The 56,721-nt window shown below is 71.6% G+C and carries 51 protein-coding genes and 2 pseudogenes (1 of these 53 only partly in view); 25 read left to right on the forward strand and 28 right to left on the reverse strand.

Annotation, left to right across the window (positions count from 1 at the left end; translation table 11 throughout):
* The 3 genes from ACWDR4_RS36405 to ACWDR4_RS36415 all read left to right on the forward strand — a co-directional run.
* The coding region (locus ACWDR4_RS36405; RefSeq protein ID WP_450414918.1) for a ferredoxin at positions 1–97 on the forward strand (97 nt) is incomplete at its 5' end.
* A 98-nt stretch (positions 98–195) separates the two neighbouring features.
* Positions 196–1,434 (forward strand): cytochrome P450, encoded by a 1,239-nt coding sequence (locus tag ACWDR4_RS36410; protein WP_450414824.1) that lies wholly within the window; start codon positions 196–198, stop codon positions 1,432–1,434.
* An 89-nt stretch (positions 1,435–1,523) separates the two neighbouring features.
* On the forward strand, positions 1,524–2,465 hold the full coding sequence (locus tag ACWDR4_RS36415) for an SDR family NAD(P)-dependent oxidoreductase (protein WP_450414825.1): 942 nt from the start codon (positions 1,524–1,526) through the stop codon (positions 2,463–2,465).
* A 464-nt stretch (positions 2,466–2,929) separates the two neighbouring features.
* On the opposite strand, the gene ACWDR4_RS36420 is transcribed toward ACWDR4_RS36415, so the two are convergent.
* Entirely contained in the window at positions 2,930–4,390 is a 1,461-nt protein-coding gene (locus ACWDR4_RS36420; protein ID WP_450414827.1) for an MFS transporter, read from the reverse strand.
* Between the two features lie 358 nt (positions 4,391–4,748).
* Here ACWDR4_RS36420 and ACWDR4_RS36425 point away from each other — a divergent pair, with 358 nt between their 5' ends.
* The 5 genes from ACWDR4_RS36425 to ACWDR4_RS36445 all read left to right on the forward strand — a co-directional run bounded on the left by ACWDR4_RS36425 (position 4,749) and on the right by ACWDR4_RS36445 (position 11,366).
* Entirely contained in the window at positions 4,749–5,477 is a 729-nt protein-coding gene (locus tag ACWDR4_RS36425) for a hypothetical protein (RefSeq protein ID WP_450414829.1), read from the forward strand.
* Positions 5,478–5,491: 14 nt separating this feature from the next.
* A complete protein-coding gene (locus ACWDR4_RS36430) occupies positions 5,492–6,019 on the forward strand; it encodes a SixA phosphatase family protein (RefSeq protein ID WP_450414919.1) in 528 nt (175 codons plus the stop codon).
* A 38-nt stretch (positions 6,020–6,057) separates the two neighbouring features.
* The gene (locus ACWDR4_RS36435) at positions 6,058–6,684 is read left to right on the forward strand and encodes a YigZ family protein (protein ID WP_450414830.1); all 627 of its coding nucleotides are present in this window, start codon (positions 6,058–6,060) and stop codon (positions 6,682–6,684) included.
* An 88-nt stretch (positions 6,685–6,772) separates the two neighbouring features.
* On the forward strand, positions 6,773–7,942 hold the full coding sequence (locus tag ACWDR4_RS36440) for an exonuclease SbcCD subunit D (RefSeq protein WP_450414832.1): 1,170 nt from the start codon (positions 6,773–6,775) through the stop codon (positions 7,940–7,942).
* 436 nt (positions 7,943–8,378) lie between these two features.
* The gene (locus tag ACWDR4_RS36445; protein ID WP_450414833.1) at positions 8,379–11,366 is read left to right on the forward strand and encodes an AAA family ATPase; all 2,988 of its coding nucleotides are present in this window, start codon (positions 8,379–8,381) and stop codon (positions 11,364–11,366) included.
* Positions 11,367–11,394: 28 nt separating this feature from the next.
* Here the strand turns inward: ACWDR4_RS36445 and ACWDR4_RS36450 are convergent, their stop codons facing one another.
* Positions 11,395–11,841 (reverse strand): Lrp/AsnC family transcriptional regulator, encoded by a 447-nt coding sequence (locus ACWDR4_RS36450; RefSeq protein WP_450414835.1) that lies wholly within the window; start codon positions 11,839–11,841, stop codon positions 11,395–11,397.
* A gap of 138 nt (positions 11,842–11,979) precedes the next feature.
* Here ACWDR4_RS36450 and ACWDR4_RS36455 point away from each other — a divergent pair, with 138 nt between their 5' ends.
* On the forward strand, positions 11,980–12,462 hold the full coding sequence (locus ACWDR4_RS36455) for a rhodanese-like domain-containing protein (RefSeq protein WP_450414837.1): 483 nt from the start codon (positions 11,980–11,982) through the stop codon (positions 12,460–12,462).
* 65 nt (positions 12,463–12,527) lie between these two features.
* On the opposite strand, the gene ACWDR4_RS36460 is transcribed toward ACWDR4_RS36455, so the two are convergent.
* Positions 12,528–13,322 carry an ATP-grasp domain-containing protein gene (locus ACWDR4_RS36460; protein WP_450414838.1) on the reverse strand — a complete coding sequence of 265 codons (795 nt, stop codon included), beginning with the start codon at positions 13,320–13,322 and terminating at the stop codon, positions 12,528–12,530.
* Positions 13,323–13,399: 77 nt separating this feature from the next.
* On the opposite strand from ACWDR4_RS36460, the gene ACWDR4_RS36465 reads away from it, so the two are divergent.
* Complete coding sequence (locus ACWDR4_RS36465; RefSeq protein WP_450414839.1) at positions 13,400–13,894, forward strand: Imm21 family immunity protein; 495 nt, start codon at positions 13,400–13,402, stop codon at positions 13,892–13,894.
* Positions 13,895–14,003: 109 nt separating this feature from the next.
* Here ACWDR4_RS36465 and ACWDR4_RS36470 read toward each other — a convergent pair whose 3' ends face one another.
* The 4 genes from ACWDR4_RS36470 to pdxR form a co-directional block, all read right to left on the reverse strand.
* Positions 14,004–15,695 carry a DUF885 domain-containing protein gene (locus tag ACWDR4_RS36470; protein WP_450414840.1) on the reverse strand — a complete coding sequence of 564 codons (1,692 nt, stop codon included), beginning with the start codon at positions 15,693–15,695 and terminating at the stop codon, positions 14,004–14,006.
* A gap of 128 nt (positions 15,696–15,823) precedes the next feature.
* A complete protein-coding gene (locus ACWDR4_RS36475) occupies positions 15,824–17,101 on the reverse strand; it encodes a GNAT family N-acetyltransferase (RefSeq protein WP_450414842.1) in 1,278 nt (425 codons plus the stop codon).
* A 112-nt stretch (positions 17,102–17,213) separates the two neighbouring features.
* Positions 17,214–18,803, reverse strand: a complete 1,590-nt coding sequence (locus tag ACWDR4_RS36480; RefSeq protein WP_450414844.1) for an alkaline phosphatase D family protein — start codon at positions 18,801–18,803, stop codon at positions 17,214–17,216.
* Positions 18,804–18,970: 167 nt separating this feature from the next.
* Positions 18,971–20,401: a MocR-like pyridoxine biosynthesis transcription factor PdxR gene (gene pdxR, locus ACWDR4_RS36485; protein WP_450414845.1), complete on the reverse strand. Its 1,431-nt coding sequence runs from the start codon at positions 20,399–20,401 to the stop codon at positions 18,971–18,973.
* Between the two features lie 47 nt (positions 20,402–20,448).
* Between pdxR and ACWDR4_RS36490 the strand changes: the two are divergent.
* A pseudogene (locus ACWDR4_RS36490) lies at positions 20,449–20,874 on the forward strand (EamA family transporter); the annotation flags it as partial.
* Positions 20,875–21,354: 480 nt separating this feature from the next.
* Here ACWDR4_RS36490 and ACWDR4_RS36495 read toward each other — a convergent pair.
* The gene (locus ACWDR4_RS36495; protein WP_450414846.1) at positions 21,355–22,197 is read right to left on the reverse strand and encodes an alpha/beta fold hydrolase; all 843 of its coding nucleotides are present in this window, start codon (positions 22,195–22,197) and stop codon (positions 21,355–21,357) included.
* Positions 22,198–22,371: 174 nt separating this feature from the next.
* On the opposite strand from ACWDR4_RS36495, the gene ACWDR4_RS36500 reads away from it, so the two are divergent.
* Both ACWDR4_RS36500 and ACWDR4_RS36505 read left to right on the forward strand, forming a co-directional pair.
* Complete coding sequence (locus tag ACWDR4_RS36500) at positions 22,372–23,265, forward strand: RNA polymerase sigma-70 factor (protein WP_450414848.1); 894 nt, start codon at positions 22,372–22,374, stop codon at positions 23,263–23,265.
* Positions 23,266–23,376: 111 nt separating this feature from the next.
* Positions 23,377–24,138: a GntR family transcriptional regulator gene (locus ACWDR4_RS36505; protein WP_450414850.1), complete on the forward strand. Its 762-nt coding sequence runs from the start codon at positions 23,377–23,379 to the stop codon at positions 24,136–24,138.
* A gap of 138 nt (positions 24,139–24,276) precedes the next feature.
* Here ACWDR4_RS36505 and ACWDR4_RS36510 read toward each other — a convergent pair whose 3' ends face one another.
* The 3 genes from ACWDR4_RS36510 to ACWDR4_RS36520 all read right to left on the reverse strand — a co-directional run bounded on the left by ACWDR4_RS36510 (position 24,277) and on the right by ACWDR4_RS36520 (position 27,529).
* Entirely contained in the window at positions 24,277–25,434 is a 1,158-nt protein-coding gene (locus ACWDR4_RS36510; RefSeq protein ID WP_450414851.1) for an ROK family transcriptional regulator, read from the reverse strand.
* Between the two features lie 213 nt (positions 25,435–25,647).
* Entirely contained in the window at positions 25,648–26,310 is a 663-nt protein-coding gene (locus ACWDR4_RS36515) for a response regulator transcription factor (protein WP_450414853.1), read from the reverse strand.
* Positions 26,311–26,314: 4 nt separating this feature from the next.
* On the reverse strand, positions 26,315–27,529 hold the full coding sequence (locus tag ACWDR4_RS36520) for a sensor histidine kinase (protein WP_450414855.1): 1,215 nt from the start codon (positions 27,527–27,529) through the stop codon (positions 26,315–26,317).
* Between the two features lie 108 nt (positions 27,530–27,637).
* Here ACWDR4_RS36520 and ACWDR4_RS36525 point away from each other — a divergent pair, with 108 nt between their 5' ends.
* Entirely contained in the window at positions 27,638–28,591 is a 954-nt protein-coding gene (locus ACWDR4_RS36525; RefSeq protein WP_450414857.1) for an ATP-binding cassette domain-containing protein, read from the forward strand.
* 2 nt (positions 28,592–28,593) lie between these two features.
* Entirely contained in the window at positions 28,594–29,322 is a 729-nt protein-coding gene (locus ACWDR4_RS36530) for an ABC transporter permease (RefSeq protein WP_450414859.1), read from the forward strand.
* 34 nt (positions 29,323–29,356) lie between these two features.
* On the opposite strand, the gene mug is transcribed toward ACWDR4_RS36530, so the two are convergent.
* The 7 genes from mug to ACWDR4_RS36565 form a co-directional block, all read right to left on the reverse strand.
* Entirely contained in the window at positions 29,357–29,899 is a 543-nt protein-coding gene (gene mug, locus ACWDR4_RS36535) for a G/U mismatch-specific DNA glycosylase (protein ID WP_450414921.1), read from the reverse strand.
* A complete protein-coding gene (gene purB, locus ACWDR4_RS36540; RefSeq protein WP_450414860.1) occupies positions 29,896–31,338 on the reverse strand; it encodes an adenylosuccinate lyase in 1,443 nt (480 codons plus the stop codon). The genes mug and purB overlap by 4 nt, the downstream gene beginning before the upstream one ends.
* A 416-nt stretch (positions 31,339–31,754) precedes the next feature.
* Entirely contained in the window at positions 31,755–32,528 is a 774-nt protein-coding gene (locus ACWDR4_RS36545; RefSeq protein WP_450414862.1) for an SGNH/GDSL hydrolase family protein, read from the reverse strand.
* A 104-nt stretch (positions 32,529–32,632) separates the two neighbouring features.
* Complete coding sequence (locus ACWDR4_RS36550) at positions 32,633–33,670, reverse strand: hemolysin family protein (protein ID WP_450414863.1); 1,038 nt, start codon at positions 33,668–33,670, stop codon at positions 32,633–32,635.
* Positions 33,667–35,013, reverse strand: a complete 1,347-nt coding sequence (locus ACWDR4_RS36555; RefSeq protein WP_450414865.1) for a hemolysin family protein — start codon at positions 35,011–35,013, stop codon at positions 33,667–33,669. The genes ACWDR4_RS36550 and ACWDR4_RS36555 overlap by 4 nt, the downstream gene beginning before the upstream one ends.
* A 164-nt stretch (positions 35,014–35,177) precedes the next feature.
* Positions 35,178–35,603: a GNAT family N-acetyltransferase gene (locus ACWDR4_RS36560; RefSeq protein WP_450414867.1), complete on the reverse strand. Its 426-nt coding sequence runs from the start codon at positions 35,601–35,603 to the stop codon at positions 35,178–35,180.
* Positions 35,604–35,693: 90 nt separating this feature from the next.
* Positions 35,694–37,361 carry an FAD-dependent oxidoreductase gene (locus ACWDR4_RS36565; RefSeq protein ID WP_450414868.1) on the reverse strand — a complete coding sequence of 556 codons (1,668 nt, stop codon included), beginning with the start codon at positions 37,359–37,361 and terminating at the stop codon, positions 35,694–35,696.
* Between the two features lie 278 nt (positions 37,362–37,639).
* Between ACWDR4_RS36565 and ACWDR4_RS36570 the strand changes: the two genes are divergently transcribed.
* The 7 genes from ACWDR4_RS36570 to ACWDR4_RS36600 are packed head-to-tail and all read left to right on the forward strand — an operon-like array spanning position 37,640 to position 42,959.
* The gene (locus ACWDR4_RS36570) at positions 37,640–38,764 is read left to right on the forward strand and encodes a SchA/CurD-like domain-containing protein (protein ID WP_450414870.1); all 1,125 of its coding nucleotides are present in this window, start codon (positions 37,640–37,642) and stop codon (positions 38,762–38,764) included.
* A 58-nt stretch (positions 38,765–38,822) separates the two neighbouring features.
* Positions 38,823–39,305 (forward strand): cupin domain-containing protein, encoded by a 483-nt coding sequence (locus tag ACWDR4_RS36575; protein ID WP_450414872.1) that lies wholly within the window; start codon positions 38,823–38,825, stop codon positions 39,303–39,305.
* Entirely contained in the window at positions 39,302–40,570 is a 1,269-nt protein-coding gene (locus ACWDR4_RS36580; RefSeq protein WP_450414873.1) for a beta-ketoacyl-[acyl-carrier-protein] synthase family protein, read from the forward strand. Before ACWDR4_RS36575 ends, ACWDR4_RS36580 begins: the two co-directional genes overlap by 4 nt.
* A complete protein-coding gene (locus tag ACWDR4_RS36585) occupies positions 40,567–41,832 on the forward strand; it encodes a ketosynthase chain-length factor (RefSeq protein WP_450414875.1) in 1,266 nt (421 codons plus the stop codon). Before ACWDR4_RS36580 ends, ACWDR4_RS36585 begins: the two co-directional genes overlap by 4 nt.
* A gap of 26 nt (positions 41,833–41,858) precedes the next feature.
* Complete coding sequence (locus ACWDR4_RS36590) at positions 41,859–42,119, forward strand: phosphopantetheine-binding protein (RefSeq protein WP_369033825.1); 261 nt, start codon at positions 41,859–41,861, stop codon at positions 42,117–42,119.
* 2 nt (positions 42,120–42,121) lie between these two features.
* On the forward strand, positions 42,122–42,598 hold the full coding sequence (locus ACWDR4_RS36595; RefSeq protein WP_450414876.1) for an SRPBCC family protein: 477 nt from the start codon (positions 42,122–42,124) through the stop codon (positions 42,596–42,598).
* A gap of 28 nt (positions 42,599–42,626) precedes the next feature.
* On the forward strand, positions 42,627–42,959 hold the full coding sequence (locus ACWDR4_RS36600; protein ID WP_450414877.1) for a TcmI family type II polyketide cyclase: 333 nt from the start codon (positions 42,627–42,629) through the stop codon (positions 42,957–42,959).
* Positions 42,960–43,028: 69 nt separating this feature from the next.
* On the opposite strand, the gene ACWDR4_RS36605 is transcribed toward ACWDR4_RS36600, so the two are convergent.
* The 7 genes from ACWDR4_RS36605 to ACWDR4_RS36635 all read right to left on the reverse strand — a co-directional run bounded on the left by ACWDR4_RS36605 (position 43,029) and on the right by ACWDR4_RS36635 (position 51,308).
* The gene (locus ACWDR4_RS36605; protein WP_450414879.1) at positions 43,029–44,087 is read right to left on the reverse strand and encodes a methyltransferase; all 1,059 of its coding nucleotides are present in this window, start codon (positions 44,085–44,087) and stop codon (positions 43,029–43,031) included.
* Between the two features lie 54 nt (positions 44,088–44,141).
* Positions 44,142–45,218: a right-handed parallel beta-helix repeat-containing protein gene (locus tag ACWDR4_RS36610; protein WP_450414880.1), complete on the reverse strand. Its 1,077-nt coding sequence runs from the start codon at positions 45,216–45,218 to the stop codon at positions 44,142–44,144.
* 76 nt (positions 45,219–45,294) lie between these two features.
* On the reverse strand, positions 45,295–45,996 hold the full coding sequence (locus ACWDR4_RS36615; RefSeq protein WP_450414882.1) for a class F sortase: 702 nt from the start codon (positions 45,994–45,996) through the stop codon (positions 45,295–45,297).
* A 122-nt stretch (positions 45,997–46,118) separates the two neighbouring features.
* Positions 46,119–46,637 carry a hypothetical protein gene (locus ACWDR4_RS36620; protein ID WP_450414883.1) on the reverse strand — a complete coding sequence of 173 codons (519 nt, stop codon included), beginning with the start codon at positions 46,635–46,637 and terminating at the stop codon, positions 46,119–46,121.
* A 288-nt stretch (positions 46,638–46,925) separates the two neighbouring features.
* Positions 46,926–47,789 (reverse strand): LLM class F420-dependent oxidoreductase, encoded by an 864-nt coding sequence (locus ACWDR4_RS36625; RefSeq protein ID WP_450414884.1) that lies wholly within the window; start codon positions 47,787–47,789, stop codon positions 46,926–46,928.
* A gap of 114 nt (positions 47,790–47,903) precedes the next feature.
* Complete coding sequence (locus ACWDR4_RS36630; RefSeq protein WP_450414886.1) at positions 47,904–50,471, reverse strand: ABC transporter permease; 2,568 nt, start codon at positions 50,469–50,471, stop codon at positions 47,904–47,906.
* Positions 50,472–50,477: 6 nt separating this feature from the next.
* Positions 50,478–51,308: an ABC transporter ATP-binding protein gene (locus ACWDR4_RS36635; RefSeq protein ID WP_450414888.1), complete on the reverse strand. Its 831-nt coding sequence runs from the start codon at positions 51,306–51,308 to the stop codon at positions 50,478–50,480.
* Positions 51,309–51,441: 133 nt separating this feature from the next.
* Between ACWDR4_RS36635 and ACWDR4_RS36640 the strand changes: the two genes are divergently transcribed.
* On the forward strand, positions 51,442–51,681 hold the full coding sequence (locus tag ACWDR4_RS36640) for a toxin-antitoxin system HicB family antitoxin (protein WP_450414890.1): 240 nt from the start codon (positions 51,442–51,444) through the stop codon (positions 51,679–51,681).
* 48 nt (positions 51,682–51,729) lie between these two features.
* Positions 51,730–52,074, forward strand: a complete 345-nt coding sequence (locus ACWDR4_RS36645) for a fic family toxin-antitoxin system, toxin component (RefSeq protein WP_450414923.1) — start codon at positions 51,730–51,732, stop codon at positions 52,072–52,074.
* A gap of 261 nt (positions 52,075–52,335) precedes the next feature.
* On the opposite strand, the pseudogene ACWDR4_RS36650 reads toward ACWDR4_RS36645, so the two are convergent.
* Positions 52,336–53,013 (reverse strand): annotated as a pseudogene (locus tag ACWDR4_RS36650) (class I SAM-dependent methyltransferase); the annotation flags it as partial.
* A gap of 87 nt (positions 53,014–53,100) precedes the next feature.
* Positions 53,101–53,787 carry an esterase/lipase family protein gene (locus ACWDR4_RS36655; RefSeq protein WP_450414891.1) on the reverse strand — a complete coding sequence of 229 codons (687 nt, stop codon included), beginning with the start codon at positions 53,785–53,787 and terminating at the stop codon, positions 53,101–53,103.
* A gap of 116 nt (positions 53,788–53,903) precedes the next feature.
* Here ACWDR4_RS36655 and ACWDR4_RS36660 point away from each other — a divergent pair, with 116 nt between their 5' ends.
* On the forward strand, positions 53,904–56,282 hold the full coding sequence (locus ACWDR4_RS36660; RefSeq protein ID WP_450414892.1) for a LuxR C-terminal-related transcriptional regulator: 2,379 nt from the start codon (positions 53,904–53,906) through the stop codon (positions 56,280–56,282).
* Between the two features lie 71 nt (positions 56,283–56,353).
* Here ACWDR4_RS36660 and bioD read toward each other — a convergent pair whose 3' ends face one another.
* Positions 56,354–56,721: the 3' portion of a dethiobiotin synthase gene (gene bioD / locus ACWDR4_RS36665; RefSeq protein WP_450414894.1), read on the reverse strand. It continues 352 nt past the right edge of the window; 368 of the gene's 720 nt are visible here — the last part of the coding sequence; its start codon lies beyond the right edge, outside the window — the gene reads right to left on this strand; it ends in the stop codon at positions 56,354–56,356.

Consider the following 56,721-nt stretch of genomic DNA (forward strand, 5'->3'; position numbering starts at 1 on the left):
CGTCCTCCTGGACGAGAACCCGCCCGCAGAACTGGCCGAGGACGTACGCAACGCCGCCGCGGTCTGCCCCGCGCTCGCCATCCGCATCGAGGAATAGACCGAGAGACAGACCGAAAACAGACCGAGGTCGGGACCGAGACGGAGAGCGTCCCCGGTTCCGCGTGCGTTCCCCCCACCACCACTTGAGGAGAATCCATGGCTGAGACAGAGACCCGGCTCGCCCCCGACGAGCAGGCGTACTTCTACCAGGACGACCGGGACGCCAAGTGCCCCTTCGCCCCGCCCCCCGGGCTGCGCGCCCTGAACGAGAGGGCTCCGGTCTCCCGGGTCCGCATCTGGGACGGCAGCACCCCGTGGCTGGTCACCGGCCATGCCGCGCAGCGCGCGATTCTGTCCGACCCCCGGGTCAGCTCGGACGACAAGCAGTCCGGATTCCCGTACCCGAACCACGTCATGGCGGAGTCCGCGCCCCACCACCCGCTCACGATCTTCAACGCGGACGGCGCCGACCACACGCGTATCCGCCGCATGATGACCCGCCCGTTCACGCGCCCCCGGATGGAGGCGCTGCGGCCGAAGATCCAGCAGTTCACCGACGAACTCATCGACGAGATGCTCGCGGGCCCGAAGCCGGTGGATCTGGTGACCGCCCTGTCGCTGTCGCTGCCCTCGCTGATGATCTGCGCGCTGCTCGGTGTGCCGTACTCGGACCACGACTTCTTCCAGGAACACGCCCAGTGGGCCACCAGGAGCGACAAGACGGTCGAGCAGCAGAACACGGCGAACGCGGCGCTGGGCGGCTACCTGGCCAACCTGCTCCAGAAGAAGATGGAAGAGCCGGCCGAGGACGTCCTCTCGGACTTCGCCGCGCGGATCAAGGACGGCGATCTCACTCTTCCCGAGGCCGTCATGCTGTCCATGATCCTGCTGATCGCCGGTCACGAGACCAGCTCCAGCATGATCACGCTGGGTACCGCGCTGCTGCTGGAGAACCCCGAGCAGCTGGCGGCCCTGCGCGAGATCGACGACACCAAGGCCGTCGCGAACGCGGTCGAGGAGATCCTGCGCTATCTGACCGTTCCGCAGCTCGGGCAGCGCCGGATCGCCGCCGAGGACTTCGAGTTCGAGGGTGTGCAGATCAAGGCGGGCGACGGAATCATCGCCGCGCTGCCCGCCGGGAACTGGGACCCGGAGGCGTTCCCCGACCCGGAGAAGCTCGACCTCACGCGCAAGGCGAGCCACCATGTCGCCTTCGGCTGGGGCATCCACCAGTGCCTCGGCCAGCAGCTGGCCCGCATCGAACTCCAGGTCGTCTACGGCACGCTCTTCCGTCGTATCCCGACCCTGCGCCTCGCCGTCGACCGTGACGAGCTGGACTTCCGTCCGGCCGACGCGCTCGCCTTCGGCATCAGCGAGCTGCCGGTCACCTGGTAGGACCCGGCAGACCTGGCAGTACCCGGTAGTCCTGGCAGTACCCGGCAGACGGCGACCGTCCCTCAACCCCAGCACAACAGGAGTCACCTATGAGCGAGTTCAGCTTCGAAGGACGCGTCGCCGTCGTCACGGGCGCGGGCCGCGGTCTCGGCCGGGCCTACGCCCGTCTGCTGGCGGAGCGGGGCGCCAAGGTCGTCGTCAACGACCTCGGCGGGTCGATCGAGGGCGACGGCGCGGACATCGGTCCCGCACAGACGGTCGTCGAGGAGATCGAGGCCGCGGGCGGCGAGGCGGTGGCCGACACCAACGACGTGTCCACACCGGCCGGCGGCCAAGCGATCATCGACAGCGCGATCAATGCCTTCGGCCGGATCGACGTCCTCGTCAACAACGCCGGGATCGTCCGCTACGCCGGGCTGCCGGAGATCGAGGCGGAGAACCTGGAGCGCCATCTCGACGTCCACCTCGTCGGCTCCTTCAACACGCTGCGGGCGGCCTGGCCGCACTTCGTGGAGCAGGGGTACGGCAGGGTCGTACTGACCACCTCCAGCGGCATGTTCGGGCTCGACAACAACCTGTCGTACGCGGCGGCGAAGGCGGGCACGGTCGGTCTGGCCCGCAGCGCGAAGCTGGCCGGCGAGCCGCACAACATCAAGGTCAACCTGATCGCCCCGGCGGCGATGACCCGGATGGGCGGGGGCGAGCAGCCGGACGACGCGCAGCCCGTGCCCGGTCAGCCGTTCATGCCGTCGGGCGCTGTGGCGCCGATGGTGGCGTACCTCGCCCACGAGAGCTGCCCGGTCAACGGGGAGATCTACACCGCCGGGGCCGGCCGCTTCGCACGTCTCTTCATCGCCTCGACCGAGGGGTACGTCCAGGAGGACGGTCTGGCGACCGTCGAGGACGTCGCGAAGAACTGGGACACCATCAACGACGAGAAGGGCTACTACGTCCCGTCCGACCTGATGGGATGGTCCGGCTCCTTCCTCAAGCACCAGTTCCGCCACCTCTCGGTGCCTGAGGCCTCGTAGGCGCGAGGGTGGTCAGACGGTACGGCTGTGGTCTGACCGTGGGCCCGATCCATCGATGAGCGACGCGTCGTCGCAGCTCGTCGGAGGGTCGGGCCCAGTGCTGTGCGGCGGCGATGTGGACGATGCGGTGGGGCACGACTTTCCCGGGGTGTTGCCGGGCCGGGGGCGCGTCACCGTCCGGGCCGCTCAGGGGGAGGGGCGGGGGCGGCTCGTCCGCCACGGGACGGAAGGCGCAGGCACTCTGTGACGTCGCCGGGCTCGTGGTCGCCGTCCGGGTCGGCGGGCACCGGTGATGCGCATTCCCGCACGCGCATTGCAGGTCGGTGGGCGGTCGGTGCTCGGCCGCGCCTCGCCCTTGCCCCCTCGACCAACGCCGGACCGGCCCGCCGCTTCGGGGAAGCGGGCGGGCCGGTGCCGTGTGGTGCGGGTCGAGACAGAGGGGGCCGAGGAGGCCCGAGGGGTGGTCAGGCGACGGCCTGGCCGACCTGGACCTCGTCGAGGCGCTTGCTCTTGGGGATCAGGGAGACGAGCAGCGTGCCCACGGCACAGCAGCCGACGACCAGCCAGAGACCGTTGGTGAAGCCGGTGTCGAGGTAGAACTGGGTGCCGTGCATGACCGCCCCGTGCTGGGCCATCACGACGAAGGCCAGCTGGGACACGATGATCTGTGCGACGCCCTGGCCGAGGGTCTGGGCCCCGTTGGCCAGCGCCTGTTCCTCGGGGGTGACCACCTCGATGATCATGATGGGCACGATGGCCATCACCACGCCCGTGCCGAAGCCCGCGATGACACCCATCCCCACGATCTGGGGAGCGCTGTGGTGCAGCTGGGTGCCGATGCCGTAGCCGATGACGCTGAGCGCGGAGCCGACGGCCAGGATGATCCGCGCGTCCATCCGACGGGCGACGAAGCCGGTGCCGACGGCCGCCACGATGATCATGGCGCTGATGGGACTGGTGACGATGGCGTTGTGGGTGCCGGACCAGCCCAGGCCCTCGGAGACGTTGGGGATGTTCGGCATCAGGATCAGCAACTGGATCACGACGCCGACGGCGCTGAGCGAGCCGGCCGCGATGGACGTGGCCAGCAGGACGCTCCACACCGAGCGCCGCTTGGTCATGGCCGGCGGGAACAGCGGTTCGGCGACACGCCGCTCGACGAGGACGAAGACGAGCAGGGTGATCAGCGCCCCGACGACCCAGGCGGCGAACTTGCCGCTGTCCCAGCCCCAGTGCGAGCCCTGGCCGACGGCGTAGACGAGCGCGGTGATCCCGCCGCCGAGGAGGATGCCGCCGAGCCAGTCCATCCGCCCGCCCGCCTCACGGACCGGGCTCTCGGGCACGAATGCGGCGACCAGCGTGAAGCTCACGGCGGTGCTGATGGCCATGAACCACAGCACGCCCCGGAAGCCGTAGTCGTCCAGGAGCCAGCCGGACAGGAACGGCCCGCCGAAGGCGACGAGGCCGACACCGCCGGCCAGGATGCCGCTGGCGAGTCCGACCCAGCGGCGGGGGAACACGTCGCGGGTGATCGCGTAGGCGAGCGGGGCGGTGGCCGCGTAGACGCCCGCGATGCCACGCCCGATCAGCAGAGTGCGGTAGTCGGTGGCGACGGCGGCGATCAGGTCGCCGACGAAGCCCAGCCCGGTGGCGACGAGCAGAACCTTCTTCTTGCCGAAGAGCGCCGCGGCCTTGACCGCGAAGGGCAGGAAGAACGTCCCGGTCAGCAGGGTCATCAGGGTGAACCAGGCGATTTCGGTGGTCCGGAAGTGGATCGCGACATCGGCCTGCGCGATTCCGGACAGCGCGGCCATCAGCGCGACCAACTGGACGGTCCACACGAGCGCGACGACGACGAGGACGTTGCGCCTGGTCGAGAGTGGTCTCTCGTGTTCCTCTGGGGCAGCGGTCTTTGTCTGGGACATGGGCGGCCTTCCAAGGGTGAGCGGAGATCCAGAGCACGGCTCTGACTCTGGAGGTGTGGGGAGGGTTGGTGCCGGTAAAGTAGACCTAACGGTCGGTACAATCAATAAGCTGCGCGTAAAGCCATCGAGCAACCGCTCTCGATCCCACTCACCGGGACAAAGACACCCGGTGGAGGCGTCCCCTGGGAGGCAGGCCCGAAGGGGCGCCCCCCAGGGGCGCGGGGAACTGCGCGACAAGCCCCCACTCGCCGGCAGTCGAACGACCCACCGGCAAAGGGGCCGCGAGGAACCGCGCGACAACTCCCCCGACCCACGCCCAAACGAACCGCCGGACCCGCGGAGCGTTACGCTCGGCACCGTGCTCCGTATCCTCGACGCCCGAACCGGCGAGCCCGCCGTCGCCGCCCCGGCCCGCAGGGCCCTGACCCGCGTCGAGGCGCATGTGCGGGGCTTCGACGCCACCGCCCTCCGCGTGCTCCTGGTCGCCGACGTCCTCGTCCGCGCCCTGGAGGTCGGCGGCACCCCCGCCTGGCCCGTGCTGGCCGGTGAGGAACAGGTGGCCGAACTCCACGCGACCGCCGCGGCCCTCGGTATCCGCCCCTTCGAGGACCGGCGTGACGTCGGACCGGAACTCGCGGAGGCCCAGCTGCTCCATGTGGTGAGCCTGGGCGACCAGGCCACGGGCGGTATCCGCCTGGACGTCGCCCCGGTCGACTCCGCGGCCCCCGTGAGCGTCCCGGGGGACACCGACCCCACCACCCTCCGCCTCGCCCTCCTCACCCACCCCCGCGCCGAGCCCGTACAGCTCACCCCGGCCGCCCTGGCCGAAGCGGGCGGCACGCTCGCGCACTGGCGCCGCTCGGTCGCCGTCTGGGCCGGGCAGCCGTCCCGGCCGGTGCCCGACGCCGTACGCCACGACCTGCGCGCCGCATGGGAGGACGACCTGGACGTGCCCGCCGTACTGGACGTCCTGCGCCGAGTCGAGACCCTCGACGGGCTGCCGGACGGCGCCCGCTTCGAGACGTACGCCTACGCCGACCGCATCCTCGGCCTCGAACTCACCCGCGACATCGGGACCTTGCCGTGACCACCCACCGGGGCATGGGCCCGCTGCGCCGGCTGGTCGTCCTCCGGCACGCCAAGTCGGCCTGGCCGCCCGGCGTCGACGACCACGACCGCCCCCTCGGTCCGCGCGGACTGCGTGACGCCCCCGCCGCCGGACGCGCGCTCGCCGAGGCCGACTGCCTGCCCGACCTCGCCCTGTGCTCCACCGCCGAACGCGCCCTCCGTACCTGGGAGTTGGCGGCGGCCGAGTGGGGCACGCCGCCGCCGGTCCGGCACGATCCGCGGGTGTACGGGGCCGACGTACCGGAGTTGCTGGCCGTCGTCCGTGAAGTCCCGTCCACCGTCGAGACGTTGCTGCTGGTCGGGCACAACCCCGGCCTGGAGGAACTGGTGCTGGAGCTGGCCGGGGACGCGCTCGACGACGCGCTGGACGACGTACGGACGAAGTTCCCGACCGCCGCGATCGCCGTCCTGGTCTGGCACGGCGAGAGCTGGCACGACCTGGCGCCCGGCACGGCCCTCCTCACGGACATGATCGTGCCGCGCGGCAAGCAGCCCCACTGACCCCCGGCCACCCCACCCGGTGCGCATAGGGTGGCCGGATGCCGGACGAGTACCGCACAGTGACCCACGCGGGTGTGCACGAGACCGAGGTCAACCGCTCCCGCTTCCTGTGCGCCCTCGCCCCGGCGGCCACCGAACAGGAGGCCCAGGAGTTCGTCGCCGCCGTCCGCAAGGAGCACGCGGACGCCACGCACAACTGCTTCGCGTACGTCATCGGCGCCGACGCCTCCGTCCAGCGGGCGAGCGACGACGGCGAACCGGGCGGCACGGCCGGCGTGCCCATGCTCCAGATGCTGCTGCGCCGCGACATGCGGTACGTCGTCGCCGTCGTCACCCGGTACTACGGCGGGGTCAAGCTGGGCGCGGGCGGGCTGATCAGGGCGTACGGGGGAGCGGTCGGCGAGGCCCTCGACGTGCTCGGCACCCGCACCCGCCGCCGCTTCCGGCTGGCCACGGTCACCGTCGATCACCAGCGGGCCGGCAAGGTCCAGAACGACCTGCGGTCGACTGGACGCGAGGTGCGCGATGTGCGGTACGGGGAGGCCGTCACGATCGAGATCGGGCTGCCGGACGCCGATGTGGAGGCGTTCAGGGCGTGGCTGGCGGATGCGACGGCGGGGACGGCCGGGTTCACCCTCGGGGGAGAGGCGTACGGGGACGCGTGAGCGGCACGACGACCTCGGGGGCCGCACATCGGGCTGATACGGGAGTAACCGCCCGTGATGTCAGACCCGGCTGTTAGTTTCGGGGATCATGAGACTGCTGCACACGTCCGACTGGCATCTCGGCCGCGCCTTCCACCGGGTGAACATGCTCGGGGCGCAGGCCGAGTTCATCGGCCATCTCGTCACCGTCGCGCGGGAGCGCGAGGTCGACGCGGTGGTCGTGTCGGGTGATGTGTACGACCGGGCGGTGCCGCCGCTGGCCGCGGTCGAGCTGTTCGACGACGCCCTGCACCGGCTCGCCGACCTCGGGGTGCCGACGGTGATGATCTCCGGCAACCACGACTCGGCCCGCCGTCTCGGCGTCGGTGCCGGGCTCATCGGTCGCGCAGGCATCCATCTGCGCACCGACCCGTCGGCCGCCGGGACGCCGGTGGTCCTCCCGGATGCCTCCGGGGGTGGGGACGTGGCCTTCTACGGGCTGCCGTACCTCGAACCGGCGCTGGTCAAGGACGAGTTCGGGCTGGAGAAGGCCGGCCACGAGAGTGTCCTCGCCGCCGCCATGGACCGGGTCCGCGCCGACCTCGCCACGCGCGCGGAGGGCACCCGTTCCGTCGTCCTCGCCCATGCCTTCGTCACCGGCGGCGAGGCCAGCGACAGCGAGCGGGACATCACCGTCGGAGGGGTCGCCGCCGTGCCCTCCGGGGTGTTCGACGGCGTCGACTATGTGGCACTGGGCCATCTGCACGGCTGCCAGACCATCACCGAGCGCGTGCGCTACTCGGGCTCCCCGCTGCCGTACTCCTTCTCGGAGGCCGACCACCGCAAGAGCATGTGGCTGGTCGACCTGGCGGGCGACCGCTCGCTCACCGCGGAGCGCGTCGACTGCCCGGTGCCGCGCCCGCTCGCCCGTATTCGGGGGGCGCTGGAGGAACTGCTCGCCGATCCGGACCTCACCCGCCACGAGGACGCGTGGATCGAGGCGACGCTGACGGACGCGGTGCGCCCGGCCGACCCCATGGCCCGCCTCTCGGAACGGTTCCCGCACACCTTGAGCCTCGCCTTCGACCCGGATCGCTCACCGGACGACCCGGACGTGACCTACGCGCGGCGCCTGGCGGGGCGCGAGGACCAGGAGATCGCGGAGGACTTCGTCCTGCATGTGCGGGGCGCGGAAGCGGACGAGCACGAACGGGGCGTACTGCGGGACGCGTTCGACGCGGTGCGGGTGGACGAGACGGTGCGGGAGGTGGCTCGGTGAGGTCGGCACGGGGTGCGTTGAGTGGGCGGAACGGTGTGGGTTGGGGCCACGGTCCCGACGCGGGTCGGGGCGTCGGCCATGGCGTTGGTCATGGTGCGGGGTACGACGTGGGGTGCGGGTTGGTGGGGCTTCTCGCGCAGTTCCCCGCGCCCCTGGAAGGCGGGGGCTGCGCCCCTGGCCTTTCGGGTCGTAGGGGTGGGGCGGATTGCGGCGCGGGTCGGGGCGCCGGCCGAGGCGTTGGCTACGGTGCGGAGTATCACGCGGGGTGCGGGTCCGTTGGGCTTCTCGCGCAGTTCCCCGCGGCGCTGAGAGGCTGGGGCTGCGCCCCTTGCCTCTCAGGCCGCAGGGCCGGGGCGGGGCGTGACGCGGGCCAGCGTGCCCGGGGCGACCGGCGTCGCGCCCACTCGCAGAGCGACTCGCACGCGGAGGGTGTCCGGTGAGGCTGCATCGTCTGGACATCGCGGCCTTTGGGCCCTTCGGGGGTGCTCAGCAGGTCGACTTCGGTGAGTTGTCCGCCGCCGGGTTGTTCCTGCTGCACGGGCCGACGGGTGCGGGCAAGACGTCGATCCTGGACGCCGTCTGCTACGCGCTGTACGGCTCGGTGCCCGGTGCCCGCCAGGGTGGTTCCCTGCGCAGCGATCATGCCGCGCCTGGCACGCGGACCGAAGTCACCCTCGAACTGACCGTCGCCGGGCGCCGGTTGGAGCTCACTCGGCAGCCACCCTGGGAGCGGCCCAAGAAGCAGGGGCGTCCGGGTACGACGGTCGAGAAGGCGCAGAGCTGGCTGCGCGAGTACGACGCCTCGGCCGGTGCCTGGAAGGACCTCAGCCGCTCCCACCAGGAGATCGGCGAGGAGATCACCCAGCTGCTCGGGATGAGCCGCGAGCAGTTCTGCCAGGTCGTGCTGCTGCCCCAGGGCGACTTCGCCCGCTTCCTGCGCGCCGACGCCGAGGCCCGCGGCAAGCTGCTCGGCCGTCTCTTCGACACGCATCGCTTCGCCGAGGTCGAGAAGCGCCTCGCGGATCGCCGGCGCGCCGCCGAGGCCGAAGTGTGCGACGGGGACGCGGAGTTGCTGGCCGACGCCCACCGGATGCAACAGGCCGGCGGTGACGCCATGGAGCTGCCCGGCCTCGCGCCGGGTGAACCGGGGCTGGCCGAGGCCATCATGGGCGCCGCCGCCGTCGCCCGCTCCACCGCGCGTGAGCGGCTCACCATCGCCCACTGTGCCCGCGCCGCCGCCGAGTCCGCGCAGGTCGCGGCCGACGGCGCGCTGGCCGACGTACGCGAAGTGGCCCGGTTGCAGCGGCGGTTCGCCGAGGCACGGGAGCGGGCCGGGCGGCTGGAGGAACGGGCGGACACGCACCGGGCGGACCGGGCGTGGATGGAGCGGGCCCGCAAGGCCGAGGCGGTGGCGCCCGCGCTGGAGCTGCGGGAGGCCGCCGAGGCCGAGCACCGGCGCGCCGCCGACGGTGAGGCACGCGCGCGTGCCCTGCTGCCGGACACCTTCGCGGACGCCGGCGCCGGTGGACTCGCCGCCGCCGCGCGCCGGGCCGCCGAGGAACTGGGCGGACTCGAATCCGCCCGCCGCGCCGAGCAGCGCCTGGCCCAGCTCATCGCCGAGCGCACCGGCCTGGACCGTCAGGAACGCGCCGACGAGGACGTCCTGCACGACGCCGAGAACTGGCTGGGCGGATGGGAGGCGACCCGAGCGGACCTCCAGACCCGTATCGAGTCGGCGCAGGAGGCCGCCACCCGGGCCGAACAGCTCGCCGTCCAGCGGGAACCCGCCCAGAACCGGCTCAGTGCGGCACGCCAGCGCGATGCGCTCGCCCGGGACACGGACGAGACGCAAACCCATGTACTGGCCTCGCGCGAGCGAGCCACGGAGGCCAGGGCGCACTGGCTCGACCTCAAGGAACAGCGCCTGAACGGCATCGCCGCCGAACTGGCCGCCAAGCTGAGCGACGGCGAACCCTGTGCCGTCTGCGGGGCCACCGAACACCCGGCGCCCGCACGGAAGATCGCCGGGCACGTCGACCGCGAGGCGGAGGAGCGGGCGCTCGCCGCCTACCAGCGGGCCGACGAGCGACGCGCCGAGGACGAACGCCGACTGGGCCTCGTACGCGAGGCACTGGCCGCTGCCACGGCCGAGGCCGGGGACGCGCCCACCGCACAACTCGCCGAGCAGGCCGGGGAGTTGGAGCGGCGGTACGAACAGGCCCGGCGAGGCGCCTCCGGGCTGCACTCCGCGCACGAGGAGCTGCGCCGGGTCGAGCAGGAGCGCGAGCGCCGAACCGCCGCCCAGCAGGAGGCGGCGCTCAGGACGGCGTCCAGGGTCGCCCGCCGGGACACCCTGGACAGTGAACGGGCCGCGCTGGAGGAGGAGTTGGCGCAGGCCCGGGGTGGCGCCGCGAGCGTTGCCGTGCGGGCCGGGCAACTGGAACGGCAGGTTGCCCTGCTCACCGACACGGCCGAGGCGGTCCGCGCCGCCGAGGACACCGCCCAGCGCCTCAAGGACGCCGACGCCCGTCTCGCCGACGCCGCCTATCGCGCCGGGTTCGACACGCCACGGGCGGCGGCGGACGCCCTGCTGGACGACGCGGCCCACCGCGAACTCCAACAGCGGCTGGACGCCTGGCAGTCCGAGGAGGCCGCCGTACGGGCCGCCCTCGCCGAACCCGACACCGTGGCCGCCGCGCAGCAGCCGCCCGCCGACCTCGCGGGCGCCGAACAGGCCGCCTCGGCCGCGGCCCGGCGACTGCGGGAGGCCGCCTCCGCGCGCGACGCCGCCGCGAGCCGCTGCCGCGAACTCGACCGCCTGTCCGCGCGCTCGGCCACGGCGGTACGACGGCTCGCACCCCTTCGTGCCGCCCACGACCGGGTGGCCCGCCTCGCCACCCTCACCGCAGGCACCTCGGCGGACAACGAACGCAAGATGCGCCTGGAGTCGTACGTCCTCGCCGCCCGCCTGGAACAGGTGGCCGCCGCCGCGACGGCACGGCTGCTGCGCATGTCGTCCGGGCGCTACACCCTGGTCCACTCCGACGACCGGGCCGGGCGGGGCCGCAGCGGCCTCGGGCTGCATGTCGTCGACGCCTGGACCGGGCGTGAGCGGGACACGGCGACCCTGTCCGGCGGCGAGACGTTCTTCGCCTCGCTCGCCCTCGCCCTCGGCCTCGCGGACGTCGTGACGGACGAGGCCGGCGGGGTCCGCCTCGACACCCTCTTCATCGACGAGGGCTTCGGCAGCCTCGACGACCAGACGCTCGACGAGGTCCTCGACGTCCTCGACTCACTGCGCGAACGCGATCGCAGCGTCGGCATCGTCAGCCATGTGCCGGACCTGCGGCGGCGGATCCACGCCCAACTGGAGGTGGAGAAGGGGAGATCGGGGTCGGTGGTGAGACAGCGGGGCGGCGGATGAGGCGGGATACCAGACCAGCCGCTGGCGCTCACTGACCGACGGGGCGACGGGGGAGCGGCGACGAGTAGACGACGCTCGTCGTCACCGAGCCCAGCGTGCCGATCTTTCCCGACACCTCCTCCAGGTGCCGCATCGAACGCGCGATGACCTTGATGACGAAGCAGTCGTCCCCCGTCACGTGATGCGCCTCCAGGATCTCGGGCGTCGCGGCGACCAGGTCGTGGAACGGCTTGTAGTTGCCGTTCGGATACCTGAGCCGTACGAAGGCGACGATCGGCAGACCGAGCCGCTCCGGGTCGACGACCGCCGCGTACCCCTGGATGACACCGGCCTCCTCCAGCCGTCGCACCCGCTCGGTGACCGCGCTCGGGGACATCGCGACGGCACGCGCCAGCTCGGCGAAACTGGCGCGGCCGTCACGCTGGAGGACATCGAGGATGCGCCAGTCGGTGGCGTCCGGGGAAAACGTGCTCATGCCTGAGAAATAGCAGGGGAATCACCGGCTGATCAAGAGAACAGCCGTGGATCACACCTTCAGGTGAACCGATCACCGGCCGTAGATTTCCGGGTGAAGGACCTCGGCCGAGAGTTCCTGCCAAGGGAGGGCCAGACCATGAGCACCACCACGACCGCCGTCAACCCAGTCCTGCGCGTCGCCCCGGCCGCCCCGGCCGAGGCCGCCGCCTACTTCGCCGCGAGCCTCGCCTTCCACGCCGACGTGTCCGACGTGGCCGCCGCCCTCGCGGCCGACGCCGACCCCGGCTTCGTCGTCGTCGACTCACGCTCCACCGAGTCCTGGGACCAGGGCCACATCCCGGGCGCCCTCCACCTGCCGACGGCCCTGATCCCCGCACAGGCGGCACAGCTGCTCGACAAGTCGACCCCGGTGGTCACGTACTGCTGGGGCCCCGGCTGCAACGGAGCGACCCGCGCCGCCCTGGCCCTCGCCCAACTCGGCTACCAGGTCAAGGAGATGCTCGGCGGCTTCGAGTACTGGGTGCGCGAGGGCTTCGAGTACGAGACATGGGAGGGCCGGGACCGCCGCGACGCGGACGCGCTGACGGCTCCGGTGGACGCGGCGGACTGCGGCTGCTGAAGCGAACGCCGACCGCAGTCCGCACGAGCCACCGTCCCGTACAAGAATCAGTCCCCGTACGAGCTTCAGTCCCGTACGACTTCGGGCAGAGGCCGCAGGAAGTCACGGTCCGCCGAGCCGAACTCCCCGTCCGGGCGGGCCGCGTGCAGGACGACGTCGAGGGCGGCATCCGGGTCGCAGGCGTAATGCCCGCTGGCCCAGGCGGCGTTGGCCTCGACGACGGCCCACTGCGAGCACTCCGCCAGCAGACCGACGTCCACGACGACCGCGCTCGGCAGGTGCTGGGACGCCAGCCGTTCTGCGAAGGCCAGCACCTCCGCGCGCTGAGGGTCCTCGTCGAGCGGCACGACATCCAGTTCACCGTGCGCCAAGTACCGGCTGCCGGTGCGGACTTCACCGTCGAGCAGGAACAGCCGGTACTCCACGGCGAACGTCACGATGTCGCTCACCAGCACCGGCGTGCTGTCGTCGACCGCGTCGGGACCCGGTAGCCCGCTCCCGTCCGGATAGACGCGCGCGGGGAAGCTCTTGTCGTTGGGCGGCTTCACGAACGCGGGCCGCCGCAGCTGCCGCGCCTCGGCGACGGTGCTGAACTCGATCTCCCTGCACGTGAGTTCGTACGGCAGCCGGGCCAGCCAGTCCGGCGCCGCCTCCAGCAGCCCGAGCCCCAGCTCGCCGGCCACCACGTCCGCGAACAGCGGACCGGCGTACAGCGTCGCGCCCTCGGCCGCCCGCCACTCCTCCGCCACCCGCCACTCGCGCAGGACCTCGACGCCCATGCCGCGCCGACGTGCCGCGTCGGCCAGTGCGTGTCCGGTCGCGGTAACGCGTGGGGAGAGAAAGAGAGTTCGGGCGTTCATGGGAGTCGAGAGTGGCCTACCGGGACGGATGGGGGACAGCGAATTTACGGGCGCGCACGGCGTGTAGGTTGCTGCGCATGGCAGTTGAGTGGGTGGAGTCGGGCGGTGGGCCGCTCATAGCGGTGCCGGAAGCGGTGTTGCCGTTCTGGGCGGGAGCCGACGGCGACGAGTTGTCGACGGACTACGACCGGGCCTGCGAAGTGGACGGTCTCATCGGGTTCGTGCCCGTCGGTGACAGCACGGCTCTCGTCCTCGGTGACGAACCCGCCTCGACCGCGTTCCTGCCGGAGCACGACACCTTCGTACGGTGGTGTGCCGCCGACTCCGAGGACGAACTCCTTGCCTGTGTCCCGGCCGCGCTCGCCGCAGCCGAGTGGGAGGCGGACAGGGTGTGGGAGACACCGGGCGACGTGATCCTCTTCGACTCGGCCTGGCCGGGCAAGGAGACCGACCGGACCGATCAGCTGCGGGTCGGGCTGGCGTCGGGGCGGTACGCGGTGCGGGCGGCGTACGTGGAGCCCGGGCCGGAGACGTGGGTGGGGCTCGTACAGCTGCGGCGGCTGGTGGACTGACCGCTTCCGGAAAGGGGACCGGGGGAGGGGAGGGACGGGGGCCGCAGGGGCGTATCCCGCGCCCACAACCCCCGTACCCCGCCCCCGAGTTACCTCGCGGCGAGCCGCCTCACAGCTGGGACAGCTCGTCCACCAGATCGTCCAGCCCCAACGACCCCTGCGACAGCGCGGCCATGTGCCAGGCCTTCGCGTCGAAGGTGTCGCCGTGGCGGCGCTGGGCGTTCGCGCGGCCCAGGAGCCAGGCCCGTTCGCCCAGCTTGTAGCCGATCGCCTGGCCGGGGATCGTCAGATAGCGCGTCAGTTCGCTCTCCACGAAGTCCGCGGGCCGGCTGCTGTGGGAGCCGAAGAACTCCTGGGCCAGTTCCGGGGTCCAGCGCTCGCCGGGGTGGAACGGCGAGTCCGCCGGGATGTCCAACTCCGCGTGCATACCGATGTCGACGATGACGCGGGCCGCCCGCATCATCTGCGCGTCGAGGTAGCCGAGGCGCTGCTCCGCGTCCGTGAGGAAGCCCAGTTCGTCCATCAGGCGCTCCGCGTACAGCGCCCAGCCCTCGCAGTTGGCGCTGACGCCGCCGACGGTGGCCTGGTAGCGGGAGAGGTTCTCGGCGACGTGCACCCACTGCGCGAGCTGGAGGTGATGGCCGGGGACGCCCTCGTGGTACCAGGTCGAGACCAGGTCGTACACCGGGAAGCGGGTCTGGCCCATCGTCGGCAGCCAGGTGGTGCCGGGGCGGGAGAAGTCCTCCGACGGGGACATGTAGTACGGCGCCGCCGCGCTGCCCGGCGGCGCGATGCGGGACTCCACCTTCTTCACCCGCTCGGCGAGTTCGAAGTGCGTGCCGTCCAGCGCCTCGATCGCCTGGTCCATCAGGCCCTGGAGCCACTCGCGGACCTCTTCGACGCCCTCGATGTGCTTGCCGTGCTCGTCGAGATGCGCCAGCGCCACCCACGGCGTCTGAGCGCCCGGCAGGATCTTCTCGGCCTCCAGCCGCATCTCACCGAGGAGACGGTGGAACTCGGCCCAGCCGTACGCGTACGCCTCGTCCAGGTCCAGATCCGTGCCGTTCCAGTAGCGCGACCAGCGCGCGTACCGCTCCCGGCCCACCGTGTTCGGCTTGCCCTCGACGGCCGGCGCGTACACGTCCCGCATCCAGCCCTGGAGTTCGACGACGGCCTCGTCCGCGCCCCGCGCCGCCTCGTCCAGCTCGGTGCGCCGCGCCTCGGGGCCGGCCGACGCGAAGTCCGCGAACCAGCCGATGCCCTTGCCGTCCAGGTCGGACCACTCGCCGAGCTGCCCGACGAACGTGGCCGTGGGGCGCGGAGCCGCGTACAGCTCGCGTTCCAGGCCCAGGGCCAGGCTCTCCCGGTAGCCCCGCAGCGCGGCCGGCACCGCGCGCAGCCGCTCCGCGACCGCCGCCCAGTCCTCGTCCGTCTCCGTCGGCGTCACCGTGAACACCTCGCGCACCGAGTGCGCGGCCGTGTGCATGTTGCCGACGGCACGCAGCCCCTCACCGGCCTCGTGCACGGCGAGTTCGGCGGTGAGCCGCTCGCGCAGCAGCCGCCCGCAGCGCCGCTCGATGTCACTGTCCGCGCCAGGCTGCCGCTCGGCCTCGTCCAGCCGCGCCAACGTCGTCCGCGCCAGCTCCGCCAGGGCCTCCTGCCCCGCGGGCGAGGTGTCCGGCAGCCTGCTCGAACTCTCCTTCACGCCGAGGTAGGTACCGGTGACCGGATCGAGGGCGACGAGTTCGTCGACATAGGCGTCGGCGACCTCACGAGGCAGGGGGTTCTTGGTGTCTGACATGCACTCATCCTCGTACGCGCCCATGGACCATGCCAAGCGGGTTCACCCGCGCCCCCAAAGGGGCGCGGGGAACTGCGCGACCAGCCACGACGAACCCGCAGACGAGTGTCAACCTTGGAACGGTGTGTTCAGTCTCGCGAACTGTGGTCGTACGGCAAGGGAGACGCAACCGGCGACGCATCCAGCCGCGCAGTGATCACCAACGTCCCCTCCTCGATCTGATAATCCAGTGGCAACCCAAGCCCCCGCATAGCAGCGACCATCCCCGTGTTGGACGACTGCGTCACGGCATACACGTGCTCGCACTTCGCCTCGCGCGCCATGGACACCAGGCGCCGAAGAAGCTCGCCACCAATACCCCGCCGCTGCCACTCGTCCTCGACGATCAGCGCGATCTCGGTCTCGTCACCGTCCCAGAGAAGGTGACCGAGGCCGACGACCCGCCCGGACGCCGTCTGGACGGCGAGCGTGCGGCCGAAGCGCGGGCTGAGCAGATGGTTCAGATAGCGGTCGGCGTCGCCCATCGGACCGTGGTAGCGCAGCGACAGCGTGCGCGGTGAGCACCGCTCGTGCATCGCCTTCGCCGCGTCCAGGTCGCCCGCGTCGGCGCGCCGTACGGTGATGGCGTTGCCCCGCGGCAGCGTCAGCACGTCCCGGCCGTGCGGGACGCGGGGACCGAGCCGCGCGTCCAGCTCCACCAGCGCCCGCGCCCGGGCGAACTCGGTCGGGGTGAACGGCAGATACGGCCGCTCCACGGTGATCACTCCACCTTCCGGCGCGCGCAGCCGCATCACCGTGTCCGTCTCTTCGAGGGCGCCCTCGACCGGTACGCCCTCCCGTGCCGCCGAGTCGCCGCCGGGCAGCGACCGGATCGTGCACCGCCCGAGCAACTGGCGCAGCGCCAAGGGCAGTTCGGCCCTGTCCAGGGCCGTACGGGTGGCCAGGCCCAGGACCCGGGTCGGCGCGTCGACGAGATCGTGGGTGTCGGCCCGCTCGATCCACGTCCCGGCGCCGCCCGCCTCGGTCACCGACCCGGAGATCTCGGCGGCGTCGAGGTCGCCCGCGGCACGCAGCAGGAACTCGTCGACCGTGCCCCGGGCCAGCGGATGCGTCTGGAGGCTGAGGATGTCGATGCGCCGCTCGGCGAGGGCGATGCACAGCGCGGCGAGTGATCCCGGCTCGTCCTTCACCGTCGTCCGCATCCGCCACAGCACACTCGCGCCGGTGTCCATGCCGGCATCGGTATCGGTATCAGGACCGGCATCGGTGTCGTCCGGGGGTGCGTGACCGTGGCGGCTTGCCCACCATGTGCGCAGCAGGGCGGCGAGTTCGACGATGTCCCGCCGCCACTGGCGTACCGGGCGCCCGTCCGTCACAGCAGTTCCTTCACATGCTTTTCGAGTCATGCAGTCACCATGCGCCAACGGTGTTGCGTGATCACGAACGGACTGTGACCGAAGGGTTAAGTTGCCTTTGGCCCCTTTTGTTTACTTTTGCACAGTTATGGCGCGCGTGCTGCTACTGCCCCACCAGCCCCGGCTGCAGCACCTTCGTGAACAGCACGGTCCCGTCCTGCTCGCGCAGTCGTACCGTCAGTTCCCCGCTGTGGCCGTCGATGTCGACCTCGCCGAAGAACTGGTAGCCGCCGGCCGGCGAGACGTTCGCGGCCTCCGGTGCCTTCACGAAGACCCGCTCCGGACCGAACGTGCCGTCGAGCGCGCTGGCGGGGAAGGCACCGGCGTTCAGCGGGCCCGACACGAACTCCCAGAACGGCTCGAAGTCGGTGAACGCGGCCCGCGCGGGCTGGTAGTGCTGCGCCGAGGTGTGGTGGACGTCGGCGGTCAGCCAGACCGTGCCGGTGATCCGCCGGTGCTTGATGTACCGCAGCAGCTCGGCGATCTGCAGCTCACGCCCGAGCGGCGCACCCGGGTCGCCCTGCGCCACGGCCTCGATGTTGGCCCTGCCCTCGGTGGCGTCCGGCACGACCAGGCCCAGCGGCATGTCGGCGGCGATCACCTTCCACACGGCACGCGAGCACGACAGCTCCCGCTTGAGCCACTCCAACTGCTCGGCGCCGAGGATGCCCTGCGGGTCGACGGTCTGGTCGTCGGGGGAGTTGGCGTTGCGGTACGTCCGCATGTCGAGCACGAACACGTCGAGCAACGGCCCCTGGTGCAGCACCCGGTGGACACGGCCGTCGCGGGTGCCCGGCCGGAGCGTGGAGATCGGGAAGTACTCGGAGAAGGCCCGCCGGGCCCGGCCGACGAGGGTGTCGACGCTCTTCTCGGTGTAGCGCGTGTCCGAAGCGAGGATGGTCTGCCCCGGGTACCAGTTGTTGCGCACCTCGTGGTCGTCCCACTGGATGATCGACGGAACCTGCGCGTTGAACCGCCGCAGGTTGTCATCCAGCAGGTTGTACCGGAAGTTGCCACGGAACTCGGCGAGCGTCTCGGCGACCTTCGCCTTCTCCTCGGTCGTGATGTTCCGCCAGATGCTGCCGTCAGGCAGCGCGGCGGTCGCGGCTATCGGGCCGTCCGCATAGATGTTGTCGCCGCTGCACAGGAAGAAGTCCGGGTCGAGCTTCCCCATCGCGTCGTAGATCCGGTAGCCGCCGAGGTCCGGGTTGATGCCCCAGCCCTGCCCCGCCAGGTCCCCCGACCACAGGAACCGCACCCCGTCACGCCGTCGCGCCGGCGCCGTACGGAAGGTGCCGGTCACCGGCTCGCCCGTGCGGCGCGGGTCGTCCGGGTCGGCCAGCAGCACGCGGTAGTGGATCTGCTCGCCCGACGGCAGCCCGCGCAGCCGCGTCGTACCGGTGAAGTCGCTGCCCGCGCCGAGCAGCGGACCGTGCCAGCGGCGGGCGTTGCGGAACGACTCGGTGGCGGACGTCTCGACGACCATCCGGGCGGGCCGGTCGGAGCGCACCCACACCAGCCCCGAGTCGGCGGTCACATCGCCGGTCTGGACACCCCACCCGGCCTTCGGCCGCCCGGACAGGGCGAACGCGGGAGCCGCCGCACCGACGGCGGCGGGCAGGGTCAGGGCCGCCGACGCGGCGAGTGAACCGCGCAGCACGCTGCGACGACCGGGCAACGGAACAGGTGACATGGGACGTGCCTCCGGGGACAGGATCCGGCGAGTGTGCACTGCCACAACTACTGGGACACCGCAGCGCGCACGCAAACCCCACATGAACAACTGCCCCCGCAGACAAGGGAAGCAGGCGAGGCAACCGGACTGCTGGCGGCCCACAGGGACCGGACTGTTGGCGGCCGTCAGGGAGCGAGGGCCTCGGCCATCAGCCGCACCCCGGCCGCGATCCGCGCGGGTGACAACTGCGCGTACCCCAGCACCAACCGCACGCCCCCACCCGTCACGCGCGCGTGCGCGAAGTCCGTCAGCGGCCGTACCGCGACCCCGGCCGCCGCCGTCCGCTCCAGGAACCGCTCCTGCGGCCCGTACCGCTCCGGCAGCGCGGCGATGACGTGCAGACCGGCCGCGATCCCCGACACCTCCGCCCCGGGAAAGTGCTCCTCCAGCGCCGCTACGAGGGCATCGCGCCGTTCCCGGTACGCGCGCTGGCAGCGGCGCAGATGCCGGTCGTAGTCACCGCGTTCCACGAACCGCGCGAACAGCTCCTGGTCGAGGGCGGGATGGCCCAGGTCCATCGTCCGCTTCCGCTCGACGACCTCCTCGGCGACCGACTCCGGTACGAGGAGCCAGCCGAGCCGCAGTCCGGGCGCGAGCGACTTGCTGACGGATCCCGTGTAGGCGACGCGCTCGGGGTCGAGCCCCTGCAGAGCGCCCACGGGGGCACGGTCGTACCGGAACTCCCCGTCGTAGTCGTCCTCGATCACCAGCCCCTCGACCGACCGCGCCCAGTCGAGGAGTTCGGTACGCCGGTCCGCCGAGTAGGCGATCCCGGAGGGGAACTGGTGGGCGGGCGTGGTCACCACCGCCCGTACCCCGGACGCCCGCAGCGCGTCCAGGTCGAGGCCCTCGTCGTCCAGGGGCAGCGGTACGGCGTCCAGGCCGGCCGCGATGTACAGGGAGCCGTGTTCCGGGCTCCCGGGGTCCTCGACGCCGATGTCGCGCATCCCGCGCGCGTGGAGCACGTAACCGAGCAGCGTCGTCGCCTGGGCCACCCCGGAGACCACCACCAGCCGTTCCGGGTCCGCGACCACGCCCCGGCGCCGCGCGAGCAGCTCCGCCAGTGCCGTCCGCAGCCGGGGCAGCCCGCGCGGATCGGGGTAGCCGAGGGCGTGATGGGGGACCTCGGCGAGCACCGCGCGCTGGGCGGTGGCCCACGCGGCACGCGGGAACAGTGACAGGTCGGGGGTGCCCGGGCGGAAGTCGGCGCGGGCGCTGGGGGAGCGCGGAGCGAGGTCCCGCGCGCGTGGGTGCGCGGCCCGGACGGCACCGCCCACCCAGGTCCCGGCGCCGCGCCCGCTGCGCAGATAGCCCTCCGCGGTCAACTGCTCGTACGCCTCCGTGACCAGCCCCCGCGACACCCCGAGATCGGCCGCGAGATCCCGGCTCGACGGCAGTCGCGTCCCCGGCACGAGCCGCCCCGAGCGGACGGCCGCCCGCAGCGCCTCCTGAAGCGAACGCCCACGCGCGCGTGCCGGTGCGGCAGCGGCCGGAAGCAGCAACTCCCAGGCGGCGGAGCCCGGCAGCCCGCTCGGACTGGTCCCCGATGACGTCATGGAAGTGGACCTTAGTCCGGTCCACCGCGCTCCCTAGCGTGACGCCCATGAACGCCACCCCCGACCCCGCCGACATCACCCCCGCGCGCGGGGCCCTCCTCACCGCCCTCGCCGCCGTCCTCGTCGGCTGCTCCTTCACCGCGAACAGCGTCCTCGGCGACTACCCGTACGCGGGTGGCCAGTTCCTGCGCTACGGCCTGGCCTGTCTGCTGCTCCTGCCGCTGGTCGGCCGGGGCGGCGCAGCCCCGCTGCGGACAATCACCGCCCGCCAGTGGACCCGCCTCGCGCTGCTCGCCGCCGTCGGCATGGTCGGCTTCAACCTGGCCGTCATCGCCGCCGAACGCAGCGCGGAACCGGCGGTGCCGGGCGTGTTCGTGGGCTGCGCGCCCGTGGTCGTGGCGGTCCTGGTGCCCCTGCTGGACGGGCGGCGACCCCAACGGGTGGTGCTGTACGGGGCGTTGACGGTCGCGGTGGGCGCGTTCGCGGTCCAGGGGTGGGGCCGTACGGACGGCGTGGGCATCGCCTTCTCCGGGTGCGCGCTGGCCGGTGAGGTCGGGTTCGCGGTGCTCGCCGTACCGCTGGTGCGGCCTCTCGGGCCCCGGCTGCTGTCCGCGACCGTGTGCGGCCTCGCCGCCGCCGAGTCCGCGCTCGCCGGGGTGGTCCTCGACGGCGCCGGCTGGCTGCGCGTGCCCGACGCCACCGAGACCGCCGCACTGCTGTGGCAGGCGGCGGTCGTCACCGTCGTCGGCTTCGTGTGCTGGTACATCGGCATGCAGCGGATCGGCGCGGAGCGCGCCACGCTCTTCTCCGGCCTCATCCCGGTCGCGGCGGCCTGCACCGCCCCGCTCGTCGGCACAGGCTCCTACGGCGCCGCCCAAGCCGCCGGAAGCGCCCTCGTGGGCGCCGGAGTCGCCCTGGGATCGGGCGCGTTGAGCCTCGTACGGCTACGCCGGTCAGCGGCTGCCGTCGAGGATCACCCGGGCGACCAGCGCCGGGTCGTCGTTCATCGGGACGTGGCCGCAGCCGGGCAGCCGGATCAGCCGCGCCTTGGGGATGATCCGCTTGGCGCGGATGCCCTGGCGGCGCACGAGCAGCAGGTCCCGGGTGCCCCACGCCACCGTGACCGGGATGCCCGGGACGTCGTCCGTGAACCGGACGGCGCGGCCGGACCTGAGGGTCTCGTTGAACCGCTGGGCGTTCGCCAGGGCGAGCGTCTCCGCGACGACGGCCTCGGGTGAACGGCGGCCGGGCCGGGCGTAGATGGTGCTCGTCAGGACGCTCCGCCCCGCCGCCGAGCGCGCCAGCCGCTCCACCATCGGCACCGGCATGCTCCGCGCGGCCCGCCGCATCGCGAGCAGCACACCGAACGCGTACCGCCGCTCCGCCTGCGACCAGAACCCCGCCGGGGAGATCGCGGTGACCGACCGCGCACGCTTCTCACGCCCGAGTTCCAGGGCGAGCAGACCGCCCAGCGAGTTGCCCGCCACATGCGGCCGGTCCAGCTCCAGTGCCTCGCACAGGGCGCCGAAGACGGCGGTCATCGTCGGCAGGTCGTGGGTGAAACCGTCCGCCAGCGGCGGGGACGCGCCGAACCCGGGCAGATCGACGGCGATCACCTCGCGCTCGGTGGCCAGGATGTCGATCACCGGGTCCCAGGCCTGCCGGTGGTGCCCGATGCCGTGCAGCAGCAGAAGCGGTTCGCCGGCGCCCACGCGCGCGTACGACAGGGTCACGGTCCTGGTCTCGGCCTGCGGGCCGTCCGGAGAGGGGACCTCGAAGGAGACGGTGGCGGACATGGGGCTGCTCCTCGTCGTACACGTCTGCGTGGCTGTCCACGCGGCTGTCTGCTGTGCTGTCTGCGGGCGCTGCGTAGACAGCTTGTCAGCAATTACTACCGACGGGTAGCCCTCGGTGGCCGCCGGCCGTCAACTCGCTGGACACGACCCACGGTGACGGGTTGGGATGGACTGGTGACCGCCGACACTGTGACCGACGTATTCGAATCGCACCGGCCCGTCCTCATGGGCGTCGCCTACCGCATGCTCGGCCGGGTGGCCGACGCCGAGGACGTGGTCCAGGAAGCGTGGCTGCGCTGGTCCGGCGCCGACCGCACCGACGTACGCGAACCGCGCGGCTACCTCGTACGCGTCACGACCCGGCTCGCCATCGACCGGCTGCGCCAGGTGAAGGCGCGGGGCGAGACGTACGTCGGACCGTGGCTGCCCGAGCCGTACGTGACCGACCTGGCCGACGCCGTTCCGGACGCGGCCGAGCGGGCCGTGCTCGCCGACACCGTGTCCCTCGCGGTCATGGTCGTCCTGGAGTCCCTCTCGCCGCTGGAGCGCGCGGTGTTCGTCCTCCGGGAGGCCTTCGCGTACCCGTTCGCAGAGATCGCCGCCATGCTCGACCGCGCCGAACCGGCGGTGCGTCAACTCGCCGGACGCGCCCGCCGGCACGTCGACGAACGGCGCCCGCGGTACGAGGTCGACCCGGCCCAGCGCCGGGACCTCACCGAACGGTTCCTCGTCGCCGCGGAACAGGGCGACCTCGCGGGCCTCATGGAACTCCTCGCCCCGGACGTCAGCCTCGTCGCCGACAGCGGCGGCCTCGCGCGGGCGCCGCGCCGCATCCTGGAATCGGCCGACCACGTGGGCCGCTTCGTCATCGGCACCGCCGGCAAGGGCCTCGCGGACGCGTCGATCCGCTTCCTGGAGATCAACGGCGGCTTCGCCCTGCTGGTCCTGGACGGCGGCAAGCCCGACGCCGTGATCCAGATCGACGTGGCGGACGGCCGTATCCAGCACGTCTACATCATCCGCAACCCGGACAAGGTGCGCTCCCTGGTGCCTCCCCAGGAACACTGATTGGTCTTGACCAAGTACCGAGGCCGCCCTATGGTCGCAGGAAAGTGCAACAACCTTTAATAAACAAGGGCGCTAAAACGCCGCCGGACCACGGCGATTGCGGAGGACAGGGTGGGGACCACGCAGTTGGAAACGGTGCCGGAGCCGAAGTACTGGCATCTGAAGACCGTGCTCAGTGAGGCACTGGACTCCGAGTTCACCGTGGGCGAGATCCTGCCCAACGAGCGCGACCTCGCGGCCCGCTTCGGCGTCGCCCGCGCCACGCTCCGCCAGGCACTGGAACAGCTCGAACTCGAAGGCCGGCTCCAGCGCCGTCGCGGTGTCGGCACGACCGTCGCCCCGCCGCGCATGGGCGTCGCCGTCGGCACGGCCGAGCACGTGTGGCCGGGCGCGACGGGTGACACCTGGCAGCCCGTGGACAGCGTGCTGACCGTACCGGCCGTGGTGGTGGCCGCCGCCCTGGAGACCGCCCAGGACGAGGCCGTCCACACCGTGCGCCGCTCCCGCGTCTCGCACGGCCAGCCGGTCGCCGCCGAACTGCTCTACGTCCCGGCGGCCTCGGTGCCCGACCTGTCGGCCATAGACGCCCCGTCCGGCGCGGCACGCGCGCGTGCGGTGCTGCGGGAACTCGGGCGCCTGGACCTTGAGGGCCAGGACCGCGCTGTGGAGCTGGGCTCGGCCCGCGCGGACGACGCCAAGGAACTGGACCGCCTCCCCGGGGCCCCCGTCCTCGTCGTCACGACCCGCTTCTTCGCGGGGTCGCGCACAGCGGCACTCTCGGTCGCGACCTACCGCGCTGACACGTGCCGCCTGACCTTCGGCGACACCGGGGGAGTGGAAATACACCACGGCCCGGAACGCCAGGCGTCCTGACGGCCGTACAGCAACTCTGATGCCCCGGAGCGCCTCGGTTCCGGGGCGCCCCAAAGGGGCGCGGGGAACTGCGCGACCAGCCACGACGCACCCGCAGTCGCTACACCGCAGTCACCACACCGCACTCCACGCGGAACACTAACGCCGGGCCGTCACAGTCCCCTCCACCGCGAACAACTGCTCCTCGACATGATCGAGGGCCAACCGAAGCGCGCCTGTCGCCACTGCTGCCTCGCCGAGGATCGACAGGGCCACGCCAGGCGGGCGCAGACAGTAGCGAGCCAACTCGTCCCGCAACGGCGCCAGTACGCCGTCCAGCCCCGCCGCCCAGCCGCCGACGACGACCAGCTCGGGGTCGAGGGCCAGCACGAGCGCGGCGACATCGTGGACGAGCCGCTGGATGAACCGGTCGACGGCCGCGCGGGCCCGCTCGTCGCCCTCGCGCGCGCGGCGGAACACCTCGGCGACGGCCACCTCGTCGAGCGGGTGCAGGGGCTCGCCCGTGGTCGACAGCAGCGCCTCCGGGGTGGCCTCCCGGCCCAGCAGATGCAGCGCGCCGATCTCCCCGGCCGCCCCGCCGTACCCCCGGTGCAGCCGCCCGCCGATCAGTGAACCGGCGCCGGGACTCAGCCCGGCCAGGACGAACACCACGTCGTCGGAGTCGATCGCGGCGCCCTTCCAGTGCTCGGCGACGGCCGCCGCGTTGGCGTCGTTCTCGACGAGGACCGGGCACTTGAAGGACCGGCTGAGCCGCTCACCGAGCCGCAGCCCGGTCCACTCGGGCAGCGCGGAGCACAGCCGCACGACCCCGTCGGCCTCCACTATCCCGGGCGTAGCCACGCCCACGGCCCGTAGCGAGTCACGGGCCACCCCGGCCCGGCGCAGCAGCTCGGCGACCGCCGACCGCAGCCGCTCCAGCCGCTCGTCAGCGGGTGCCGCCTCGTCGACGTCCTTCGAGATCGACCCCAGCAGACGCCCGTCGAGGTCGGACAGCAGCGCGGCGACGCGATGGGAGCCGATCTCCAGCCCCAGCAGATGCCCGGCCTCCGCCCGGAACCGGAACCGCCGCGCGGGCCGCCCCTGCCGCCGGGCGACGCTCTCGTCGGCGGCCTTCTCGACGACGAGCCCGGCCTCGATGAGCCCCTCGACGACGCCCTCGACGGTCGGCCGGGACAGCCCGGTGACCCGGGTGATCTCGGTCAGCGTCGCGCAGTCCGTGGCACGCAGCGCGTGCAGCACCACCGCGGAGTTGATCCTTCGCAGCAGCGAGGGATCCCCGCCGGTCAGCTGCCCCAACGTACGTCCTCCCAGCTAAGCCGACCTGGTGAAGGCGGGTGCGCGACCGCGCCCCGAAAGGAGCGCGGGGAACTGCGCGACAAGCCCCCACCGGCCCGCGGGTCCATCACCGCGCTTCCAGCGGAGCGCTCGTGCAGGTGTGGGGCGGATCGTACTCGGCGCGGAGCACCCGGGCGAGAGCCGGACGTCCCCGACCTGTCCGACGGGCCGGGATCATCCGGGCGCCACGAACCCGGACTCGTACGCCACGATGACCGCCTGCGTACGATCCCGGGCCCCGAGTTTCGCCAGCACCGCGCTGACGTGCGACTTCACGGTCTCGGTCCCGACGACCAGCCGAGCGGCGATCTCCGCGTTGGACAGCCCCCGCGCCATCAGCCGCAGCACCTCCGCCTCGCGCTCGGTAAGCCGCGCCCGCGCCAGAACGGCCCGGGCGGCCCGATTCCCACCCTCATCCCCGTACTCGGCCGCCAACCGCCGAACCGAGGCCGGAAACAACAGCGACTCCCCTTCGGCGACCAGCCGCACCGCGTGCACGATCTCGGCCGGCCGGGCCCGCTTGAGCAGAAACCCGTCGGCACCGGCCCGCAGCGCCTCGTACACGTACTCGTCGTTCTCGAACGTCGTGATCACCAGGATCTTCGGCGGCTCCGGCACCGTCCGCAGCACCGCGCGCGTGGCCTCGATGCCGTCCATCAACGGCATCCGCACATCCATGGCGACCACACCGGGCCGCAACTGCCTGACCAACGGAATGACGGCGGCCCCGTCAGCGGCCTCCCCGACGACCTCGATATCGTCCTGAGCCTCCAACACGGCCCGCAGCCCGGCCCGTACGAGGGGTTCGTCGTCGACCAGGAGCACGGTTACGGGCATCCGGTCAGCGTAGATCAACCCGCTGCCGCGCTCCCGACCTCACCCTGCCTTCCCCGACCGGCAGTTCGACGCGCACCCGCCACTCACCGACGTCTTCCTCCACGCCGGTCCACGCCCGTCCGCCGAGCAGCGCGGCCCGCTCCCGTATCCCGCGCAGACCGCTGCTGCCCAGGCCGGGGCTGGGTATCGGGGCGGCCAGCGGATTGCGTACGTCGAGGACGAGCGAGCCGTCCGCGAACGCCACCCGGACCCGCACCGGAACCGACCCCGCGTGCCGCAGCACGTTGGTGAGCGACTCCTGGAGGATGCGGTAGCCCTCGCGGGACACGGGCCCCGGCAGATCGGCGAGCGGGCCGGTCAGCTCGGCGTCGACCTTCGCCCCGGAGACACGCGCCGACTCGAGAAGACGGTCGGCCTCGGTCAGGGCGGGGCGGCTGCTCGCGGGCCGGTCCGACTCGCGCAGCACGCCCAGCACCCGCTCCAGATCCGCCAAGGCGGCCCGGCCGGTCTCCTCGATGGCGCCCAGGGCACGGTCGGTGAACTCCGGGTCGCCGGCCGCCCGGGCAGCGCCCGCCTGGACCACCGCCACCGTGAGCGCGTGCCCTATGGAGTCGTGCAGCTCGCGCGCTATCCGGCTGCGCTCCAGAAGCTGCTCGGTACGCTCCTCCAGAGCGGCGAGCCGCTCGGACGGCGAGGGACCCAACAGGCTGCGCGCGGCGGCGGTGATCAGCTCACCGAGGCCCACCACGACGCCGTAGAAGGCGAGCAGGGGCAGCGGCGCGAGCACGGCGTACACCCACTGCGGCTGCGAGGCGGGCAGGAAGGGATTGTCGTCGGAGAAGTACCCGCTCGTGGCTCGGACCAGATCGACGGAGGTCAGCGGCAGCCAGACGCAGGCCCCCATCGCCACCGCCCCGAGGGCCATCCGCACCTCCAGCCACAGCACGGTCCGCAGCCGGTCCCGCCAACTGGCCGACGGCGCGACGGAGATCGCCGACTCCGACTCCGCCTCACCCGGCGTCAGCAGCAGCCGTGCCTGCACCCCTTCGCCCAGCCGCACGGCCGGAATCAGCCCGACGACCAGCAGTACGGCGGCGGGCACCCACGGACTCGACGGGTCGATGAACATCCACACGCTCACGACGAGCATCGGCACCCACAGGTGCAGCAAGCGCGTGTACGTCGTCCCCCGCAGCAGCGGGTGCAGGAAGCGGGCCATTGCGACATCGTGACAGGCGCCACTGACAGCGGGCCTCCCCCGGGCGGGGGAGACGCTCTCCACCAACGGGGGAGGCCCCGCCCCTGCTGACCCCGCCAGGCTGCTGCCATGACCAGCATCGACGTCCACGGCCTCACCAAGGAGTACGGCACCGCACGCGCCGTCGACCACCTCACCTTCAGTGTCGAGCCCGGCCGAGTCACCGGCTTCCTCGGACCCAACGGCGCCGGAAAATCCACCACCATGCGGCTCGTGCTCGGCCTGGACCGGCCGACCCACGGCACCGCCACCGTCGGCGGCCGGGCCTACGCCACCCTCGACAACCCCCTCCGCAAGGTCGGTGCCCTCCTCGACGCCCAGGCCGCCCACGGCTCCCGTACCGCCCGCGACCACCTCCGGGCCCTCGCGGTGAGCAACCGCATCCCGGAGCGCCGGGTCGACGAGGTGCTGGCGGAGACAGGCCTCGCCTCCGTCGCGAGGCGCAGGGTGAAGACGTACTCCCTGGGCATGCGACAGCGACTCGGCATCGCGGCGGCGCTTCTCGGCGACCCGGAAGTGATGATGCTCGACGAGCCGTCGAACGGCCTCGACCCCGAAGGCATCGTCTGGATCCGAGAGTTGCTGCGCAGGCTGGCGGGGGAGGGCCGTACGGTCCTGGTCTCCTCCCACCTCATGAACGAGACCGCGTCCTTCGCCGACCACCTCGTCGTCCTCGGCAGAGGGCGTCTGCTGGCGGACACTCCGATGCGCGAGTTCATCGAGGCACGCGTACGCCCGCGCGTGCGGGTGCGCACCACGGACGACACCGCCCTTCGCCAACTGCTCGCGGAGCACGGCTACGAGGCCACCGCGCACGACGACGGCGACAACGGCCTCTGGACCGTGGAGCACGCGCGCGTGGACGACATCGGCAGGCTCGCCTCGGCCGCGGGTCTGACCGTCCTCGAACTGACGGCGGACGAGGGCACGTTGGAACAGGCCTACCTCGACCTGACCGCCTCGGCGGCGGAGTTCACCACGTCCCCCGCCGCCACCCCCACCCAGCAGCCTCAGGAGGCCTGACCATGTCCTTCACACCGGTACTCCACGCCGAGTTGGTCAAGATCCGTACCCTGCGCTCGCTGCTCGGGGCACTGTGCGGGGTTGTCCTCGCCACCGCGCTGTTCTCGGCGCTCGCCGGGCTCGATTCAGGCGCTGGGGAAGAGGACTTCGACCCGTTGTTCTCGGCGTTCTTCGGTGTCAGCTTCGGGCAGATCGCGGCGGTGGCCTTCGGCGCCACGGCGGTGTCCTCCGAGTTCCAGGGCGGCGGTCTTCGGGTCACGCTGGCGGCCGTGCCGCGCCGGGGGCGCTGGTTCGCGGCCAAGACGGTCGCCATCGCCGTCCCCGTCCTGGCCGTCGGCCTGCTCGCCGGGGGAGTGAGCCTGGCCGTCGGCAAGGCGGTCCTCGGCGCCGACGCGAACGGCCTGACCTGGACCGAAGGCCTGCGTGGGGTGATCGGCTGCGGCCTCTACCTCACCCTGATGGCCCTGCTCGCGGCCGGCCTGACCGCCCTGCTGCGCAGCGGAGTCGCCACGCTGAGCATCCTGATCCCGTTCCTGCTGATCGTCTCGTTCGTGGTCGGCGGAGTGTCGGGCACCGTCGCCGACTTCCTGCCCGACAAGGCGGGCCAGGTGGTCTTCCACGAGGCCTGGGACGGCGCACTGGGCCCCTGGACCGGCCTCACGGTGACCGCGCTGTGGGCGGGCGGCGCGCTGCTGGCGGGAGCGTGGAGCGTACGGCACCGGGACGCGTGACCGGACGGACGTACGCGCGGCCCCCGTACGCAGGCTAGGAAGCCGTTTCCCGCAGGCGCCCGTACTCCTCCGCCATGGTCGCCGCAGTCCAATGAGCGTTCAAGCCGCTCGGGTTAGGAAGAACCCACACGCGCGTGTCGCCGAACTGTCGCTCCTGTGGGCCCACTTGCGCCTTGCGGTCGTCGAACGCGGCCCGGTACGCCGTCACGCCGACGACGGCCAGCCAGCGTGGCCGCAGCCGTGTCACCCTCTCCGTCAGTAGCCGTCCGCCCTCGCGGTACTCCTCCGCGGACAGTTCGTCGGCCCGTGCCGTCGCCCGTGCGACGACGTTCGTGATGCCGAGGCCGTACGAGAGCAACTCGCCCTGCTCGGCGGGTTTCAGGAGCCTCGGGGTGAATCCGGAGAGGTGGAGGACGGGCCAGAAGCGGTTGCCGGGGCGGGCGAAGTGGTGGCCCGTGGCCGCGGTCATCAGGCCGGGGTTGATGCCGCAGAACAGGACGTGGAGGTTGTCCGCGACGACGTCCGGTACGAGACGGTCGCGGGCGGCCTCCAGTTCGGCCTGGGTGAAGCGGGTCAGAGGATCGCTCCGGGGGTGTAGGCCGCGGCCTCCGGGTGCTGCTTGGCGATCTCCTCGATCCGGGCGACCACGGCGGCGACCTGGTCGGCGGCGGCGCCCGTGAACGACAGCTTGTCGGCCATCAGGGCGTCGAGCTGGGTGCGGTCCAGGGGGATGCGCTCGTCGGCGGCGAGCTTGTCGAGGAGTTCGTTGCGCTCGGCGCCCTGCTCACGCATGGCGAGCGCGGAGGCGACCGCGTTCTCCTTGATGGCCTCGTGCGCGACCTCGCGCCCGACACCCGCGCGCACCGCGCCCATCAGCACCTTGGTGGTGGCGAGGAAGGGCAGGTAGCGGTCCAGCTCGCGCGCGACGACGGCCGGGAAGGCGCCGAACTCGTCGAGGACCGTCAGGAAGGTCTCCAGCAGACCGTCGAGCGCGAAGAACGCGTCCGGGAGGGCCACCCGGCGCACCACCGAGCAGGACACGTCGCCCTCGTTCCACTGGTCGCCCGCCAACTCGCCCGTCATCGAGGCGTAGCCGCGCAGGATCACCATGAGGCCGTTGACGCGCTCGCAGGAACGCGTGTTCATCTTGTGCGGCATCGCGGACGAGCCGACCTGGCCGGGCTTGAAGCCCTCGGTCACCAGTTCGTGCCCGGCCATCAGCCGGATCGTCTTGGCCGTGGACGAGGGTGCGGCGGCCAGCTGCACCAGGGCGGTGACCACCTCGTAGTCGAGGGAGCGGGGATAGACCTGGCCGACCGAGGTGAAGGCGGTGGAGAAGCCCAGGTGCCCGGCGATCCGCTGTTCCAGCTCCGCGAGTTTGGCCGCGTCGCCGCCGAGCAGGTCGAGCATGTCCTGGGCGGTGCCCACGGGGCCCTTGATGCCGCGCAGCGGGTAGCGGCCCAGCAGCTCCTCGACCCGGGCGTACGCGACGAGCAGTTCGTCGGCGGCGGTCGCGAAGCGCTTGCCGAGGGTGGTGGCCTGTGCGGCCACGTTGTGCGAGCGGCCGGCCATGACCAGCTCGGCGTACTCCCCGGCGAGCTTCCCGAGCCGTGCCAGTACGGCCACCGTACGGTCGCGCATCAGCTCCAGGGAGAGCCGGATCTGCAGCTGCTCCACGTTCTCGGTGAGGTCGCGGGAGGTCATGCCCTTGTGGACGTGCTCGTGCCCGGCGAGGTCGTTGAACTCCTCGATCCGCGCCTTCACATCGTGCCGGGTGACCTTCTCGCGCTCGGCGATGGATGCCAGGTCTACGGTGTCGAGGACCCGCTCGTAGTCGGCGAGGGCGGCGTCCGGCACCTCGATCCCGAGGTCCTTCTGGGCCCGCAGGACGGCGAGCCAGAGCTGGCGCTCCAGCCTCACCTTCTGCTCGGGCGACCAGAGCGTGGCCAGTTCGGCGGAGGCGTAGCGTCCGGCGAGGACGTTCGGGATGCGGGGCTTTGCGGGTGCGGCGGTCACGTGTACGGATTGTACTGGCGGTTCGTGCAGGCCAGCGCCAGGGATTCTCGCCCCCGCCGCCCTTACCCGTTCCCATCCTCGGGGGCTGCCGCCCCCGAACCCCCGCTACGGCCCTGAACGGGCCTTGTCCTCAAACGCCGGACGGGCTGGGATGGCGGGCCTGGTTGGGTGGGAAGGTCGGCCTGAACGGCCTCGTCCTCAATCGCCGGACGGGCTGGATGGTGCGGGCCGCTGCTGAGGTGCGGGTGGGCGGGAAAAAGGGTGGGCTGAGCGCGGTTGTCTTCGACGCCGGGCGGGGCATTTCAGCCCGTCCGGCGTTTGAGGACGAGCGCGTTTCAGCGCGAAAGGGGGGTCTGGGGGCGCAGCCCCCAGGGATGGGACGGGTAGGGGCGGCGGGGGCGAGGAAAACTCCGCGGTCAGTGCTCGTACGGCGACAGTTCCGCCCGTTTCGGCGGCATCCCGTCCCCCGACGACCGCCCCGTCAGCCGGCGCCCGATCCACGGCAGCAGGTACTGCCGGGCGAAGCGGGCGTCCTCGACGCGGCGCGCGCCCCAGCCGGGAGGTGGCGTCGGCGGCACCGGCATGTGCCACTCCGGGTCCTCGGGCTCGTGGCCGAGGGTCTGCCAGACCGCCTCCGCGACCCTCCGGTGGCCCTCGCCCGTCAGGTGGAGCCGGTCCACGTCCCACATACGCGGGTCGCCGAGCGAGGGGGCGCCGTACAGGTCGACCACCAGGGCGCCGTGCCGGGACGCGAGGTCGTCGACGCAGGCGAACAGTTCCTCCATGCGGGGCCGGAAGCGCGCCAGGACCGGGCCCTGGCGGCCGGGGCTGCGCATCAGCACCAACTGCTTGCACGCCGGGGCGAGGCGCTCGACGGACTCCTCCAAGAGGCCGCGCACCCTCCCCATGTCGCACTTGGGGCGAAGCGTGTCGTTCAGGCCGCCCACCAGCGTGATCACGTCAGGCTCCATGGCCACCGCGACGGGCACCTGCTCGGCGGCGATCTGCCCGATCAGCTTGCCGCGTACGGCGAGGTTCGCGTACCGGAAACCGGGCGTGCGGGCGGCCATCCGGGCCGCGAGGATGTCCGCCCAGCCGCGGTAGGAGCCGTCCGGCAGCCGGTCCGACATGCCCTCGGTGAAGGAGTCGCCGACCGCGACCAGGCTGGTGTATGAGGGGTTCTTCTGCATGGCGACAAAGATGATAACCCGTGTACATACCCGTCAGTAGGTCGGCCTCCTCACCCGCCTCCCCCTCTGCGCGCTCCCCCTTCGCGCGCTCACCCTCCGCCCGCTCAGGCCGGCTGTCCGAACAGCTCCCGCAGCACGTCCTCCATCGTCACGATGCCCGCGAGCAGCCCGTCCTCGCCCTGCACCGCCGCCAGGTGCGTACGGCTGCGCCGCATCGCCGTGAGGACGTCGTCCAGGGGAGTGTCCGCCCGTACGCTCGCGATGGTCCGCATGTCCCGGACCTGGAAGGCGAGGTCCCGGGGTGCGGCGTCCAGCGCGTCCTTGACGTGCAGGTAGCCGGCGATCCGGCGCTCCTCGTCCACCACCGGGAAGCGCGAGAAGCCCGACTCGGCCGACAGGCGCTCCAGCTCCTCCGGAGTGACGCCCACGCGCGCGTAGACGACGCTTTCCAGCGGGAGCACGACGTCACGCACCGGCCTGCGGCCCAGTTCCAGGGCGTCGTGCAGCCGTTCCAGCGCGCGGTCGTCGATGAGTCCCGCCTCGCCGGAGTCCCGGACCAGGCGGGCCAGTTCGGCGTCGGAGAATGTCGCCGTGACCTCGTCCTTGACCTCGACGCGCAGCAGCCTCAGGAGCGTGTTCGCGAAGGCGTTGATGGTGAAGATCACGGGCTTCAGCGCCCGCGCCAGGGCCACCAGAGGAGGGCCGAGCAGCAGCGCGCTGCGCACCGGCTCCGCGAGGGCGATGTTCTTCGGCACCATCTCGCCGAGCAGCATGTGCAGATAGGTCGCCAGGGCGAGGGCGATCACGAAGGACACCGCGTGACCCGCGCTCTCGGGGACGCCCACCGCGTGGAACACCGGTTCCAGCAGATGCGCGATCGCCGGTTCCGCGACCACACCGAGGATCAGCGTGCACAGCGTGATGCCGAGCTGGGCCGCCGCCATCAGTGCGGACACGTGTTCCAGGCCCCACAGGACGCTCTTCGCCCGCCGGTCGCCGTCCGCGCGGTCCCCGTCGGCGCCTTCAGCCACGTACTGCTCGATCTGGCTGCGGCGTACGGAGATCAGCGCGAACTCGGCGCCCACGAAGAAGGCGTTGACGACCAGTGTCGCCAGACCGATCAGCAGCTGGATCGTGGTCACTTCGCCTCCCCTTCCTTGTCGGTCCCGGCTTCTTCCTTCACGAGCGGTGCGTGCAGCAGGACGCGTGCCGCTCTGCGGCCCGACGCGTCCAGTACTTCCAGGCGCCAGTCGGCCACCTCGACGGTGTCACCGGCCTGCGGAATACGGCCCAGTTCCGTGGCGACGAGGCCCGCGAGCGTCTCGTACGGCCCCTCCGGCATCCGGAGGCCGACGCGGGCGAGCTGGTCGGTGCGGGCGGCGCCGTCCGCGGAGTAGAGGGCGCGGCCCTCGTCGTCCACGCCGGCCGGGTCGAGGTCGGACGTCTCGTGCGGGTCGTGCTCGTCCCGTACCTCGCCGACGACCTCCTCGACGATGTCCTCCAGCGTGGCCACGCCCGCCGTACCGCCGTACTCGTCGATGACGACGGCCATCGTGCGCTTGCCGCCCAGCCGGTCCAGCAGCCGGTCGACGGTCAGTGACTCGGGGACGAGCAGCGGCTCGCGCATCAGTTCGGAGACGCGCACCCGGGGGCGCCGCTCCGCGGGCACCGTCAGACAGTCCTTGATGTGCGCGACGCCGACGACCGAGTCGAGGTTGCCGCGGTAGACGGGGAACCGGGACAGCCCGGTCGCCCGGGTCGCGTTCGCCACGTCCTCGCAGGTCGCCTGGGCGTCGAGGGCGACGACCTGGACGCGCGGTGTCATCACGTTCTCCGCGGTGAGGTCGGCGAGGTTCAGGGTCCGTACGAACAGTTCGGCGGTGTCGGGCTCCAGGGCGCCCTCCTTGGCGGAGTGCCGGGCCAGTGCCGCCAGTTCCTGGGGCCCGCGTGCGGAGGCCAGCTCCTCGGCGGGCTCGATGCCGAAGAGGCGCACCATGCGGTTCGCCGTGTTGTTGAGGTGGGTGATGAACGGCCCGAACACGGCGCTGAACCAGCGCTGCGGTGTCGCCACCCGTTTGGCCACGGCCAGCGGTGCGGAGATCGCCCAGTTCTTGGGCACCAGCTCGCCGACGACCATCAGGAAGACGGTCGACAGCGCCGTACCGAGCACCAGCGCCAGGGACGAGGACGCCGAGGCCGAGACGCCGGCCGACTCCAGCGGGCCCGAGATCAGGGCGGCGATCGACGGCTCGGAGAGCATGCCGACCACGAGATTGGTGACCGTGATGCCGAGCTGCGCGCCGGAGAGCTGGAACGTGAGGTTCCGTACGGCCTTCAGGGCGCTCGCTGCGCCCCGCTCGCCGCGTTCCACGGCCCGTTCCAGCTCGCCGCGCTCGACCGTGGTCAGGGAGAACTCCGCCGCGACGAAGGCGCCACAGGCCAGGGAGAGCAGGATCGCCACCAGGAGGAGGAGCACTTCTGTCATCGGTTCACCTCCGTCCCATGATCGGACAGGGCCGGGGGGACCGCTCGATGTCCAGTGCTACTGGGAGGCTCGCCCATGGGCGGACGCTCACACCTTTCCTCGGAGAAATGAGAGAACTTGGGGAAGAGATTGTTCCGACAATAGTAAAGGATGCGCAAAGTAGCTCAGTCGGTCAGCGGCTTCACCCAGCGACGCCACTGCTCCTCTGGCCCGTACCCGGCCGCCCGCCACGTCTGCTGCCCGCTCTCGTTGCGCTCCAGCACCATGGCGTCCGCGCGCCGTCCGCCCAATCGTACGAAGCGCTCCTCGGCGGCGGCCAGCAGCGCCGAGCCGATGCCCTGGCGCCGCCGCTCCGGATGCACCGCGAGCCGGTAGAGGTGGCAGCGCCAGCCGTCGAAACCGGCTATCACCGTTCCCGCCAGAACCCCGTCGCGCTCTGCGAGAAGCAGGGCTTCGGGGTCCCGGTCGACGAGTCGGGCCACGCCGTCGCGGTCGTCGCTGATGCTGGTTCCCTCGGCGGCCTCGCGCCAGAACGCCAGCACGGAGTCGATGTCGCCGGGGGTGGCGTGGCGGATGTGCAGATCAGTCATGGGGCGAGCCAAGCAGAGCCCCGGTCCGTCTGGCGAACCCGTTTCCATGCACGGACGTGAGGTTTCCGTGCACGAAGACGGATCGAACAGTCAGCGCCGGTCGAAGAGCGCCGAAAGGGCCTCCCGCAACACCGCCTCCGGATCCGCCGACGGCCCCTCCGAGCGCCAGGCGACGAATCCGTCGGGGCGCACCAGCACCGCTCCGTCCATGGAGACGCCGTGCACCTCCGCCCACTCCGGGTCGCTCGCGGGGGACAGCTCCGCGTCCGGCCCGCTGCCGATCCGGTACGAGGTGAGCGGCACCGACAGTTCGCGTGCGACGCCCGTCGCCGCGTCGTGCCAGCCGCCGCCGGCGCCCGCCGAGCTGAGCAGGACCAGCGAACCCTCGTACAGGTCGAGCGTCGAGATCCGGGTGCCCGCGCGGTTCAGCCACAGGTGGGGAGCGCGGCTCCCGGGCTCACCCGTCAGCCGTACGCCCTCGGGCACGACCGGCACCGACGGATCGGCACCCACGACCGCGCCCTGCGGATAGCGGTAGCCCAGCGCCACGTTGAGGATGCCGCCCTTCTTCCCGCCGGGGCCGCCGGCTCCGGGGGAGGGGGTGTACCCGGGGTGGCTGTGCTCGACCGACCGCGCAGAGGCACGGGCGCTCGTCGCCTCCGCGACCGGGCGGCGCTCCAGGTCGTACGACGCCAGCAGACCGGGACCCGCCCAGCCACCGAGCACGGCGGCCAGCTTCCAGGCGAGGTTGTGGGCGTCCTGGATACCGGTGTTGGAGCCGAACGCGCCGGTGGGGGACATCTCGTGGGCCGAGTCGCCGGCGAGGAACACCCTGCCGTCCGCGTACCGTTCGGCGACCCGCTCGGCGGCGTGCCAGGGGGCCCGGCCGGTGATCTCCACATCCAGGTCCGGTACGCCGACGGCCCGCCGGATGTGGTCCCGGCACCGCTCGTCGGTGAACTCCTCCAGCGTCTCGCCGTGTTCGGGGTGCCAGGGCGCGTGGAAGACCCAGCGCTCCCGGTTGTCGACCGGCAGCAGCGCCCCGTCGGCGTCCGGGCTGGTCAGGTAGCAGACGATGAACCGCCGGTCGCCGACCACCTCCGCGAGACCACGGGAGGTGAAGGTGATGCTCACGTTGTGGAACAGGTCGCCCGGGCCGCTCTGCCCGATGCCCAGCTGCTCACGGATCGGGCTGCGCGGACCGTCCGCCGCGACAAGATAGTCCGCCCGGATCGTGGTGTGCTCACCCGTCTCCCGGCTCTTGACCTGCGCGGTCACCCCCTCGGGGCCCTGCTCGAACGACATCAGCTCGGTCGAGAACCGCAGATCCCCGCCCAGCGCCCGCGCGCTCTCCAACAGGACCGGCTCCAGGTCGTTCTGACTGCACAGGCACCAACCGCTCGGGCTGAACCGGGCCAGGCCGCCGCCCGGGTCGATCTCCTTGAACAGCCACTCGCCCGCATCGCCCACCAGGGTCGGCGTCTGCAGGATGCCGTGGTTGTCGGCCAGCACCGACGCCGCCTCCTCGATGCGCCGCTCCACCCCGGCCACCCGGAACAGCTCCATCGTGCGCACGTTGTTCCCCCGCCCCCGTGGATGGATCGAGGTGCCCGAGTGCCGCTCCACGAGGGTGTGCGGCACCCCGAGGCGCCCGAGGAACAGGGAGGTGGACAGGCCCACCAGGGAGCCGCCGACGATCAGGACGGGCGTGCGGTGGCCGCCCGAGCCGTCGGCCTCTTCCGTTTCCGTGCGGTTCATTGAACGCCTCCAGTTTCTGCCGGTGTCTGCCGGGACGCGGGTCAGCGATGGCATGCACCTGCACACTGCGTGCCGCGGGCCCTTTTCGCCCGTCAGGGGCACCCAGATGGCGCACGGTTCACTCGCCCGACCCCGCGGGAGTCGCGCACTCCGCAACTCGCGTCAACTATCGGCTCATGGCGGCCCCGGCTTTCGGCCACGACGGTCGCTCCCCGCCTTCCACCACGAAGGACTTCGACGGCGAAGGACTTCCACCACGAAGAGGAGAGGTGCGCCGGATGACCATCTCGGGACGCATATCGCAGTCAGCGTTCGACGGCTCCAGGCTGCGGGTGATCCTGCTGCTCGACCTGTACGAAGGAGCCCAGCAGCAGTTCCTGGACGCGTACGAACACATGCGCAACCAGGTCGCGTCCGTCCCCGGTCACCTCAGTGACCAGCTCTGCCAGTCCATCGAGAACCCCTCGCAGTGGCTCATCACCAGCGAGTGGGAGAGCGCCCCGCCCTTCCTCGCCTGGGTCAACAGCGAGGAGCACGTCGAGACCGTACGGCCGATGCACAGCTGCGTCCGGGACACCCGGTCGATGCGCTACAGCATCCTCCGCGAGACGACCCCCAACGCCCCGCTCACCCCGGAACAGGCGTCCGCGGCCATGCAGGTGACGGCCCGGGTGGGCGACGGTGTCGCACGCCACGCCCTCACCTTCACCGTCAAGCCGGGCTCCGAGTCCAAGGTCGCCGAGATCCTGGCCGGCTACACCTCGCCCGAGGCCCAGGTCGACGACACCACGCGGCTGCGCCGCACCTCCCTCTTCATGCACGGCAACCGGGTCGTACGGGCCGTCGAGGTCGAGGGCGATCTGCTCGCGGCCCTGCGTCACGTCGCCCGCCAGCCCGAGGTGCGGGCGGTCGAGGAGGCCATCAACCCGTACCTGGAGCAGGACCGGGACCTGTCCGACCCCGACTCCGCGCGGGTCTTCTTCACCCGGGCCGCGCTCCCCGCCGTCCACCACGTGGTCTCCGGCGACGAGGTACCCGCCGGACTGCGCAGGCACGCGCTGTACTACCCGGCGAAGGAAGGCCGGGGCATGGACCTGGCCAAGCTGCTCGCCCACCAGGACGAGGCAGCGGCCGACGACCCGGCGAGCCCGGTGTACGGCAGCACCGTCTTCCAGCGCGATGACATCGTTGTCCGACTCGTCGACCTCACCGGCGAACTCGACGCCGACCCCGTCTCCTCCCTCGGCCTCAAGGGCCCCGGGAAGGCGGCGGAGCTGGAGCGTCTCCTCGACGGTCCCGCGATCGGCGTCGAGGGCTCCCTGGAGACGGACCGCAACATCAACCGCCTCCTGTCGCACGCCGACATGATGCCCGTCACCGACCGCAGCTCCGCCCAGTCCTGACGGATCGCCCTTCCTCCCCGCCCGGACGACGTCCCAGCCCCACCCGGAGGTGTCAACCATGAACAAGCAGCACCCATGCATCGTGGACCTGAGCGAGACAGAACCCAACCGCAGACGCGGCGGCGACCTGCGGGCCATGCTCACGCCCGCCACGGTGGGTTCCACCAGCGGCTTCATGGGCCTGGCCATCGTCCAGCCCGGCGAGCGCATCGGCGAGCACTACCACCCGTACTCCGAGGAGTTCGTGTACGTCGTCGCGGGCGCCCTCGAAGTCGACCTGGACGGCGAGACGCACGCCCTCCGGCCCGACCAGGGACTCCTGATCCCCATCGACGTACGCCACCGCTTCCGCAACGTCGGTGACGTGGAGGCCCGTATGGTCTTCCACCTCGGCCCCCTCGCCCCGCGCCCCAGCCTCGGGCACGTGGACACGGAGGTGACCGAGACCACCGCACCCGGCACGGAGTTCGCCGTCGGCGGGCCGGACCGGCTCGCTCCGGACCACGGACAGCGGTCCGAGCGGAGCGGGGCCATACGGTGACCCGGCGGGTGGCTGTCACCGGCATCGGTGTGGTCGCTCCCGGCGGTACCGGAACGACGGCGTTCTGGGACCTCCTCTCCGGCGGCCGTACCGCGACCCGCGGCATCACGCTGTTCGACCCGGCGGGCCTGCGCTCGCGCATCGCCGCCGAGTGCGACTTCGACCCCCTCGCACACGGCCTCGACCCGACGCTGAGCCAACACGCCGACCGCTACATCCAGTTCGCGATGGTCGCCGCCGACGAAGCCGTACGCGACTCCGGGTTCGCCACCGGCGCCCAGGACCCCTGGCGCGTCGCGGTCTCCCTGGGCAGCGCCGTCGGCGGCACCACCCGCCTGGAACACGACTACGTCCAGGTCAGCTCGGGCGGCCAGCGGTGGGACGTGGACCACCGCGGCGCCGACCCGGAACTGCACCGGGCGTTCTCGCCGAGCACCCTCGCCTCGGTCGTCGCCGAACAGTTCGGCGCCCAGGGCCCGGTGCAGACCGTCTCGACCGGCTGCACCTCCGGGATCGACGCGGTCGGCTACGCCTTCCACACCATCGAGGAGGGCCGGGCCGACATCTGCATCGCCGGGGCGTCGGACTCACCGATCTCGCCGATCACCATGGCGTGCTTCGACGCCATCAAGGCGACCTCGGACAACAACGACGACCCCGAACACGCCTCCAAGCCCTTCGACGCGCACCGCAACGGCTTCGTCATGGGCGAGGGCGCGGCGGTGCTCGTCCTGGAGGACTACGAGCACGCCCGGGCCCGTGGCGCGCACATCTACTGCGAGATCGGCGGCTACGCCACCTACGGCAACGCCTACCACATGACCGGTCTGACCTGCGACGGACTGGAGATGGCCCGGGCGATCGACTCCACGCTCGACCAGGCCCGTCTCGACCCCACACAGATCGACTACGTCAACGCGCACGGCTCGGGCACCAAACAGAACGACCGGCACGAGACCGCCGCCGTGAAGCGGTCCCTGGGCGCGCACGCCTACGACATCCCCATGAGTTCCATCAAATCCATGGTGGGCCACTCGCTCGGCGCGATCGGCGCGATCGAGGTCGTCGCCTGCGTCCTCGCCCTGAAGCACCAGGCCGTGCCACCGACGGCGAACTACGAGACACCCGACCCCGAGTGCGACCTGGACTACGTACCGCGCACGGCGCGCGAACGGAAGCTCAGGAACGTGCTCTCCGTCGGCAGCGGATTCGGCGGCTTCCAGTCGGCCGTACTGCTGACGGGGCCGGGCGGGAGGAAACGATGAAGACCCAGTCTGCCAAGGGCACTCGGCGCACGCCGCGCGCGGCCATCACCGGGATCGGTGTGATCGCGCCCAACGGTCTGCGGGCCGACTCGTACTGGAAGGCCGTCGGCGAGGGCCTCGTCGTCCTGGACGGGATCACCCGCGAGGGCTGCGGGCATCTGCCGCTGCGGGTCGCGGGCGAGGTCCGGGGCTTCGACGCGGCCGGTCTCATCGAGGAACGGTTCCTCGTCCAGACCGACCGGTTCAGCCACTTCGCCATGGCCGCCGCCGCACTCGCCCTCGACGACGCCGGCATCGGCCGGGGCGAACCGGAGGACCCTTTCGACATCGGGGTCGTCACGGCCGCAGGGTCCGGCGGCGGCGAGTTCGGGCAGCGGGAACTCCAGAAGCTGTGGGGCCAGGGATCGCGGTACGTGGGCCCGTACCAGTCCATCGCCTGGTTCTACGCCGCCAGCACCGGCCAGATCTCCATCCGCAGCGGCTTCAAGGGACCGTGCGGAGTGGTCGCGAGCGACGAGGCGGGCGGTCTGGACGCCGTCGCGCACGCCGCACGGGCCGTACGGCGCGGCACCGGCGCGGTCGTCGTCGGTGGCGCGGAGGCACCCCTGGCCCCGTACTCGATGGTCTGCCAGCTCGGTTACGGCGAACTCAGCACCGTCGAGGACCCGTCCCGCGCCTACCGCCCCTTCACCGAGGCCGCCTGCGGCTTCGTGCCCGCGGAGGGCGGCGCGATGCTCGTCGTCGAGGACGAGAACCGCGCCCGTGACCGGGGGGCGCCCGTCCGGGCCGTCGTCGCCGGGCACGCCGCCACCTTCACCGGTGCCTCCCGCTGGGACCGGTCCAGGGACGGGCTCGCCCAGGCGATCAGGGGCGCCCTCGACGAGGCCGGGTGCGCCCCCGAGGAGATCGACGTCGTCTTCGCCGACGCCCTGGGCGTGCCGGAGGCCGACCGCGCCGAGGCCGGGGCCATCGCCGACGCCCTCGGGTCGTACGGCGCCAAGGTCCCCGTCACGGCGCCCAAGACCGGCATCGGGCGCGCCTACTGCGGGGCGCCCGTGCTGGACATCGCGGCGGCGGTGCTCGCCATGGAGCACCGGCTGATCCCGCCCACCCCCAACGTGTTCGACATCTGCCACGACCTCGACCTGGTGATGTCCCGCGCTCGCCCCGCCGAGCCGCGCACGGCCCTGGTCCTCAGCCGGGGACTGATGGGTTCCAACGCGGCGCTGGTAGTGCGCCGCGAGGACGACTCCGCCCGATGACACCGGGCGGGAAGGAGCACACCCGCATGATCACCACCGAAGTGACCTACGACGAGCTGGCCGCCCTCATGAAGAGGGGCGCCGGAGTCACCGTCGACCCCCGCGAACTGGAGCGCGCCTCGGACACCCCCTTCGGGATCCTCGGCCTCGACTCGCTCGGCCTGCTCGGCATCGTCGGCGAGCTGGAGAACCAGTACGGCAAGTCCCTTCCCCCCGACTCGGAGCGCTGCAGGACGCCCCAGGAGTTCCTCGACCTCGTCAACAGCACCCTCAAGGCTGGAGCCTGACCGTGGCCGGACACACCGAGAACAGCATCACCGTCGACGCCCCTCTCGACCTGGTCTGGGACATGACCAACGACATCGAGAACTGGCCGAGACTCTTCACCGAGTACTCCTCCCTCGAAGTCCTCTCCCGCGAGGGCGACACGACGGCCTTCCGGCTGACCATGTTCCCGGACGACAACGGCAAGGTCTGGAGCTGGGTCTCGGAACGGACCGTGAACCGCGCGGAGCGGACCGTCCGGGCCCGCCGCGTCGAGACGGGCCCCTTCGCCCACATGAACATCCTGTGGGAGTACACCGAGCTGCCGGGCGGCACCCAGATGCGCTGGACGCAGGACTTCGCGATGAAGCCCGACGCCCCGGTCGACGACGAGTGGATGACGGACAACATCAACCGCAACTCCCGTACGCAGATGGCGCTCATCCGGGACAAGATCGAGCAGGCCGCCCGCGAACGCCAGAACGCGCCCCTGCCCCGCTGAACCATCCGCCCAGGAAGGACGACCCCCGATGCATCACGCCCTGATCGTCGCCCGTATGGCACCCGGTTCGGCGCCGGCGATCGCCGACCTGTTCGCCACCTCCGACAGCGGTGAACTGCCGCACCTGGTCGGGGTCACCCGCCGCAGCCTCTTCCAGTACGGCGACGTGTACCTGCACTTCATCGAGGCCGACCAGGACCCGGCGCCGGCCATCGCGAAGGTGGCCGGGCACCCCGAGTTCCGGGGCATCAGCGACAAGCTGTCGGCGTACGTCTCCGCGTACGACCCGCAGACCTGGCGCAGCCCCAAGGACGCCATGGCGCACTGCTTCTACCAGTGGGAGCGCGACGGCCGCTCCTGAGCACACAAACCCCGAGGCCGGTATCGCGGAAGTCGCGATACCGGCCTCGGGGTTTGTGCTGGGAGCGGGTCAGCCGGGGACGGTGCACTCGAAGGCGTGCAGATACGCGTTGACCGGGCGGATCTCGCCGATGACCAGGCCCGCGTCCGTCAGCCGGTCGACCATGCTCTGCCGGGTGTGCTTCGCACCGCCGACGTTGAGGAGCAGCAGCAGGTCCATGGCCGTCGTGAACTTCATCGAGGGGGTGTCGTCCACGAGGTTCTCGATCACGACGACCCGCGCACCGGGCCGCGCCGCCTTGCGGACGTTCGCCAGCGCCCGGCGGGTGCTGTCGTCGTCCCACTCCAGGATGTTCTTGATGATGTACACATCCGCCTGTACGGGGATGTCCTCCCGGCAGTCCCCGGCCACGATGCTCACCCGCGGGGCCAGTGAACCCCCGTCGCGCAGCCGTGGATCGGCGTTCTCCACCACGCCGGGCAGGTCGAGCAGCGTGCCGTGCATCCCGGGGTGCTTCTCCAGGAGGCTCGCCACGACCCGGCCCTGACCGCCGCCGATGTCCGCGACCGAGGACACCCCGGCCAGGTCCAGCAGGTTCGCGACGTCCCGCGCCGACTGCTCGCTGGACGTCGTCATCGCGCGGTTGAAGACGTACGCCGACTCGGGGGCCTCCTCGTTGAGGTACGAGAAGAACTCCCGGTCGTACATGTCCTCGAAGACGTTCCGGCCGGTGCGCACCGCCTCGTCCAGCTGCGGCCAGACGTTCCACGTCCACGGCTCGGTGCACCACAGCGCGATGTAGCGGAGGCTGTGCGGGTCGTCCTCGCGCAGCAGCCGGGACATCTCCGTGTGGACGAAGGTGCCGTCGGGGCGCTCCTCGAAGACGCCCTGGCAGGACAGCGCGCGCAGCAGCCGTCGCAATGTCTGCGGCTGGGTCTTCACCGCCGCGGCGAGGTCCTCCACGGTCATGGGCGTGTCCTGCATGGCGTCGGCGACGCCCAGCCGGGCGGCGGCGCGTACGGCGGCGGCGCAGGCCGCCCCGAAGACGAGTTCCCGCAGCCGCATCGGCGGTGGGGGAGCGGGAGGAGCCGGGGAGGAAGCCGGGGGAGCCGGATCAACGGTCGTCATGTGTTGCCTCGCCTTCGTGGTTGTGCCGTGCGGGGGGTTCGGGGAGCCGGTCGGTCAGCACATTCCGGCGGGTTCGGAGACCCCGCAGGTGTTGTCGCGGAAGGTGTTGTTCGTCCCGGTGTCCCGGTCGGCGAGATCGGCCGTGCTGTTGCGCAGCACCACGTTGTCGCGGATCTCGTTGCTCTCGTTGGGGGCGCCCACGAAGCTCTTGAACAGCACGATGCCGCCTGACAGCGGTGAGGCGCCCACGTTGTCCTCGACCCTGTTCTTCGTCACCAGCGTCTTCTCGGTGCCGGTGAGGACGATGCCCGAGCCCTGGAGGAAGGGCAGTCGGGGGGTCTTCGGACACAGTTTGTTGTTGGCGTGGATGTGGTTGCGGCTCACGGTCATCGCCCCGGCGCGCGGTGTGCCCTCGTCGCCCACCACGAACACGGCGGCGCAGTTCCCGGTCGCCTCGTTGCGTTCGACGGTCAGGTTCCGCAGCCGCCGTACCGTGACGCCGATCCGGTTGCCGACCAGGCGGTTGTTGCTGACGACGGTGCCCTTGGAGTCCTGGGCGCCGTCCTCGCGGTCGACGGTGTTGGCGACGAAGAGCCCGGCGTCGCCGTTGTTCCTGGCGAGGTTGCGGCTGAACACACCGCGTACGGACCTCTCCTGGGCGATGCCCCACTGGCCGTTCTTCTCGGCGGTCACGTTCTGGACCTTCAGCTGGTCGGTCCAGGTCGCCCACAGACCGTTCTTGGCGAAGCCCCGGATCGTCAGCGAGCGCAGGGTGACGCCCTTGACGGGGCTGGCCTTGGTGCCGGTCACACAGATGCCGTTGCCCGCTGTGGCACAGGTGCTGTCGGCGGCCGGGCCGGGCACGATGACGGCGGGTCCGGCGATGGATCCCCGGAGGGTCAGGTCCGGCACGGTGATGCGGACGCTCTCGCGGTAGGTGCCGGGGGAGAGGACAACGGTGTCCCCCGGCCGCGCGGCGTCCACGGCCTTCTGGATCGATTCGCCGGGCTGCACCCGGTGGACTCGGAGTACTTGGTGCGCCGTGCGGTGGTCCGCCGGCGCGGCGGCGCCGAGCCCCGACGCAACAACAGCAGCGGTGCATGCGAGGTGGGTGATCTGTCGTCTGGTCATATGCCGAAGCTAGGAGCGGGTGTTCCGGCCCGCCACCGCTGATCACCCAGGTGGGCTTGTGGCAGCCGCCGACGGGTCAGACGAGGTGGGCGAAGACGACCAGGTTCTCGGTGTAGTCCTTCGCCTTGTGGTCGTAGTCACCGGCGCAGGTGATCAGCCGGACCTGGGCCTGCGGGGTGTCGGCGTACACGCGCCGGTCGGGGAAGTCGTCCTTCTCGAACGTCTCGGCGCTGTCGACCACGAAGACGGCCGTCCGCCCGTCGGAGCGCTTGACGGCGAACCGGTCGCCCTTGTCCAGCTCGCTCAGCTCGGCGAACACGGCCGGAGAGGTCGCCGTGTCGACATGCCCGGCGATGATCGCGGTGCCCCTCTCACCGGGGGACACGCCGTCGGCCTGCCAGCCGACCAGGTTCACGTCGTCGGCGGGCGGCGCTTCGAGCTGTCCCGACTCGGTGATGTCGAGGCCGACGAAGGGGGCGTCCACATCGATGGCCGGGATGAGCAGCCGCGTCGGCCTGGCCCGCGCCAGATACTTCCCGGCCCGTGGCGGGGCCGAGGCCCTCGGCGAGGCGGACGAGGACGGCGAGGCCGACGCGGACGGTGCGTGCGCCGCCGCGGCGCGGGGTGCGCGGTCGTCGTCGGACGACTCGTCGTTCCCGGAGAAAAGGATCAGCACAGGGAGCAGGAGTACGACGGACCACGCGACCAGACGCACAAGGAAGCGCCGCTTGGACGACACGGACGCGGCTTCAAGAAAGGAAGGCAACCGGGTTGCCATCGGGAACCACCTAACTGGAACACGGGCATGGCACGAAGGGGGGGCTGAACCGGCCGGGCCGCCGCAGTGCGCACAGGCGGATGTGCGCACGCGACGGCCCCGGCTGCTATGTCAGGCATCGGTCAGGACGCCTGGTCGGCCGCGTTCCTGCGGCGCATCGTGTACGCACCCGCGCCGACGACCGCCAGGGCCGCCAGCCCGCCGGCCGTGACACCCGGGTTCGCGAGGGCGCCGCCACCGGTGTGCATGCCACCGCTGGGCTTCTCGTGCTTGGAGCCCCAGTCGCCCTTGCTGCTCTCCTCTTCCTTGTCGGCGGAGTCCCAGTCGCCGGAGCCCTTGGCGGCCTGGTCGTCGCTGGCGGCCGGGGCCTCCTTGTCGGCCTCCCAGTCCTTCTTGGCGTCGTCGGCGGCGGCGGTGTCGTCGCCCTTGCTCCAGTCGCCCTCGTTCACCGCGGTGAGCGCGCCGCCACCCGTGTGGATTCCACCGTTCGGCTTGTCGTGCTTGCTGTCCTTGTCGTGCTCCTTGCTGTAGGAGGAGTCACCGTTGTCCCAGTCGCCGTCGGCGGCGAGGGCGCCGGGTGCGGCGATCGCGAGAGCGGCCGTGGCCGTCGCGGTAGCGAGGAGCAGGCGGGCAGAGCGCATGGTCGAAGTCCTTCCGCCGCTGCCGGGACGCTGACGTGATGTCAGCTGATGGAACCCGGCCTCGACGTGATCCACCGTCAGCCAGTCCCGCCCGCCGCACCACTCGGGGCGCCCACCCGACTGACCCGCACGGCGGCACCCGACCCGCCGTCAGGTCATGCCCCCGGAATCGATGACACTCCCCTGACCAGGCATTTGATCGTCTGATCGGCAGTCACTTCCCGGTCTGCGCGCCGCTGTACGCATAACCCGATCGGCGGCGACACGACTGCCGCATCCCTGGTCCGTTCACTCCGGCCGAAGCGCCTCGATCACCTGCCCGAACGGCTCCATGTACGGCTCCAGGACGGTGAAGTAGGTGAACCCGTACCGGTCCCGGATCGCCCGCACCCGCTCGGTGATCTGCTCCAGCGAGCCGGCCAGGACGAGCGGCAGCTCAAGGGCCTGATCCACGGTCAGCTGCGGCTGACGGGACAGCAGGGGCTGGAGTGCGGCGGCGGGGTCGTCGGTGACGGCGACCATCTGGAGGAGCAGGTTCAGCTCGGCGGGTTCCGGCCGACCGGCGGCCAGCCGGTGATAGGCCGCGACTCGCTCGTCCAGTTCCTCAGGCGTCAGCGGCTCCAGCGTTCCCGTCGCACTGCCCGGCACCGGGCGGGCTCCCGTGAAGGCCGCGATGTCGGCGTGCTCGGCGGTGAGCCGCAGCATCCGGTCGCCGTTGGCACCGATCAGCAGCGGCACCCGAGGCTGATCGGAGAGCAGCCGGCCCAACTCCTCGACGGTACGCCGCAGATGGTCCACGCGTTCGCCCGGCGAACCGTACGACAGGCCCGCCGTGTCGTGCTCCGCCTGTACGTATCCGGTACCGAGGCCGAGTTCGAGGCGCCCACCGGTCAGGGCGTCCGTGGTGGCGACCTCGCGGGCCAGCAGGGCGGGGTTCCAGAAGCCGGCGTTGAGCACGAACGTACCCAGACGGGTCCGCTCGGTAGCCCCGGCCGCCGCAACCAGAGCCGGAAAGGGCGCAACCATGCCGAGATGATCGGGAACCAGGATCACGTCATACCCGAGTTCCTCGGCCCGCCGACACTTGCCCCGCCATTCGTCGGCGGGCGCGGACGCCAACAGATTCACCCCGAAACGGAACGGACGCGACATGAACTCTCCTCATGGGAAGGCGCCCAGGGGCGCGGGGAACTGCGCGACCAGCCACAGCGGACCCGCACGGGCGACACCACCTGAGCCGCCCCCAAGGTTCCGCCGTGTGCACCTTCACTCGTGTGCGATAGCCGCCAATACGTTCATCCGAGACGCCCGCAGCGCAGGCAACAGCGCCGCCACGACGCCGACGAACGCCGATCCCACCACCACCGCGACGATCGTGTTCAAGGGAATCGCCAGCACCTCCATGCCCTGGAGCGCCAGCACTCGCTGGATACACACACCCCACACCAGCCCAAGCCCCAGCCCCAGCACCGCGCCGAACACGGCGATCACCACCGACTCCAGCCGGATCATCCGGCGCAGCTGCCGCCGGGACAGTCCGATGGCCCGCAGCAGCCCGATCTCGCGGGTGCGCTCCACGACCGACAGGGCGAGGGTGTTGACCACGCCGAGCACCGCGATGACGATCGCGAGCCCGAGGAGCGCGTACACGAGATAGAGCAGGACCGCGATCTGGTTGCGGATCAGTTCCTTGTAGTCGGCCTGGTCACGCACCTTGACCTGCGGATACGGTTCGAGGGTCCGCTCCAGCGCGGGACGCAGTTCGTCCGCGCTCGTGCCGTCCACGGCGTTGACGTACAGCGCGGACTCCTGGCCGCCGGGCACGTACTTCTCGGCGACGGCGATGCCGAAGTAGATCCCGCCCTGTGTGCCGAAGCCCTCGGCGTTCTCCTGGTCGGTGAGGGCGGCGACCGTCAGTTCGGTCCGTTCGCCGTCCGGGAACTCCACCGGCAGGACGGTGCCGAGGCGGACGTCGTGGTCCTTGGCGTAGTCGGCGGACATCGCCAGGTGCCCGTCCGCGAGCGCGGCGGCCGTGTCGCCCTGCACGTACTCGACCCGGGCGACGTCGTCGAGCCGCGCGTCGTACCCGGCGGCCGTGGTCTGGAGGCGCTTGCCGTCCGGAGTCGTCACCGCGACCGGCACGAACCGCTGCCGTACGACGAGTCCCACACCGTCCGTGGCCCGCACCTTGTCGGCGACCTCCTGCGGGAACGGCACGAAGTTGTCGTTCTGCACGACGAAGTCGGCGCCGAGTGTTTTGTCGATCTGCTGGTCGAAGGACTTGGTCATCGAGGCGCTGGCCACCGACATCCCGCCGACCAGGGCGAGGCCCACCATCAGCGCGGCGGCCGTGGCCCCCGTACGGCGAGGATTGCGCAGGGCGTTGCGCTGACTCATCATGCCGACCGGCCCGTAGATCGCCGGGAACGCCCCGCCGAGCACCCGGATGACCGGCCGGACCAGCAGCGGGCCCGCGATGACCGTGGCGATGAGGGTGAGGACGACCCCAAGTCCCAGCAGGGAGGCGGAGGTTGACGTCTCGTCGGCCGTGGCGCAGCCCACGAGTGCGGCTGCTCCGAGGGCGCCGACGATCGCGCCCACCACTGCCCGTACCCGCAACGGCCGTCCCACGCCCGCGATCTCGGCGTCCGAGAGGGCGGCCATGGGGGAGACGACCGCGGCCCGCCGGGCCGGCAGGTAGGCGGCCACGAAGGTGACCCCGAGTCCGACGGCGTACGCCGACACGGGAGTTGCCCAACCCACCACCATGTCGGCCGACTTGAGGTTCATGCCGAAGGCGCTCATCAGCCGGATCAGCCCGGCCGCGAGGCCGATCCCGACGGCGAGGCCGAGTGTCGAGCCGATCAGGCCGAGCAGGACCGCCTCCGTCAGCACAGACCGGCGCACCTGCCGCCGGTCGGCGCCGAGCGCCCGCAACAGGCCCAGTTCGCGGGTGCGTTGGGCGATCAGCATCGAGAAGGTGTTGACGATCAGGAAGACCCCGACGAGTACCGCGATCCCGGCAAATCCCAACATGACGTACTTGATCACGTCGAGGAACCCGCCGAGTTGCTCCGCGGCGGACTCGGCCTGTTCGGCGGCCGTCTCCAACTCGTAGTCGGTGGTGCCGATCTGGGCTGCGATACGGGTCTTCAGCTCCGCGTCGCTCACCCCGCTCGCGGCGGTCACCGAGATGCTCGTGGCCCGGTCCGGCGAACCGAGCAGCATGGTCGGCGCGGCCTTCGGGTCCAGGAAGATCAGCGCCGCGCCCGGGTTGGTGGTGGTGAAGGTGGCGATGCCGACGATCTTCACCCTGAACGACCCGGGCTGCGCCTGGACGGTGAGCGTGTCGCCGATGCCCACGTCCTTGCTGTCGGCGGTGTCCGCGTCCAGCAGGGCCTCGCCGTCGCCCTCGGGGACGTGCCCTGAGGTGAGTTCGACGGGGCTGCGGTCGGTGAGGTACCAGTCGGTGGCGATGGTGGGGGCGCCCGAGGTCGGCGAGACCGACTCGTTGCGGTCGTCGACGACGGTGATGTTCTCGACGGACGCGTCCGCGTGGGCGTCCTCGACCCCGGCGACCCCGGCGACCCGCTGGGCCAGTGAGGCGGGCACGGTCAGGGCCTCGCCGGACGGCACCTGCGAGGTGAAGTCCTCGCGCGGTTTCACCGTGACATCGGCGGAGGTGGAGGCGAAGAGCCGGTCGAAGGTACGGGTGACCGTGTCGGAGAAGATCAGGCTGCCCGCGACGAACGCCACGGACAGGACGATGGCCAGCGCGGAGAGCAGCAGCCGGCCCTTGTGCGCGAGGAAACTCCTGAGCGTTGCCTTCAGCACGGGGTGTCAGTCCTCGTCGGTGGGCTTGGTGAGGGACGTCTCGCTGGGCGTCGGGGTCTGGGATTGGCCTCCGGAGAACAGACGCATGCGCTCCAGGACCGCCTCCGCCGTGGGCCGGGCCATCTCGTCCACGATCCGCCCGTCCGCGAGGAAGAGCACCAGGTCGGAGTGGGCGGCGGCGCCCGGGTCGTGGGTCACCATGACGACCGTCTGGCCGAGGTCGTCGACGGCCTCGCGCAGAAAGCCGAGGACTTCGAGCCCGGCGCGCGAGTCGAGGTTGCCGGTCGGCTCGTCCGCGAAGATCAGCTCGGGGCGGGAGGCGAGCGCCCGGGCACAGGCCACGCGCTGCTGCTGCCCGCCGGACAGCTGGGCCGGCCGGTGCTTCAGCCGGTCCCGCAGCCCCAGCGTGTCGATGACCTGGTCCAGCCACTTCTGGTCGGGTTTCTGGCCCGCGATGTCCATCGGCAGGGTGATGTTCTCGACGGCGTTCAGCGTCGGGATCAGATTGAACGACTGGAACATGAACCCGATCCGGTCACGCCGCAGCCGGGTCAGATCGCGGTCCTTCAGCCCCGTGATCTCCGTGTCGCCGAGCCAGACCTGCCCCGCCGAGACGGTGTCGAGCCCCGCCAGACAGTGCATCAACGTGGACTTTCCCGAGCCGGACGGCCCCATGACGGCGGTGAAACGCCCGCGCGCGATGTCCACGTCGACCGAGTCGAGGGCGAGCACGGTCGTCTCGCCCGAGCCGTACGCCTTGGTCAGGGCGCGGGCCCGGGCCGCGGTCCCGTCCGCCTCCGCGTGCTCGGGGGCGTGCTCCGCAGCAGGTGTGGACAAGGCTGCCTCCTTAGGTGGCTCTCCCGTGTTCCTTGTCCCCGCCGAGCGTAGTGTGACCAGGCGCACACTCGGTATCCCTTTTCACTCATGGGCTGCCTTGCCGGTGCTAGCACTCACGCGCTAGTTTCGAAGTATGGCGAAGACTCAGCTGAACGTCCGGGTCGACGAGGGCACCGCCCGGGCGGCGCGCGAACAGGCCCTGGCCCGCGGAATGAGTGTCAACCGCTACATCGAGGAACTGGTCAAACAGGACACCGGCGAGGCGGGCCACACCTTCGTGGAGGCCGCCGCCGACTTCATGAAGCAGTACGAGAACGTCTTCGCCGAGGAGTTCGGCACGGACCGCGAAGGCAAGCGCGAAGGTCGTCACTGACCCTTGGACAACTTCGGCAACCTCAGGATCGACCTCGCCTGGCTCCTCATGATCGCCGAACGGAAGACGCCCGGAGACCCCCAGGTCTCCGACTGGGGCGCTCTCGTCGCCGCCGTCGCCCGCCACGAGGCCCAGATATTCGACATCCCCGTCTACGACAACCCGCACGCCCGGGCCGCCGCCCTCCTCCAACTCCTGCTGCACGTGCCCGCGTTGGAGCGCTCCAACGCGCTCTTCGCATCGGCCGTCGCGTACGCCTACCTCATCGCCAGCGGGGTCAAGGTCGTCACCTCACCCGAGCAGGTGCGTGAACTGGCCCGCCTTGTGAAGACGGGCAACGCCTCGGTGTACGACGTCGCGCAAGAACTGCGCCAGTGGAGCGTCTCTGATTGACTTGACGATCCTGAGCGGTCCTCAGGGAGGTGAGTCAATCGCCTTCGTGCCCTGGTGCTGGACAACCGGAGTCGTCAGCCCTCGTGGCACGTCCCTCCGGACGCTGGTCGGCCAGGTCTCGCGACGTCACCGAGGAGGGTGCCCGACGTCGCCTGGGCGCCGGGCGTGCACTTCACACTCTGCCACGACATGACTACGTTTCGCTAATCCGACTGATAGGCCCTGTGAGGCATCCGTCCCCGGCTCGGTCCCTGGCTGCCGAGGACGCCACGCGCTGCCCAGCACGCAGTACGAGGCGGGTAGCCGGGGCCCCTTCTCGGGCAGCAACAGCTGCCGGTACGGGCCGAGTTCGAACCCGGCGTCCCGCAGCGCGGCCACCGGGTCCCGGGCTACATGACAGCCGCCGGCGAGCATGGGCCACACCGTGCGGTCGAGGGCGCGCTGGGCGAACCGCATCGCGGGCCCGCCGCCGACGCCGTGCTCGAAGAACCGCACCTCACCACCGGGCCGCAGCACCCGCCGTACCTCACCGAGCGCCCGTGGCACGTCCCGGACACCGCACAGCACCAGCGAGAGCACGACCGCGTCGAAGGCCTCGCCCTTCACCGGCAGCGCCTCCGCCACACCCGGTACGACATCCACGGGCACCTCGGAGCGCAGCGCCGCCTCCACGGCCAACTTCCGCAGCAGGCGCTCGGGTTCGATCGCGACGACCTCCGAGACGGTGCCCGGATAGTGCGCGAAGTTCAGCCCGTTGCCCGCGCCGATCTCGATCACCCGCCCGGACAGCCCGGCGAGCAGCCGGTGCCGTACGCCGCCGAGGCCCATCCGGGTCTCGGCGGTCACGCTGAACCGGGCGTAGGAACGGGCGAACAGCGGATGGTGCACGGGATCACGCGGCACCTTGCCGGAGCCGGTGAAGGTGGACCGTAGCGGCATGGGGACCTCCCGGGGAGGACTGGCCTTACCGTGATTGTCCCCCTTACGGGACCCGCGCACCCCTGCTGTCGCCGTGGACCGGCGGGATCAGGCGATGAAGTCGCGCACCTGCCCGTAGACGCCGTAGTCGTTGTTCATCTCGTCGTGCGAGATGCAGCCGACCTCGACGTTCGTGGCGCCGCTCAGGATCGCGGTGGTGTCCGGGGTGAGCGCGTCGTCGCAGTTGGACCAGTAACTGGCGTACGACACGCTGCCCGGCGTCTCGTCGCCCGAGTTCAGCGCGGTCAGGAATGAACTTCCCGTGTACATCTCGGCGCACGAGGTGTACAGCCAGGAACACCAACTGGCCACCGTCGTCCCGTGGTTGGTGCCGGCCGTGGAGACGAAGTCGTCGACGTACGACGTTCCGCCGAGGTTCTTGAGGTAGTAGCGGGCGCTGAGCGCGCCCATCGAGTGGACGACGAGGTCGACCTTCGAGGCCCCCGTCGCGGCCAGAACTCTCTGTACCTCGGTGGCCAGTTGCTGGGCCGACGTGACGTTCGACTGGGACCACGAGTACGACCAGGCGTCCAGCTCGGCGGCCGTGTAGCCGTCGGCCTTGAAGTCGGCGACCCAGTCGTTCCAGCTGCTCGACGAGCTGCTGAGACCGTGCACGAAAACGACCGGATTGTAGGTTGCGGCCTGGGCGGGCGTCGCGGTGAGCGAGAGGGACAGAAGCATCGAGGACACGACAGCCGAGACGGCTGCCGTGATGCGTCGCGTGCGGCGCTGCATGGTGCCTCCTGATTCGGGCGGGGGTTGGCTGGAGTGTCGGGCCGGGTCTACGCGCGCCGCATCGGTGAAATCGCCGGTCTTTACGCACCTTGTAACTCGCCAGTAACGTGAGTTGTGTGGTGACCTCGGTGAATCCCCCGCCTCTGCCGCACATTTCGCCACCGCAGCTCACGGACGCGTGGCAGCAGCTCGGCCCCCCGCTCCCCGAAGGCGTCCGCGTGCGCGTTTTCTGTGCCGCGTACGGCGATCCGCGCGCCGCCGCCGAACTCGTACCGCTCCTCACCGAACGGCAGGCGGCCGGCCTCGACCCGCTCCCGGCGGAACCCGCCGCACTCGCCCCCGAACTCCTGCGGGCGCACCGCCGGGAGATCCGCGCCCTGCCCGACGACACCCGGGTGCTGCTCCTGCTCGCGGCGGCCGACCAGCACCCGGTGCAGACCCACGCCTTCCTGCGCGCGGTCGCCGCGGGCGGCCTCGACACCCGCGCCCTCGAAGCCGCCGAGACGGCCGGGATCGCGCACGCGGGGGTGAGCGGTGTGGTCTTCCGCGACGCGTGGACGCGCATCGCGGCGTACGAGTGCGGGTCCTCGGCGGACCGGCGGGACGCGCACCGACTGCTGGCCCGGGTCCTGCACGGCGCCGGTGAGACGCCCCGGCGGTCCTGGCACCGGGGCGCCGGCGCCCTCGGCCCCAGCGGGCGCCTGGCCGCCGAACTCGGCGCCGCCGCGAACGAGGCGCGTGAGCTGGGCGACCACGCCCTGGCCGGCGCCCTCGGCGAACTGGCCGCCGCCCTGTCGCCCGACCCGCGCGAACGGTCCCGGCTGCTCTCCCGGGCCGCCGCCGACGCCTGGCACCGCGGCGCCGGCGACCGGGCCCGCGGTCTGGTCGCCGCCTCGGACGAGAGCGCCCTGAACGGCATGCTCGCCCTGCGGTCGGGCAACGCGACGGAGGCCTTCGACGGGCTGCTGACGGCCGCGGTCCGGCATGCGCGGGCCGCGCTGGAGCAAGGGGGTGCAGGGAGTGCGGGGAGTGTGCTGAATCGTTCCGCTGAGGATCACCGGGATGAGGATCACGGGGATCACGGGCCTCGCGTCGGCCCGCCGGAACGATTCGGCGCATCGGGCGGCCCCTTCTCGTACCCGTACGCGCCCCAGGGTTCACAGTCCTCGCACGCCGTTCCGAACCCCGACCTCGACATCGCCGTGCACCTGCTGGCACGTGCCACCGAGGCCGCCATCTACACCGGCGACCTCCGCCGCTGCCGCGAGGCGGCCACCGTGGCCGCGCGGCTCGGCATCATCCCGCCCGGCACCCTCGCGGGACTCGCCGCCGCCGTCGAGGGGCGGTACGAGGACGCCCGCAACCTCCTGAAGGCCGCCGCCGGGCGTTGTGGTCCCGGTGGCGACCCCACCCTGCTCATCCACTCCGGCATCGCCTCACTGCTCCTCGGCGACCACTCGGGCGCCGAACGCGCCACCGTACGGGCCGCCGCCTCCGCCCGCGCCCGGGGTGAGACGGTCACCGTCCCGCAGGCCATGGAGTTCCGGGCCTATGCCGACTTCTGGACCGGACGCCCACGCGCCGCCGAGGCTGCCGCGGCCGACGCCCTCTGGCAGGCGTACGCCACCGGCCAGGACAACGGCGCGTGTCATCTCCAGGCCGCGCTCGCCATGTTCGCGGCGGTGACCGGCGACGGCGAGGTCTGCCGGGAACGCGCCGAGGCGGCCCGTACCCACGCCCGCGCGCATGGCCTGGGGCTGCCCGCTGCCCTTGCTTTGTGGGCGCTCGCCCTCCTGGACCTGTCCACCGGCCGGTTCGAGAGCGCCGCCGCCCGGTTGCGCGCCCTCGCCGGATTCGGCCCCGGGCACGGCCACCGGGCCATCCGGCACCTGGCCACCCCGCACTACGTCGAGGCCGCCGTCCGCACAGGTGACACGCGTGTCGCGCGGGCCGCTCATGCCGACTACGACCGGTGGGCTGTTGCTGTGCGCAGCGCGGACGACCTCGCGCTGAGCGCCCGCTGCCGTGCGCTGCTCGCCCCGGGTGCCGAAGCGGTCGACCACTACCGCACGGCCCTCGACCTGCACGCCCATGGCACGCGGGACTTCGAACGGGCCCGTACGGAGCTGTTGTTCGGGAGTGCGTTGCGGCGGTTGCGGCATCGGACCGAGGCGCGGGATCGGCTGCACAGTGCGTTGGAGGCGTTCGAGACGTTTGGGGCGCCGCACTGTGCGACGCAGGCGCGGGCGGAGTTGCGGGCGTTGGGGGCGCCGGTGACTGTTGTGGCGGGGGCGGTGGATTTTGCTGCGCGGCTTACGGCGCAGCAGTTGATGGTGGCGCGGATGGCTGCGGAGGGGGCGACCAACCGGGAGATCGCCGTCCGTCTTGCCTTGAGTCCGCGCACTATTGATCACCATCTGCGGGGGGTGTTCTCGCGGTTGGGGATTCGGTCGCGGATTGAGCTGGTGCGGTTGTTGGGGGAAGAAGGGTTGTGAGTTGGGTGCGGCTTGGTGGGGGCTGGTCGCGCCCCGCGGCGGAGCCGCAGATCAGATACAGCCCCGCGCCCCTAAAGGGGCGCCTCCCTTGCCGTGAATTCCGACGCGTCCCATGTTCCGTCCAGGGTTGGGGCCAGCCAACTCCTCGCCATTGTGCGGAAGTTGGCCGGGGGTAGCGTCCCGACTCCCGCAGGTAGTGCCCCGAGTAGAGGGGCACCGGCTACTACCGGCAGGTCCGCCAGGTTGCAACGAGCCGCCAGATCCGGTGAGTCGGGCCAGCTGCCGATGACGATGCCCGTCAAGTGGACGTTTCTGCGGGAGAGTTCACGGGTCGTCAGTTCTGTAGCGTTGAGGGTGCCCAGGCCTGCCGACGCGACTACCAGCACCGGGGCGTCCAGGAGTTGGGCCGCGTCCGCCAACGTGCCGCCCTGCTCGTCGA

Source organism: Streptomyces sp. NPDC000878 (genome assembly GCF_053599695.1).

Coding starts and splice junctions, on each gene's coding strand:
- ACWDR4_RS36450 (WP_450414835.1), bottom strand. CDS start 11,841: ATGAGCACGTTTTCCCCGGACGCCACCGACTGGCGCATCCTCGATGTC.
- ACWDR4_RS36570 (WP_450414870.1), top strand. CDS start 37,640: ATGACCATCTCGGGACGCATATCGCAGTCAGCGTTCGACGGCTCCAGG.
- ACWDR4_RS36410 (WP_450414824.1), top strand. CDS start 196: ATGGCTGAGACAGAGACCCGGCTCGCCCCCGACGAGCAGGCGTACTTC.
- ACWDR4_RS36480 (WP_450414844.1), bottom strand. CDS start 18,803: ATGTCACCTGTTCCGTTGCCCGGTCGTCGCAGCGTGCTGCGCGGTTCA.
- ACWDR4_RS36520 (WP_450414855.1), bottom strand. CDS start 27,529: ATGGCCCGCTTCCTGCACCCGCTGCTGCGGGGGACGACGTACACGCGC.
- ACWDR4_RS36645 (WP_450414923.1), top strand. CDS start 51,730: ATGATCGCCGAACGGAAGACGCCCGGAGACCCCCAGGTCTCCGACTGG.
- ACWDR4_RS36575 (WP_450414872.1), top strand. CDS start 38,823: ATGAACAAGCAGCACCCATGCATCGTGGACCTGAGCGAGACAGAACCC.
- ACWDR4_RS36470 (WP_450414840.1), bottom strand. CDS start 15,695: ATGTCAGACACCAAGAACCCCCTGCCTCGTGAGGTCGCCGACGCCTAT.
- ACWDR4_RS36655 (WP_450414891.1), bottom strand. CDS start 53,787: ATGCAGCGCCGCACGCGACGCATCACGGCAGCCGTCTCGGCTGTCGTG.
- ACWDR4_RS36415 (WP_450414825.1), top strand. CDS start 1,524: ATGAGCGAGTTCAGCTTCGAAGGACGCGTCGCCGTCGTCACGGGCGCG.
- ACWDR4_RS36600 (WP_450414877.1), top strand. CDS start 42,627: ATGCATCACGCCCTGATCGTCGCCCGTATGGCACCCGGTTCGGCGCCG.
- ACWDR4_RS36640 (WP_450414890.1), top strand. CDS start 51,442: ATGGCGAAGACTCAGCTGAACGTCCGGGTCGACGAGGGCACCGCCCGG.
- ACWDR4_RS36455 (WP_450414837.1), top strand. CDS start 11,980: ATGAGCACCACCACGACCGCCGTCAACCCAGTCCTGCGCGTCGCCCCG.
- ACWDR4_RS36590 (WP_369033825.1), top strand. CDS start 41,859: ATGATCACCACCGAAGTGACCTACGACGAGCTGGCCGCCCTCATGAAG.
- ACWDR4_RS36615 (WP_450414882.1), bottom strand. CDS start 45,996: ATGGCAACCCGGTTGCCTTCCTTTCTTGAAGCCGCGTCCGTGTCGTCC.
- ACWDR4_RS36620 (WP_450414883.1), bottom strand. CDS start 46,637: ATGCGCTCTGCCCGCCTGCTCCTCGCTACCGCGACGGCCACGGCCGCT.
- ACWDR4_RS36560 (WP_450414867.1), bottom strand. CDS start 35,603: ATGACTGATCTGCACATCCGCCACGCCACCCCCGGCGACATCGACTCC.
- ACWDR4_RS36605 (WP_450414879.1), bottom strand. CDS start 44,087: ATGACGACCGTTGATCCGGCTCCCCCGGCTTCCTCCCCGGCTCCTCCC.
- ACWDR4_RS36525 (WP_450414857.1), top strand. CDS start 27,638: ATGACCAGCATCGACGTCCACGGCCTCACCAAGGAGTACGGCACCGCA.
- pdxR (WP_450414845.1), bottom strand. CDS start 20,401: ATGACGTCATCGGGGACCAGTCCGAGCGGGCTGCCGGGCTCCGCCGCC.
- ACWDR4_RS36610 (WP_450414880.1), bottom strand. CDS start 45,218: ATGACCAGACGACAGATCACCCACCTCGCATGCACCGCTGCTGTTGTT.
- ACWDR4_RS36495 (WP_450414846.1), bottom strand. CDS start 22,197: ATGTCCGCCACCGTCTCCTTCGAGGTCCCCTCTCCGGACGGCCCGCAG.
- ACWDR4_RS36545 (WP_450414862.1), bottom strand. CDS start 32,528: ATGCAGAAGAACCCCTCATACACCAGCCTGGTCGCGGTCGGCGACTCC.
- ACWDR4_RS36465 (WP_450414839.1), top strand. CDS start 13,400: ATGGCAGTTGAGTGGGTGGAGTCGGGCGGTGGGCCGCTCATAGCGGTG.
- ACWDR4_RS36435 (WP_450414830.1), top strand. CDS start 6,058: ATGCCGGACGAGTACCGCACAGTGACCCACGCGGGTGTGCACGAGACC.
- ACWDR4_RS36625 (WP_450414884.1), bottom strand. CDS start 47,789: ATGTCGCGTCCGTTCCGTTTCGGGGTGAATCTGTTGGCGTCCGCGCCC.
- ACWDR4_RS36555 (WP_450414865.1), bottom strand. CDS start 35,013: ATGACAGAAGTGCTCCTCCTCCTGGTGGCGATCCTGCTCTCCCTGGCC.
- ACWDR4_RS36475 (WP_450414842.1), bottom strand. CDS start 17,101: ATGACTCGAAAAGCATGTGAAGGAACTGCTGTGACGGACGGGCGCCCG.
- ACWDR4_RS36440 (WP_450414832.1), top strand. CDS start 6,773: ATGAGACTGCTGCACACGTCCGACTGGCATCTCGGCCGCGCCTTCCAC.
- ACWDR4_RS36530 (WP_450414859.1), top strand. CDS start 28,594: ATGTCCTTCACACCGGTACTCCACGCCGAGTTGGTCAAGATCCGTACC.
- ACWDR4_RS36565 (WP_450414868.1), bottom strand. CDS start 37,361: ATGAACCGCACGGAAACGGAAGAGGCCGACGGCTCGGGCGGCCACCGC.
- ACWDR4_RS36420 (WP_450414827.1), bottom strand. CDS start 4,390: ATGTCCCAGACAAAGACCGCTGCCCCAGAGGAACACGAGAGACCACTC.
- ACWDR4_RS36430 (WP_450414919.1), top strand. CDS start 5,492: ATGGGCCCGCTGCGCCGGCTGGTCGTCCTCCGGCACGCCAAGTCGGCC.
- ACWDR4_RS36515 (WP_450414853.1), bottom strand. CDS start 26,310: ATGCCCGTAACCGTGCTCCTGGTCGACGACGAACCCCTCGTACGGGCC.
- ACWDR4_RS36460 (WP_450414838.1), bottom strand. CDS start 13,322: ATGAACGCCCGAACTCTCTTTCTCTCCCCACGCGTTACCGCGACCGGA.
- ACWDR4_RS36585 (WP_450414875.1), top strand. CDS start 40,567: ATGAAGACCCAGTCTGCCAAGGGCACTCGGCGCACGCCGCGCGCGGCC.